Origin of the sequence: Paraburkholderia sp. CI3 (genome assembly GCF_050436505.1) — a bacterium.
Classification (GTDB): Bacteria; Pseudomonadota; Gammaproteobacteria; order Burkholderiales; family Burkholderiaceae; genus Paraburkholderia; species Paraburkholderia tuberum.
Genome location: NZ_JBNDMI010000001.1, coordinates 1 through 56,397 on the forward strand (window position 1 = coordinate 1; position 56,397 = coordinate 56,397).

The window sequence follows — 56,397 nt, forward strand, 5'->3', positions numbered from 1 at the left end:
CGACCCCTATGTATAGATCTCAACTATGTATAGGTTGGCTCGAAGGCGGGCATCGGCCCCTGTTCCGCAGGGCTTGAGGGGCCGACGGATCTTTACATAGTTATAGCGTCTGTAAGAAGCGGATGAGCGAATCCGGCGCACGAAATCGCCGCATCTTGGTCGCGGGAGCTTCCAGCCGAGCGAGTGCCTTCTCCTTGATGGCGAGGTCTGCCTCAACGTAGCGGTGAGTGGTATTGGTGCTCTCATGTCCGAGCCAGAGTGCGATCACGTTGAAGGGCACGCCCGATTGCAGCAGGTGCATCGCCGTGGTGTGACGCAACGTATGCGGTGAAACCTGCTTGTTGGCAAGGCTCAGCAGGCTGGTCGCGGCGCGGGCGACGGCAAGATCCAAGCGTTGCCCAACATTACAGCGAGTCATCGCGCGCCCGTCGCGATTAGGAAGCAAGGCTGCTTCAGTTCGCAGTTGTGGGTTGAGGCGCAGCCATGCGCGGATTTCCTGCACAGTCGTCTTCCACAGCGGTACCGATCGTTGTTTGCGACCCTTGCCCTGCAGGTGCACGCAAGCCGCTCCGTCGAGTACGACATCGCTCACGCGCACGCCGATAATCTCGGACACACGAGCGCCGGTGTTGTAGAGCATCGCCATGAGTAGATGGTCGCGCTGCGAGGACCAGGTCGGTCCGGGTTGCCCCAGGACTGCCACCATCTCTTCGCGAGTGAGGAAACCCAGCATCGGGCGTTCGAAGCGCTTCATCGGCACCGCCAAGGCTCGCTCTACAACATGTAGCGAGGCGACATCGCGTCGGCCGGCAAACTTCAGGAATGCGCGCAGCCCGGTCAGCCGCAGATTGCGGCTGCGAACCGAGTTGTTCCGCTCGCGCTCCAGATGATCCAGGAATGCCAGGATCAGATCGGGCTGGATGTCCACGAGTTGCATCGCGGTCGGCTCCTTGCCCAGCTTGCGCCCGGCGAAGTCCAGAAACAGCACCAGGGCGTCGCGGTAACACGCTACCGGGCGCGAGCTGAGCGCGCGCTGTGTGACCAGGTATTCGGTAAAGAACTGCTGCACGAGCGAAGCGAATGAAGGCGGCTTGGGTGCGACGGCATTACGCATCGGGCACCTCCACCTGGGGCATGAACGACTCGAATCGCTCTGCAGCCAAACCCATCAACTCCGGAACCGCCGAGAGGTACCAATACGTGTTGGTCACCATGGCGTGCCCGACGTAGGTCGACAGCGACAGCATCGCCTGATCGATATCAACACCCTGCGTGTGCCATCGCATGATGCGGTGCACGACGAAGCTGTGCCGCAGATCGTGGATACGCGGGGCGTGATGGGTCCCGCGGTTGCGCCAGTTCAGGTTCTCGCGTAGCCCTTTGAAGACGCGATGTACCTGGCGCTCGCCCAGCGGCAGTCCCCGGCGTTGACCGCGCGTGCCGACGAAGAACGGTGCGTCCTCCTGCACGGACTCGCCAGACAGCTCACGCGTCAACCGATAGCGACGCAGGGTTTCGATCGTGGTGGGGTGCATAGGTACCTGACGCGACTTGCCGAACTTGGTCTGGTGGATGGTGAGCATGCCGCGCGTGAGGTCGACATCCTCGATGCGCAGCGCCAGCGCTTCTGAGATTCGCAGCCCCGTGCTGGCGACCAGTCCGAACAGTGTCTCGAAGATGATTCCGCGCAAGCCCGGGGCCGGCCCAAGCTGTCGAGCGGCAGCCAGCAGATCAACGATCTCGCTCTCGCTATAGATATGCGGTGCCTGTCGCTCCGGCAGGCGACCGAAGATCGCATCGTCGGGAACCTCGGTACGCGGCTCGAACTGTTGCAGCCAGCGCATGAACGAGCGCAACTGTTTGAGTCGTCTCGCCCACGTGTGCGGGTCGCTGCTGCCGTGGCTGTCGCGTCGCGCCCAATCGGCCATGACCTCCACAGTCAACGGTCCGCGGTGACCGATGGACTGAACGTGCCGTGCGAAGCTGCGTAAGGCATAAGCCGGGCTGCGTAGACCAAACCCGAGGCCGCGGCGCTCAGTAAGGTAGCGCTCAACGTACGCGTGCAGAGAGAGGACGGCGCTCATGATGGGCTCCCCGGCCACGGCAGCGCCACCTCGACCAATTTACGGCTGTCGAGCTTGGCGTAGATGAGTGTCGTGTTCAGGGACCGATGGCGCAGCACGTCGGCCACCTCCTTGAGGGAGGAGCCGCATGCCAGCAGTCGGTTTGCCATGGTGTGGCGAAGCAGGTGTGAGCCTGTGTATGGCAGCCCAGCGCGAGCGTAGGCCTGGCGAATCGTCTTGCGCACGAGATCGGGGCCTGCGGGCTCGCCGCGTGGGGCGACGTGACGTACGAAGACAGCGCGATTGCGGGTCTTGGGACGTTCATCCTTCAGGTACGCGGCAATCGCTGCGCCGGTGGTCGATGGCAGCGGCAGTACGTCTTCCCGACGCCCCTTGGTGTGCCGGAGTGTGATCGTACCGGCGCGCCAGTCGATGTCATCAAGGCCGAGCCGCGCAACTTCACCGCTGCGAAGCCCAAGATCAAGGGCACATCGTACGATGGCGGTACGCCGCATCGGGCAGCGGCCGGCTTGGCCGAGAGACCCGATCAGCCGCTCGACTTCTTCGGTCGTCAGGGTCCTGGGCAGCGAAGCCAATTGCCAGTTGGCAGGATACGAGAGCGCGCCGATGAGCCCATGTACAAGATCGCCGAGTGACGCGCGGTAGCGGAAGTAGCCGCGCAGCGCGGCCACCACTGCGCCGGCACTCGCCGGCTTGCTGTAGAGCTTTGCCTCTTGGGCGAAGAAGCGGCGCACGTGCTCAGGCCTGACCATCGGGATGTCGATGACGTAGTCGCCGAACCGCGAGGTCAGGAACCGACCTACGATGCGTAGTGCCGACTCCCGGGTCTTCGGAGCGAGGCCACGAACATGATCCATGTACTCGTCGTACTGGCGTAGTTCTTCGCTTACCGGCGCTTTGCTCACGACCGGTGGGGTGATCACTCCTCGAGCGCGTAGCACTACCAGCAGATGCCCTAGTGCAGCGCTCAGACTGGGTCGATGGCGTTGAACGACACCGTCGCAACGGCAGGACGGAAGGTGCTCGTTCAGAAACTCGGCGAGCACTGATTCGTCGATGCGACAAACATCCACACGACGGCGATGAATCCATTGCGCAAAATGATCGATGCTGCGCACGTAAGTGGCAAAACTGTTCTTGGCGTAACCACGGTCCGCCCGATATTGCACGAACGCATCGACATGAGGCGCCAAGGGCCCCACGTCGAGCCAGTTGGTGAAGCTGTGTTGAGGCAGTCGGACGTTTCCCATGACGGTCTCCTGAAGTGGAACCACCACTGGACTCCGATACCAAAACTATGTCTAGAAGATCGCTGACCGGCCTGCCACCAGCCGCGCTGCGCCTACATTACGCGAATTCGAAGCCAGCAAACTATACATAGTTGAGATCTATACATAGGGGTCGCTATGTAAAGCTTTGCATAGCGACCCTTTGCAGCCCTTCGGGGCGCGCCGAAGCGGCCGTTCGCCTACGGCGCCGCATAAGTCACGGTCGACGGCGCTGCCGACGCGATAGCCAACGACGACTCGACGCAGAGCGCTTCGGAATGATAGGCCTGCAAGCGCATAAATAGTAAAAGCATGTTCACGGTTGCGAACCGCGCATTTATGAAATTCGTCTGGGTGACGTGTTTTTCGCTCAGTAGGAAGCGGCAAGCAAGGCATCGTAGTACATATGTAGCCGTGTCGCGACCGTAACAAAGGAGTTGCTTAAGTGAAATTTTCATTGCATGGCTTCATCGACCGCAAGTTCCCTTCGAGTTCGTCGGCCGATTCGGCTCCGTCGACTCCGTCGGCTAATGGAGCCCAAAAACCTCCCGGCTCAATAACGCCCGATCAGGGTCCGCTGTCGAAACTGTCGCCTTTGCGTTCGTCGCCCGCGAGGAACGGCGTGCGCAACACTTCCTCGGGGAGTCTGACTTCCGGCGATCAGCGTGGAAAAGCTAACGCGTCGTCGCAATCACAGCGTGGTGTAGGCCTTCCTGACTTGCAAGTCGGCCCGCGCGCCGGAAAACCTGCGAACAACAAAATCTCGCCCGCGGCCCAAATGGTGTGTGCTGTCGAACAGTGGCGGCTAGATCAATCGCAGCAACCGAGTGAAAGACGTGAAGACGCGGCAAGAAGAATAGCGGCTTGTGGCGCGAACGAAGCAACTGATCTCGATTTGAGCAACCTGGGACTTACAACCTTGCCGGATCTGCGTGCGCTCACCCATCTCGAATTCTTAAATCTGAGTGGTAACCAATTTGAGAGTAAGTTCGATTCCTTACCGAATTGCATTGCGCTCTTGTCAATGCCGGACCAAGCGGATCCAGGCGACTCCACCCATGGGGCGCAGATCCAAGGGAGTTCGCGCAACGCTGACCACGCCGCCACCATAATTCAGCGGGTATGGCGCGGCGCAAGACAACGTAATATCAACGCAAAGCGCGAACAACTGAATACTCCGCACCATAGCGAGCTAGCTTATCGCATGGCTACGCACGCATATTCGATAAATGATGTGCCCCGACGGGTGAGATTCGGGAAAGCAGAGTCCGAGTGGGCCTTGTATGCCGACCCGTTTCATATTCCCGAGGATGGTGCGGCGCTCCTACATAGTTTTCGGGACCACGAAGGGCTTACAACAGCTAAACGGCGTATCCACGGGAACGAGGTGCCAAGAGGCGTCGTGTATTCCCCCATAAAGGACGATATGCGTGCGAACAACCACGATATGCGTACGAACAACGCTTGGATGTTGGGTTTGGCGCATCACGAGAAGCGAGCGCTGCTCACGACCACGCTAAACGACACGACGGTTGCCAGACGCTCCAAGCCACGGGGCGACCCGCAGCCGCTCTCGGCCTTGGCACGTGAGGTTCTCGGTTTGGCACAGGCACATTTCGTCGTCGAGAGGATGGGGAACGACGTATACCTGGTGCCCAAACCTTCGGCTAGGACGGCCAAGCTGACAGACCTGAAAACGCCGTCAAGCATGCCGAAATCGGAACTCAAGCGCCGGCTTCAAGAAATCGGGCTCGATTCCGATGCCATCACTGTGCCACAACCCATGCCTGCCAGAGGGCAGCCGTCTTTAGATGAGAGGCTGAACAAGATGCATTTGCCGCTAGAGAAGGTCCTAGGAGCTGCGGTCTTGATTCATAGCCAAAAGGCTGAAAGCCAGGAACTCTTTTTGGATGGTCATAAAATTAAGGTGTTGTACGACGAGAAATACAAAATGGTGCGAGCCCAATTTAGGGACAGGTATGGGCCGGTTAACGTCGAACTGAGCGACGACGGCCGGAGCGTCTATCGCATCAGCGGTTTTCCACCTGTTTCGGAAAAAGAACTGAGCTATCTGGTCAAATCGGGCTTCTTGCATCCTTCATTGCTGCGGCATATTGATGCCACTGCATCTGATACCTTCTAGGGACGGGTGTTGTCTGAACAGAATCATAGCCGGCACATAAAGAACGGCCCAAACGAGTACAGAGCCACTGGCCGACTCATTGCCGTCCGTAATGGCCATTCGTGCTGTACCGCTCGAACAACGGGCGGCGTACTTCCAAGCAGTTCCATCCGACCCTGAGACCACCGCCGAGCACCAAATTGTAGCGTTAGTAGAACTCGCTAAAAGCATCCACGCGCTGTCTGACGAAGAGTTCTGAGTCTTCCCAGCGCTGCTGGTCTTTCCGGTGTTGAACGTGTCCAGAGGCCAGCAAGAAAAGGTATTTTCTGATTTCGTTCCTGGCTTTCAGCCTGCTGGTTGCGAGTTTTCATCGCAGCACTCGGCGCGGTTGAACAATCGGCACAATGGGTACGAAGAGGCGGGTCACGGGATGATTTGCAACGCCACCGACCGCTTTTGGGTGCGAAACTCAACAGTCCGCTCATGGCCGGCGAACGAAACCGCTCGCGCGGTAGATCCTATGAGACATCCAGGCCGTCGACAAGCCGACGCTTAAAATCAGCGTGTCGGGCTTGGCTCACAGGAGAGCATCATGCGTACAGATCAGGCATACACGGGTACCGAGGAGCTGGTGTTGGCGGTGTCGCTCGAACTGGCGTGCGCGAAGTGGAAGGTCGCGCTGCACGACGGCCGGCGCGAGAAGCCGGCTGTGCACACAGTCGCGCAGCCGCAAGCTGCAGCGCGTCTGCAGGCGGTGCTGGACCTGATCGAACAGCACAAAGAGAAGTGGTCGCTACCATCAGGTGTGCGCGTTGTCACAAGCTACGAGGCCGGCCAAGACGCGTTCTGGATCTGTCGCGCCCTTCAGACGCGCGGCATCGAGTGCTACGTCGTCGATCCGGCCAGCATTCCGGTCGAACGCCACAAGCGGCGCGCGAAGACCGATCGGCTCGATGCCATCAAGCTGGTGATCAACCTGCGCGCGTGGCTACGCGGCGAGCGCGACCGCATGCACGTGGTTCACGTGCCATCGCCGCAGGACGAAGCGTCGCGGCACCTAATGCGCGATCGCGGGCAACTGCAAAAGGAAGTGCGGCAGCACTGCGACCGCATGCGCAAACTGCTGGCCACGTTCGGCTGCTGGGATGAGGTCGATCACAGGCACTTCGCCGGCCGGCTCGCCCGTGACGAGGTGAAGTGCCACGACGGCGCGCCGTTGCCGCCCGAAATGCGCGAACGGCTGCTGCGCGAGTGCGGCCGACTGGCGCTGGCGCAGCAGCAACTCGCGACGCTGGAAAAGACGCGGCAGACGAGCGTAGCGGCACCCGCGCGCAAGCGAAGCGATGACCTGGCGCGCCTGAAAGGGATTGGCGAAGTGGGCGCGTCGCGTCTCGCGCTCGAACTGTTCTGGAGGGAGTTCAGCAACCGCCGCCAAGTGGGTGCCTGCACAGGGCTGGTGGCCCAGCCCTACGACAGTGGCGAGAGCCAGGTCGACCAGGGAATCAGCAAACAAGGCAACCGACGAGTGCGCGCGTTACTGGTCGAGATGGCGTGGTGCTGGCTGCGCTACCAGCCCGACAGCGCGCTCACGCGCTGGTTCAACGAGCGCACACAGGGCACGGGGCCGAACCGTCGCGCGCGGCGCATCGCGATCGTCGCGGTCGCACGGCGCCTCGCAATTGCGCTGTGGCGCTATCTGAAAGACGGTGTGATTCCCGAAGGCGCACGGCTGAAGTCGGCGTAGGCTCCTAAAGGTTTTGCAGGAAGGAGGTAACGGTCGGTCAGGCAACGACGCAAGCACAAACGGTCTGAGGTGAACATGCCCGTGAGCCCCCTGGGTTGCTGATGCAACCGATTCATGTAGATGGGGTATGTTCGCGGTTGATGATACCGGCGTATCGCGCATGCAGGATGAGGCCGGCCAAGCGCCGGCGGATAGAAGGTGGTCGGACGTCACGTCTGACGCGCGCACAATCGGCTTCAGGCTTGCTGTTCGACATCGCCGCCGACACGCTGCGCACGATCGCCGCAGATCCAGGACACCTCGGCGCCCAGATCGGGGCCACGCTTGTACTGCACACCTGGGGCTCAGCGCTCACGCATCATCCGCATGTGCACGGCATCGTCCCGGGTGGCGGGCTGTCGCCCGACGGCGAGCACTGGATCGCCTGCCGCCCCGGCTTCTTCCTGCCAGTGCGCGTCCTCTCACGCCTGTTCCGGCGCCGCTTCCTCGAAGCGCTCACCGATGCCCATCGGCACGGCCAGCTGCAGTTCTTCGGTGAGTATGCGGTGCTCGCCGATCCCGCCACCTTTGCCCGGTGGCTGGCACCGCTGCGTGCCTGCGAATGGTTTGTGTACGCCAAGCGTCCCTTTGCAGGACCGGAAGCGGTGCTCGCCTATCTCTCGCGCTATACGCACCGCGTTGCGATCTCCAACCAGCGTCTGCTCGCCTTCGATGAGCACGGCGTGACGTTCCGCTGGAAGGACTACCGCGAGAAGGGGCGCACCCGCTACAAGACCATGACGCTGGAGGCCGGCGAGTTCATGCGTCGCTTCCTGCTTCATGTGTTGCCCGGCGGGTTCCATCGCATCCGTCACTACGGGCTGCTCGCCAACCCGGTGCGCCGCACCAGTCTCGCGAAGCTGCGTGAGCTGCTGCACGTCACGCCCGAACCCGACTCGCCATCCGAGGCGCCCGTCGTGGCGCCCCGACCCGCCTTCGTCTGCCGGCACTGCGGGGCTCCGATGATCGTCATCGACATCCTCCAGCGCACCGCACCGATTCGCGCGCCACCGATGCAGGCCCGCCCATGAAAGCGACGCTTCCTCGATCTGCCAACCCATCGTCGGCTTTGCGGCAACGCGGCCCACAAGCGGACGTTTGTGCCTGTCGCGTCACACAGCCTCCCGCACATCCACTTCATCCTCACCCTCGCGCCAGTGCATCGCATCATCACGACGTCTGGGCTCGTCCAGCATCCTGTTTGAGCCGCCTTCCTCTAACCATGCTGAGGATGCCGGAACATCAATCGCCATAGCCACCTGAAATTCCGAGCGTCTCGGACCATCCCGCGGTTTCCTCCCTCGAGGCTTATCCGACGCCTGCCCACACGCGCCGCGGCGCACTCACAGCCATGTGAATGAGGGCAGACGTCGAATAACCCTGATATGACTTTCCGTGTCAATCGGATTGTGTGGTTTGCAGTCTTCTCATGCGCAAATGAATTCCCTGAGGGCGGCGTAGCAGTAAATCTCGACGGTGGATCATCCTGATATCCGCGGGTTGGTTACCGCATTACATGGACCGTCTCATGAGCCTGCCGCATTCTTAAGCCGCAAGTCGGGTGATATCCGTTGCGGGGTTGTGCCGCGGGTTACTCGAGTAGCCGGGCTACGCCGCCTTCAGGAAACTCGTGGATCTATGGGGTGAGCGACGTGGTGCTTCGTAATCAGGTTGCCTCTCTGCGATAAGGTAATGCGAGCGACATCGCCAGGCGCCCGATGTCCCAGATGAAACCTGACAGTTCACGGGCGACGGCCACGACCGTCGTATTGGCATTCTTGCCACGCGCGGCCAGCCTCCGGTATCGGCGACATAGTCGAACCTGCGCGTCCCAGGCGCGATCGATGATGGCCTTGGGAATGCCTTCATGCCGACACTGAATGTCGGCGCTTACACGTGCCGGATGCCGATAGCTCCAGGCCGCCTCCACGAGCAACTTTCTGGCGTAGCTATTGCCGGTCTTGGTGATGCTTCCCTGCCGTCGCTTGTCACCCGATGAGTGTTCTGACGGGACGACGCCGAGCCATGCCATCAATTGACGCGGATGCTCAAAGCGTGACAGATCGCCGAGTTCGGCAAGCATTCCAACGGCCGTGGTGAACTGCACACCGCGCATGGCCTGCAGACCCAGGACGGCCGGATAGAACCGCCAGTTTGTCACTGCCTCACGCAAGGCGGCTTCAACACGCTGGCATTGCGCGAGCCGATCTTCGATCGTACGCCGAAGTTCCTCGAACGCGAACTGTTGCCATTCGCTACCGAACGCATACTGGCTCACCCAGCGTCGGTGAGCTGGTCCCCAGTCGGCATGACCGGCATAGCGTACATCGTGCGCGAGCAGGAACGACTTGAGCCGCTGCCGCGCCTGCCTCAAATCGTCTTTGGCCGTCATCCATGCGCGGGCGAGGTCGCGAAATGCCTCGTCCTCGACGGTCGGCACGTACACAGCTGACAGGTCACCGGCCCGTAAGGACCGCACAAGCTTGACCGCATCGCGCCGATCCGTCTTGACGCGCTCGCCGGGCTTTCTGGGAATCAATGACGGCGCGCACACCATGCAGTCGAATCCTTTCTGGACCAGTTTCCGGTAAAGGCCGTAGCCACATGGTCCTGCCTCGTAAACAACGCGTACGTGTCGCGCTTTCGATTGAAGACGCTTGCACAGGCGATCGATATCCGTCTTCGTCGTACCGGTCTTGCCGAGCAGTTCGACCTCGCCCGTGCCGAACGCATAGGCGACAGTGATCGAATCCTTGTGAACGTCGAGTCCTACGTACAGCGTGCTATCGTGTTCCATGCTGGCCTCCGTGCGGGAAATCGCCGGGTGTGGCACCGTCCACACCGTGCGGCTCTGGCAGCGATGCTAACCCGCGTTTGATTCCTCACGGCGGGCCAGCCTCTACCTCACGGAAAGTCATAGTGTCTTAACGAACTGAGACCGCCGACTGACACCGTCTGTCAAATCAAGTCCAGACTTCTACACGTCAGGCCTGTGGACGAAAAAAAAGCCGGCGCATATGCGCCGGCTGTGGTTCAGGAAAACGCCGTCAAAGCAGCGCTGTCTGCGCGGCCCGTGCTGCATCGATCCGGGCGATCATGGCCGCTTCCCGCTCGCGGTGCCGCCGGGACTTCTCTTCGCCAACTCCGTTGTGCTGCTCGATCACGTAGGCCAGAGAGACTGGATTGGCCGGACCGCGCCACCCCTCCCAGACCTCCATGATCCGAGCGCGCACGTCGGGCGCGCATGCGAAGTACTCGCGACGTAAGCTACGCCATTGTTGGGCGAACAGATCGCGCATGCGTTGCTCGGTCTGGTATAGCAGCCGTTCGCGCCGTTCTCTTTCTTCTACGACAGAAAGCGCCTGGGGCGCTTCAATCTGATCGCTGAAGAGCGGGTAGGCACGATCAATCTTTTCGCGAGCCCGCTCCTGGCGACTCAGATGCAAGGCTTCCATCCGCGGCGTCCAGCGAAGACCTTCCGCCCTGGGTTGACGATCGAATCGCATGGTCCCCTCCCTCAGGCCGCGAGTCGCTCAAGCATCGCGCGCGCATAGTCCAGCGTGCCATCCTTCGCACGCAGCGTTCGCGCCTGGCCGAGCTCGGGATTGACAATCGCGTACTGATTGCTCGCGCCTTTGCGCCAATCGCGGATTTCACGGAAACCGGAAGCGATCGCGTCTTCGACATGCTGTGCGCCATCGATGACAACACCATCGGGACGTTGGTACTGCGCACGCTGGGCGGCCTCCTTCGCGTACTGCGCGTCTTCCGCCTTTCGTGCAGCCGCCTTGCGTTCTGCCTCGGCAGCTTCCCACGCCGCCTGCGCTGCTGCATCCATCCCGCACAAGGCGAAAATCGCGCGACGGCGATCCTTCGCATTCATTGAGCGCAGCTTCACGCCGTAGTGCTCTTCGACCGCGCGCTTGCTGCTGCGGTTACGCGTGTCGGGGCTATCGAGCACTTGGAGCAGTAGCGACAGCTCACGTTGTTCGAGCGCAACGGCCACCCTGTTTGCCCATTCGAAGGTCTCGCGACCGTGCGAAAGCAACGCCATTTCGCGCTCCAGCTTGTGCCGGCGCGCAGTCGTCCGCCCTTGTGTACGCTCCATGTCAGCGTGGTCCAGCGCTCTGTCCCGCCTGGAGTCGGTCAGAATCTGGCGCAGCCGCGCGGCAAGGTCGTTCACCGGGGTGCCCAACGACACCGGCTCGTTGAACATCGGCGGCAGAGCGTCCACCGACAGGATGTGCGCTTCGAACAGCGCGTCGTCTACCTCCACAAAGCTACACGCGTTTGGTAGACCGCTGACGGCGGCCACGATCGCGTCGATGTCGCCAGCCGTGATCGGCTGTTTTGCCGCACGCATGACGGACGCCACCCAGCGATGTTTTTCGGCCGGCAGGCGCCCGCGCAGTTCGGGCACATTGAGCAACGGCTCGGCCCATTCGAGATCGTAGCGAAACCCGCGATCCATCGTGCGATAGTCGTCGAGCACCGCATCCGGCACAGGCTCGTTGCGCAGGAGCGCGTACGCGACGTGCACTTCGTGTCTGCCGTTCGTCCCACCGCCGCGCGCGGGCGGGCCGCCTGCGCCAAAGCCGAAGCGTTCGACCGCTGCGTCTTGCAGCAACGAAGAGAGACTGAAGAACTGGCGAGCGTCGCGCGCTGCTGTCCTTTCGGCATCGATCTGGCTGCTGGAGAGGAAGCATTCCGGCGCGCGCGCGAGCTCGAAGAGCCCGAACAGCTCGTCCCAATGCGCAGGGCGAATCTGCCACGGCTTCGGATCGTCGCCATACCTGGACAGCCAGTCCTCGCGCACCTCGTCGAAGAGCGACGCCACCACTTCGGCAGCCGTGCCGGCACGGCGAATGGCCAGCTTGCCGTTGTATCGCGTCACGGTTGTCGCGCTCGTCTGTGTGCGATCGCATTCGAGAGAAATCAGCGCGGTTTCGGTCCCCTGCACGCGTTCGTCGCGAAACAGCGCCAGCACGCCGGCGAGCGTCGCGACAATGAAGGATTCACCGGGGATAGTCAGCTTGTACATAAGAGTTGGCTCCGCAAAAAAAGTTTGGGGCCAACTCCCCATCAGGGGACGCTGGCCCCATCAGGGTTGAAGTGTTAGATCAGTCAGTCGATGTCGAGCATCCGCGAGACAACCGCGGCGATCGCCCACGCCTGCGTGCGCGACAACGTCTTGATGCGCAGCACCGGCTGGCTCTTCCAGTGGCCAGCTTCGCCGAGCGCGATGAACTGAACGAAATCGATCTGGATAATCCAGCCTTCGGAGTTCCCGCGCGCCACCGAGAGCGCGAGCCGCCTGCGCGCTGCCGATCCGTCCGGCCAGTCGCGCGAAGCTGAGAGCCCGTAGCAGTCCTCGTTCGGGTCCTCGATGAAATTCGCCGCAACGATCCATTCCGGCTCGATCTCAGACTTGCGCAGGATGCGGGCGATGTGATTGGCAACCTGACTGATGGTTTTTCCAGCAGGATCAAACGGCGTGCTGGCATGCACGACCGGTGGTTCGAGAAGTTCGGACATAGGAATCGGAAAAGAAAAAAGGCCACACCCGAAGGTGCAGCCTTTAAATGGATGGAGGACCGGCGAACTCGCCGGTCCGCTTCAACAATCAGCGCGGAATGCGGGGATGCCGACGCTCCCGATCGTGCTTACGACCACGACTGGTCATGTAAGCTCCGTAGCCCAGAATGGGTGCCGTGAGAAGCAGGACGAACAAACCAAAGCCCATGGTCAGTCTCCGTTCATGGAATTCATGCCTTGAAGAAAGGTTACCACAACGATGAGGACCAACACCGCCTCGTTGAGAAGCTCGCTGGCGGTCCACGTCGTGGTTGAGTGGAAGATGCCAACGGCGCCCACAACTGAGACGACAGTCAGCGAATGGCAAAACCGCCCAAACTGCTGCCTCTGGTCTTTTGTCCAGTCGTGCCCAAACAGGCGACGCACCCATCCCCGGCTCTCGATGTCGCCATCCGACACTTCAACGACCACGGAATAGCTGCGGTCAAGACGTTGGTCGGCGGTCACCACTGCCCCGTCAATGGATGCAGTGACCTTCGGCGGGGCCTCGGTTTCGCCGAGCCAATGAAGGAGACCCAGCAGGCGCTCGGAAGGGTGAACATGGCCCAGAGCGTGAACGAACGTCGCACGATCTGTGATCACCATGCTTGATGGAAACTCGATTGAAATTTCGACTATTTCCATCGCGCCTCCTACCGCCGTTCGATATCGAGGCCGCCTGCAAGCCGCAAACCGCCAAGCAGCGCGTCGTAGCCCTCGCGGGACGACAGTTGCTCGAGCGAGACCAAGTTGTCGCCACCGCCCGACAGATCGGCGCGGCCGCGACGCGTGCGGAACGACACGGCGACCTTCTGACGGGTCGGAGTATCGGCAACTTCCAGCATGACGGCGGGAGTACGGAGGGTGACGCGGCAACCGCGATTGCGGCGAGCCGGTTCGGTGACGATTTCGTGCTCGCCAGAACGCAGATGCAGATCGCGAGCGATACGACGCAACAGCAGCGTCGCGTGGTGGGTGACGGCGGAGTCGCTGCCGCACCGCCACTGCGTCGGTCGGCATAGAACACCTTTGGAACCTTGAGCATTTAAGCCTCTGAAAAAAAGAAAGCGAGGTGCCCTTTCGGGAACACCTCGCGATGAAGGAATGCGCCAGCCAAGCCGGCGTTTGAAGGGCGGGTCAGTGGGTGACGCGAAGACCCGAACTGGTCGAAACGAGAAGCACGTGCTCGCCCGGGATGAAATGCTGGTCATCGGGTTGAGCGACAACAACGTTGGCGCCCGAACTCTTGCGCACGATGATTTCAATGCCTGGACGCTGCGACAGCGCCTGTGAAACCTTCTGTGAGACAAAGCCCGATGCAGCTCCTGTTAGGGCACCGGCGATGTAACGTCCTGTGCCGTTTCCGATGGTCTGGCTTCCGAGGAACGCTCCGACGCCCGCGCTGATGAGCGAAGTCAGCCCGGAGTTATCTGAACCCGCTTCGATCGTGATCGCGCGAGTGCGGACTACCGTGGCCTCTTCGACAGTGCCGGCGCGCTGGACGTCGTAGCGCTGGTACGTATTCGGCGAACCGAAATCGACAGAGGCGCATGCCGACAGCACGGACGCGACAAGGAGACTGGTGATGATCTTGAACATGGGTGCGGCTCCTAAAAAAACGGGAGCCGGTCCCGTTGGGATGGCTCCCAACAGGGTTGACAGACGGGTGGTTTGCCCGTCGTCGAGGACCGGCCTTCGCCGGTCAAAGGTGTAAGCACTCCAGCAAGCCGGAGTGTTCTTTCGATGCGCTAAAGCGCGGGTGATACGCTGAGTCTAGGGCAGGCAGGAACGTGCGCCGCCTCGAAACATCGAGAAAACGGCCAGGCTTTCAAAGTTCAGCCGGACCCACGCGAGCGGCGGCGATCGGGTAGGAGGCGGGGTTGCCCCCGCCGTCCTCCCACAACACCGGACGTACGGTTCACGTATCCGGCGTTTCCCGTCGGCCTCGGACCGGATCGGTCGTCGGCGTGAGCTTGTTTCGTGCGTCGGGTCGCCTGGCATCCGATGGACACCTCAGCCTCTCTCGGGGCTTCCGGCCCCTCCAGCATGGCTGCAGGCCCCCGGCATGGCCGAGGCTTCTGCCCAGATACGCAGAGATCACGCGTGACTTGCCACTCGTGACAGGTTTGGCCCTTCGCCGCTCCGGTTTCAACGGCTACTACGACCTCTGCTGACTTCTGCCACCCCATTCCGACACCTCTCGATGCCAGTAGCACAAGGCAGGATGGCAGATCTCCCAGGGTAATACGCGCGACCTTCACGCTTATGCCTGTCGGATCTACGTCATGGCGTTCCGTGCAAGTATCGGGCTTTACAGATTTTGGCCTGCTCACCCCGCCATACCGCCTAATATCCGCTTCCTGTTCGTCAGGCCAGCGCTTTGCCTTCGGCTTCCTTCAGATTCCACCTCACGATGGACACCCTTGCCGTCCGCTAACACTTCCCCTTGCCGGGTGTGTAGGGGACTCTCACCCCCAAGTCATCCAGTTCGCCACCACAGCGATCCAGATAGCGCCTTTCACGGCGCTGCGCGCCATGCCTGGCGCACCAAAAAAAGCGCTGGCCCCGAGGGACCAGCGCTGGTTGCAGATTTCTCGCGCGGCCGCGCGGGAAGAAAGAAAAGCCGCCCCTGAGGGGCAGCCGTCGAGACTGCTATCGTGCTGGCATATCCGCGAACATCGCGAGAGCATGCACGCACGACACGATGAAGTACATCCAGAGCAGGAAGAGCACCCCGAATTCGAAACCCTCGACGCCAAAGCCGGTGCAGGCTCCGAAAAGCGCAACGGCTAGCACGGCGAACTTCGGGAAGGCTTGCCCCACGAGGAGCGAGCGCAAGCCACGCGCGACCCATTCCCACGCCGAACCAGCTCTGCGTTCGGCCAGCGTCCGGGCAACGAGCAGCAGGCAGATAACGCCCAGCGCAACAAGCAGCGTCTTGCCAAGATTCGGCGCGGACATCTCGTATGACACGATGCGCGAATGCGCCTGCTGTGCCAGCCAGCTGCCTGCCGGAACAACATGCTGCCAGGCGAAAACAACGAGAAGCGGCAAGACCGCATGCCAGCGCTTGCTCCAGAATAGGAGTGCCATGCTCTGGAAGGATGTGAGTTGAACCAGTATGTCTTTTTTCATGCTTATAACCCGTAAGTAGAATGTGGCGCTCCCGAGGGAGCACCTATGTATAGCGAAAAACGCCGCTCCCTGTTAGGGGAAGCGGCTTGGTCAGGCGCCGGCCGCGGATTTCCGGCTCTTTCGAGCCTTCTTTTCCTTCGGCCTGGGCGCTTCATATCCAAAGCGCGCCCACGCAGCAGGGTCTATCGGTATCGGGTTCGTGCGCCCTGTCGCCAGGTTCACGAACACGCCCGCATACTTCAACGAACCGGTGCGAAACAGCGTCCAGAGAAGATTGAACGCCTGCACCGCAATCGCGGAATTAATGACCAGCGACTGCTTTCGCAGTGCGTCAGCCATCGAACAGGACGGCGTATCGTCGTCGGCGTCTTTGGAGGGGTCGATCAGGTCCGGGAACAGGTCGCCTACATGCGGCAACCGCTCCGGACTGATCTTCCTTCGACTTTTTGGCATGGTCTGGCCAAGCACCACCTGCCCGCGATCCGTGTCATTGCCGCAATCAAGGTAATACGCTTGCGTCTCCCCGACCGTGTCGAGAATCGCTTTTCGGGCAGCACGCGTATCGACGCACCCAATCACCAGATCGACATTGAACAGTGCCGTGCGACCATCCAGGCGTTGCGTGACCGCACGCCAGTTGGTACCCATCAGCATGTTCAGCCGGTTCACGATCAGCGAGGCCTTGTAACTGCCCACGTCGTTGGGATAGAAGCCCTGCCGTCCAACGTTGGTCGGGCTCACTGTGTCATCGTCGTACACCGTGCACTCGATCCCCCCGGGGTGTCCCAGTTCAATCATCGCGTGGTGCAAGCGCGCGAGGGCTGGCAGCACGGCGCTGCCCGTCCCACCCGCTCCAACGACAAGCACTCTCCAGGGGCGCTGGATCATGTGCGGCGGAATTTCATGGCAGATCACGTCCGTCATACCGCCTCCGGTACACGTGCAGCCTGATACCACGACGCTGGCGCGCGCTCCGTCTCCTCGAAGATCCCTTTTGCGCACAGGCGCACGGCGATGCTCGGGGTTGAACGGTCACAGTTGCCAATGACAAGCGCCATCTTCACGTCGTGCCGGTCATCGTCGTTGTCGGTCGACGAAAAGTACGCCGGATGCCTGCCATGCGAATGACAGTCCATCACCAGCACTTCGTCGCCGGCGAGCGCCGGGGGCTGATACTTCAGCGAGCCGCCGGTATGCGTGACGATGCCGACCGGCGCCAGCCGGAAGGCCTGCGTCGATGGACTCCACACAATCCACGCCCCCGTTTCCATGGGATGCGCCTTCCGGGCCATCTCAGCGAACGCACCGACCAGGTCTGCCGGAATGGTTTCGCACAGCAGCCGTGTCGACGGGTTGACTCGCCCATACGGTATCGCCGTGCGAACGGCGAAGGCCGCGATCTGGCGCACCACCGAGATCCAGGGCCGCCGGATCTCGAGGAACACCCCGTTTTCGGCGACCAGCAACCGCTCGCCCGCATTCTGCATCTCTGCGACGGTTTCGTTGCGGGGGACCATGACGGTCGGAAACGACCGCTGTAACGTGATATCGGAAATGTTCATTTTTTAGCCTTTGCCTTTGGGGCCCCGCGCGATCAGATCGCCGAGAGTCCGTTGCATGGGCACGAGACATTGGAGGGGGAACTGCTCGCCGTACTTGCCGGCCAGCATTTCCTTCCAGAATGCAAATTCGCCTCGTGGGTGATTGACGCGTTTTCCACCCGCATTGGGGTGTGTAAACGCAGATTCGAAAAAACCGCTTTCCCACCCGTCAATCGACGCGATGTCGATGCGATCGGGAACGCGCGCAGAACCGATACAGATGGAACCGTGGTCCCACGTGTTGAAGTACGGCGGCTCGAAGAGCGCCGTGTCAGGTGTCGGCCGTGCAGCGCCGTCAACTGCATACACGTAGAAACCGCTGTTGCGCGCCTGAAAGATCAGGCCCGGATGCGGCACCACCGCGGTGACGTTGCCAAGCTCGGGGCAGTCGAAGAAGACCCGCCTCGTTGTCGGCCGGCACCACCAGGTCACAGCGGTCCGGTCGATTGCGAGCACAGTCTCAGGCAGAAACTCCGCCTTCGCCGCACAGCGCTCGGAAAGCGAGTCGAGCGCCGTGAACAGAGCCTCGCGGTCCACCGGGCGACCCGCACCGATGACGGGACGCTTGCCGGTGACCGATACCGGATGCGCCGTAGCGAATACCGGGCTACCGGTATCGCGTGCATACGAATAGAGCAGAATTGCCCCACTCATCACCAGCTCTTTCGAATGTCCCGTCGAAACGATCAGATTGTTCATGGTCTCGTCCTTAGGCATCGCGTGTGATCAAAGCCACCACGCGGTCAACCTGTCGAAGAATGGAAAACCCCAGCGACAGATCCGCGTACTGCCTGCGGATGTCATCGGGTGACTGGGCAAGGGCAATGAATCCGTGAAACAGGGATCCATCACCGCCGCTGTTGAAGTACTCGTAGTGGGTGTCGAGGACGTCGCCGGTGTACACGTCGTCGCGGGCTGCGATCGACGTAGCGGCGTAAATCACCTCAGGCCGGAACGACCAGTCGAACAGTGCGCGACGGCCGACACTGCTGAGCAGCACCGTCAGACGTTCCAGCTCCGCGCAAAGCGCGCGGATCCAACCGCCCTGTGTCCAGCCCAGACGCCGCAGCGCTTCGATACCGAGGGCCGGATACGGTCGCCACGCACGATGTTTCGTGCTATAGCAACCGATCTCCATGCTCGGCGGACAAAGTTCCTGGCGAACCACCGAGGGTAGGTAGTGCTGGAACTCTTCCGGGTCATCGCCAAACCTGTCCTTCAGAAGGTCCACCGCGTCTTCATCGTCACAGTGCGGATCGCCGTCCCAATGCCACTGGGCGAACATGGACAGGAAGTCATCTGGCGTGCGCATGACGAGCGTGCGGAACGCCGCGCGGTTGATCAGGATCAGCGCCGTAGCGAGCAGCCGCGGATGCGCCTTGCCAAGCGGCACTGCGCGATCCTCGATCACGTAGATGCGATCCTCAGGCGTCTCGATGCCCAGATAGAGCGGCGAGCTCGGTTCGAAGCCGGACGCGTCCGTCTGATACATGATCTGGTCCTGGACACCATTGGAATCCAGCAGATACGGCCGGAAGCAAAGCCGCTTCATCACGCCACATTCGCGGCGAATCCACGCAAACAACGCCTGAGCCATCGCGTCGCCAGATCCGGTGAAGGACTTCACGTCTGCGGCCCTGAGCGGGCCCGACTCGAAGTGCTCGCCGACCAGTCTCGCGAGCTCGCGATCGGCTGGCCACTTCAACGACGCACGCGCCGCAACAGCACGCGAAACGTCGGGAAGTGTCAGAAAATCATGGGCAGCTCGACGTCGGGCAACGGCACGCCGCGGCGATTGCCAGCTGAGGCCGTCGAGAGCGACGACCGCATCAGCTGGCTGAGGATCGAAGAACATTTCTCGATCTCCTTGTCATGAAAAAAAACCGCCCTTTCGGGCGGTTCATTGGACGATGGCATTGCCTCATCGGCGATGCATTGCACGAGCGCGCGCTTACGCATCGCTACCCTTCGCACCTGCTGCACGCATGAACGTGTAGCGGGCGGTTTCCCCCTTGTAGACCGGACCCTCAATTGCGGCCGTGGTCAGCTCCGGATACTGGGCGGAATACAGATCACGCACCTCTTCGGGTGAAAAGGTCGGACCGGGATCGACAAAGTTCACACCGTTGTAGACGAACTCGCGAACCAGACGGGCGATGGAAATGGACATGGCGCACCTCAGCTGAGCAGGGAAAGAAGATCGGTACCGGAGGAATTCCCGGCATCCACGGGTGCAGCACTGGCGGGCGCAGCCGGCGCAGACGCTGACTGGTCGTCATCATCGTTGTCGGTTTCGTCTTCCGCAGCGCCCTCGCCTTCGCTATTGGCGTTCGACTGACCGCCTTTCGCCGGTACGGTCTTACCGCCCTTAGCGAGAGACTTCTGCGCTTTGGAGGCCTGACTCTTCTCCGCTTCCTGCAGGATCGCCGTGGTTGCAGCGACCTGTTCGGACAGCGACGCATGAGCCGTCGAGTACGAAGCGATTGCCGCAGCAAAGCCCTCATCGAGCTCGGCCGCCGTACCGGTGAGGACCAGCGGCTGCCGCAGCGCGGCGTCCTTGCCCTCGCCTTGCGGCACGACGACTACCGCCATTCGGTCGTTGTCCATCTTCAGCGTCAGTTGCAGCTTGCCGCTGGCTCGCACCAGCGCTTCCAGTTGTTGGAACATAAAAAACTCCGGGAAAAAAGAAACGCCGCGCGGTGGCGGCGTATACATATAGAGGGGGAACGGGACGCAGAACGCGCCCCGCCATTTCAGAACTTCAGCACCTTCGGCAACTTGCCCGCGTAGTCGAACCCTTCGACCGTGAGGAGCGCCTCGATGATTTCCGGCTTTGATTTCGCGAACACCTTTTTGAAGTTGTCGCCAAGCGCGGCACGGATGCCAAGCTCATCGGCGAGCACCATCATTTCGGACTTCGTGATCAGCTCCAGAAACTCCTTGTCGAGCTTCCAGTGCTTTTTCAGGTCCAGCTTGTGCGACTTGCACAGTTGCGTCAGATGCGTCACATCCAGACCTTCGATTGCGGCGAACAGCATTGCAATCATCAGGTCAGCCTGTGAGCTTTCCTTCGCTGCCTGCACGGCGTCGATTGCCTTGGGCAGGTTGGACACGGGCGCCTCGCTGCCAACGATCCGCTCGAAGAACTTGCGGAACGCGGCGTCGTCGACCTGACGTGCATGGCCGCTGAGCACGACTGCAATCAGATACTGGCGAGCCAGTTCACGATTCATGCCGATATCAGCGCGCAAGGCCTTGCGCCACAGCTTCACGCGATACGCCTTCACCTTCTCGGACTCGCCAATGACCGTGACCGAGGGATTCGTGGAAGCCGGAGCACTGGCTGACTTGCTGCCCGCATTCGCGGTTTTCGCCGCTGGTGCGGACCTGGCACTGTCAGGCTTTGCCGGCTGTGATGCAGCCTTTTCGGCCTGGATGCGAGCCGCCACCTTCTTCATGTTGCAGACCGTGTCAAAACACTGGCCGCGATAGACGTTGCCGACAGAGTCCGGTAAGCCGCTCACGGCCGCGCCGTAGTTCGCACAGGCGTGACAGGCTTTCGCCTGTTCAAGCCCGACGCCCTTCGCTCCCTCGACAGCCAGTTGCACGCGCGTGTTATTGTCGCCAGCCCGCACGATCCGCACGGTCTGGAACTCATCGCGCAGCTCTGCGGCCGTCGCTTCAAGCTGCTTTTCGGTTTTGTCGTTGAAGCAGCTGCGGTTGGTACAGTTTCCGGTGCCGATCGCTTCGCCAAACATCTGCGCCTGCGTCGACGAGTTGTGCGGGCAGGCCGCACAGTCCGTCTTGTCGAAAATGGCAGAGCCAAGCGCACAGGACGCCTGTTCGACCAGCTTCTTCACGTCGGCGACCGAACGCTTCTCCGTGACAACGACCGGCAGGACCTTGTCCTGATTCTCCTTCGAGAGGGCTGCCAGCAGTTCAGCGTGAGCGATGTTGATTTTCCGCTCGCTCAGCGCGTCGAGCACCGCCTTCGAACAGTTCAGCAGCGCAAGGCGGCTGTCCAGTGTCGAGCGCGACCAGCCAAGGATCCTGGCAGTCACGTCCCGGTCGCCACCGTGCAGTCCGAGCAGCTCGGCGGCATCGATGGCTTCTTCGGCAGGAGAGAGGTTGTCGCGCTGGATGTTTTCGGTGAGCGCAATACGGCGCGCTTCGACTTCATCGACGTCCTTTACAACGATGGGCATCGGGAAGTCTTCACCGTGAGCGTCCAGTGCCCCGCGGTAGCGGCGGCCTCCGGCGATCACCTCGAAGTCGAAATTGTCCTCGACAACGGGGCGAACGATGATCGGCGTGTCGACTCCATGCGCGCGAATCGACTCGGTCAGTTCCGCCATCGCCTTCGGATCGAAGTACGTACGCGGGTTACGACCGAGCTTGATGCGCTTCAGGGGTGCAGTAAGTTGTTGCATTGCAGGTTCTCCAGAGAGGGGAACCTGCCCCCGTTCGGGAGTGGTTCCCGATGGGGTCAAAGATGGATGCCGAACGTGCCGGCGGGGTCGATGCGTCAGAGACGCGGTAGCTGAGTCGATGGTAGCGGCAATGTCGCTGCGCTCCGGCCGGAATGACCGCGGAATCCATACGGCTTTCGGACAAGACTCGCACGTCCTTCGGGCAAGATATCCACAGATTTCCTTAATAACCCTGTGGATATCCCCGGGGTTGCGCCGCTCCATGAGGCGGTCACGCGCCTGTTCAATTCAGAGGCATGCGATCCTGAAGTTCGTGCAGCCGTCAGCCGGCTAACGGCCTTAACCCGGAAAGCTCGACTCAACCATATAGCTTTCGCCTGAATTCAACAGCCGTCGATCCCGAAAGCCGCGCTGAACGCGTTTCCTTTTGCCCCTGTTGGCTGTGACCTCAGGTCCGACAATAGATCGCGTGTGCGCGTAAGCACGCACACCGCAGAGGCGTCCAGTCGCACATGCGAACTCGCTTCCGGCGCCCTGTCACCAGCGCACTCCTCCAACCACATGATCGAATTCGCTTTCGTCCCCGCAGTCGGCGGCCTAGTTTTCCTGGCACTCTACCGCATGCTGCAGATGGTTGCCATTGCCCGTCACTGGGCCTCGTGGGTTCCGGTTGCCTGCATCGCAGGCGGCATCCTGGCGCTCGTCATCGCTGCAGCCGTCGCAGCACTTGTCGGGGAGATCCGCACTATGCGCATGCGCCGCGAACACGCGGTCATGCAGCAACGCTTCCCCGGCTGCCACGTACTTCGGCTGTCCAACGGTAACTGGTTCCTGACCGACCGTGCCACAGGCCGGGAATACCAGCCCGCAGCCGGCATGTCACAAGCCTCGTCGCCTGGTTCCCTTCTTGGACAACATTCCGCCGCCCGACTTGACTTCACAGCAGACCCGCTAACCTGGAGATACGTGGCCGCCGGGGCACCCCGCGCCCGGCACGCGGATCAACAACACAAACAGGAATCCAAATGCAGTTCACCACGGCAATCACACGCGCGGCACTCGCGCTTTCAATGACCGCAGTCACGGCGATGCTCCCAGCGCATGCATCGGCTGGAGGCGGTGCGTGCCAGCCCGAAGCCGGCTTCTCACCGGAAGGCAGCGCCGCGGCGCTCGTCGACCACGCGATCGACAGCGCCCAGCGCTCGATCCGGGTTTCGGCGTACTCGTTCACCTCGCCTGACATCGTTCGTCACCTGCTCCAGGCGAAGCCCCGTGGCGTCGAAGTGGCCGTCGTGGTCGACGAGAAGAACTACGTCAGCGAGGACCGTTCCGGCAAGGCCCACGCGGCGCTGAATCTGCTCGTGAACGCGCGGATTCCGGTGCGCACCGTTAGCGTCTACCCCATCCACCATGACAAGGTCCTGATTGTTGATGGCGCAACGGTCGAGACCGGCTCTTTTAACTACAGCTAGGCCGCGGCGTCTCGCAATAGCGAAAATGCGCTCGCGCTCTGGGACTGCCCGGGCGTCGCCAGGGGCTACCTCGCACATTGGCAGAGCCGCTGGGACTTGGGCGTCGATTTCCGTTCCTCCTACTGAAACGTCTGGACTTCCAGCCGCTCCGACTCCACCGAACAGGAGTACAGGTGCTACAGATATCCCAGGTAGTTCAGGACATCCTCAACCTGACGCGCTATGCGGTGTCGCCGTTCGTTCTCACTGGTCGCCCCGATTCTGTGCGCCAGTGGCTCTTAGTGCTGCAGGAGCGCCTGAGCGCGATCCGGCTCCGGGTCCACAACGCGCTCGCGTCATTCGAGGAGACGAGGGACGGTGAAGACAACGACTGGACAGATGATGAGCGCGTCCTGAGCAGTCAACTACCCCACCCTGAAGGGTGGAGCTTAAAGCGGTAGATCAAGCTCGGGTTGACCAGACCGAGCGCCGCGAGGCGCTACGTTGCGCAGAAGACAGCAGACCCACCCTGACGTGCTTCCTCAGCGTCAGGCACTTGAAGGGACGGTTGCAGACAAGCGACCGGGTAAGCACGAAACGGATCGTCCCGGTCAGCCTTGTTGCTGACACCTGCTGCGCAACATGGTCGAGGGGAGACTTCCCGCAAGGGAAGCGTCACCAGGCCCGTAAGGGCAATGTTTTTAGAGGAGCCGACATGTCGGTGTTTGTGCTGGATCGAAATGGAAAACCGCTGATGCCGTGCAGCGAGAAGCGTGCGAGGCTACTGCTCGCACGCGCTCGAGCGCGCGTGCATCGTGCCATGCCGTTCGTGATCCGGCTCGTCGATCGCAAGGTGGACGCCTGTTCGTTCCAGCCGCTTCGGATTAAGCTCGATCCCGGCAGCAAGGTCACGGGCATCGCGCTCGTACGCGAGGCCGAGCACTGCGTGGCGGTGCTTAACCTTTTCGAACTGGTTCATCGTGGTCGGCAGATCAGCGAGGCGCTTACGGCAAGGCGTGCATTTCGTCGGCGCCGTCGCGGCACGAACCTGGGCTACCGCGCGCCGCGCTTCCTGAATCGCCGGAAGCCCAAAGGCTGGCTCGCACCGAGCCTGATGCATCGCGTTCACACCGCGATGGCATGGTCGAACCGTATCCGTCGCTGGGCATCGGTCACGGTACTCTCGTCGGAGCTGGTCCGCTTCGACACTCAGGCGCTCGAGACCCCGGAAATCTCGGGCATCGAGTATCAGCAGGGCACCTTGGCGGGCCACGAGGTCCGTGAGTATCTGCTGGAGAAGTGGAAGCGAAGCTGCATTTATTGCGATGGGAAAGATCGCCCGCTGCAGATCGAACACCTCACGGCCAGAGCGCGCAATGGCAGCAACCGCATCGGGAATTTGGGGCTCGCATGTGGCGACTGCAACCAGGATAAGGGTTCGCTCGACGTGCGCGAGTACGTCAAGGATCCGAAGCGTCTTGCGCGCATCCTCGCTACCGCTTCTCGCCCACTGAGGGATGCCGCAGCGGTTAATGCCACGCGCTGGGCGCTCGCCAATGCGCTGCAGGCCACAGGCCTGCCGCTCGAACTTGCTTCGGGTGGCCGCACGAAGTTCAACCGGGTCACGCACGCCATCCCCAAAACGCATGCGCTCGTGCGACCTGCGTCGGTCAGGTGGACAGCATTCGGGGCTGGCAGCGCCCCTCGCTGATTATCAAGGCCACCGGGCGCGGCAGCTACCAGCGCACGCGCCTGACCCGCCATGGATTCCCTCGCGGATATCTCATGCGGCAAAAGCAGGTGCATGGGTTCCAGACCGGCGACCACGTGCGTGCCAATGTGTCCGTCGGCAAGAAGGCCGGAATCCATTTCGGCCGTGTTGCGATTCGCGTCACTGGCTCGTTCAACATCCAGACGAGCACGGCCGTTGTTCAAGGCATCAGTTATCGTCACTGCACGCTCATTCAGCGCGGCGATGGCTATGCATATTCCGTTCAACCCAAAGATAGCTTTCGACAAGGAGACGCGGATGTAGAGCGTGCTGTGCACGCCGCGCTATCCCCCCGGCATGAATGCCGAGGTTTCTCGCGCAATCGGATGAATGAGTGCAGCGCAACTTTCCCAACGATTCAGACAGTGTCAGGGCGGCGCTGCGCAAGGCGTGGGTCGCCGGACAACGACTGCGCACGCGGTAGCGGATGGCGCATGCGAAAAACGGGGAACCTTGACTTCCGATCCGGACAGGCAAGATGAAAACGCGCGCCCGGTTCACGATCGGGCTATCTAACTACCGGAGTCCTCGATGCTAGGCAAAAGCTTTTTTCTGGATCGCGCTACCTCGCGCTCGCTCGACTGGTTAGGCCGCTACCCGGCTTTGGGCTGTGCCTGCCATGATCCCAGGTCACTCTCGTCGGGCCGCCAGATAGTCGTCGCTGCTGTGACCACGACTGACGTGCGCTGCGTGTTCTTCAGCAGCATCGGTTCCGTCTTCGACTTCAGCGCGACGTGGACGGAGCTCGAGCGCGCAAAGACCTGGTGGTACTTTGTCCAGCGCTGGTATTTCTGGGTGGTGCCTGACGCGAATACACTCGCCGCGATCAATTCGACAGGCGCCCTGATGGACCATCTGAGCGTCCCGACATCCGCGCCACGCGATCTCGGCGATGACGTCTTCCTGCCCTGGCTCGACGCCATCGAAAAGCGCGCCCGCCGGTGCGGAACGCTCGCGGTACTGTCTCACGATACCGAATCTGTCTGAGCGGGAGACGACATGAGCCAGAACAGCAAGATCGAATGGACCGACCACACGTTCAATTCGTGGGAAGGCTGCCAGAAGGTCGGCCCCGGCTGCGATCACTGCTATGCCGAAACCCGCAATGCGCGCTTCAGCGGCGGCGTTGCCGTCAACTGGGGACCCGGCGCGCCGCGACGCCGCACATCGCCGGCCAACTGGCGCAAGCCGATCGTCTGGAACGCAGCGCATGCCGAGTTCTTCGCAGCGCACGGCCGTCGCCAGCGCGTGTTCTGCGCGTCGCTCACCGATGTGTTCGACAACGCAGTCGATCCCACGTGGCGCCGCGACCTGTTCGACCTCATCGCGAAGACCCCAAACCTTGACTGGCTTCTGCTGACGAAGCGGGTCGGAAACGTGATGTCGATGATCAGCGAGACGGCGCAGTATCGATTCGATCTCAATTGCCTGGAAATGCCGTGCTTGCCCGATAACGTCTGGCTCGGCGCGACGATCGTCAACCAGGAAGAAGCCGACCGCGACATTCCGAAGCTGCTTGCCGTCCCCGCATGAGTACGTTTCCTGTCGATGGAGCCATTGCTCGGCCCCGTGAGCTTCGATGGGATGTTTGCCAGCAGCAATTGGCGCGACCACACGAACATGCTCGAGCCGCTGGACTGGGTCATTGTCGGCGGTGAAAGCGGGCGGGGCGCCCGACCCATGCACCCAGCGTGGGCGCGATCGTTACGGGACCAGTGCGAAACAGCCGGCGTCCCGTATTTCTTCAAGCAGTGGGGAGAATGGGCTCCCGGAAATAGTTGTGCTGGCAGCGACCTGATCGGGGGGGATCGAAGCAGACTTGCAAGCGGGTTCTTCGACTACAACGACGGCTGGAATTCCCTCGGCCCCAATGCGTTCCGCCAGACGATGGACCGCATCGGCAAAGAGGCGGCCGGTCGGGAGCTGGACGGCCGGATACATAATAATTTCCCTGAGACTTTTCTTCATACGAAATGAAAGCCTAAACAGGTTGTAAATCCGGCTTTTCGCACGTCCCATGTCCGTTGATAATGCCAGCTAATATCTCCCAATAAATGCAACGGCGAATAACCGGACAATGTACGAACAGCTTTATCCCTGCGACCACTGCGGCGGCCGCGGCACCCTTGGGTTTTCGCAACGGGTTGTCGCGGAAATCGGTGAGCCTCAGTTTGACTATGGCAGATTTGGCCGTCACGCCGGCCCGCCGGTGATGGGCGACGTGCTGCAGCGCCCCGCATTCGCGCCCCAGACTGAAAAAATTGTCTGCATATACTGCGCGGGCTGCGGCATGTCGACACAATGGGAACCGGTCGGCAACGACGATAAAGCTGCCATGACCCGGTGTGCCCAGGTCTGGAACCGTCGATTGAGCCGCCCCAAGACTACGGAAGACGACCTGCGCGACCTGATCGAAAAAGAGCTAGGGGCATGTGATTCACAGATGGTCATCGACATGCTCGCGCGCAATACCGAAGACTGGGAAACGCGCGGCCCCCTGTTCGCCATGCTGGCCCAGCGGCTAGTCGACGCCACGGTGTCAACGATCGACAGCTGGCCGATCGATCCAGTGCTGAAGGACGCAGCGCGCTACCGCAAGCTGGTGCAACTGGCGAAATGGATTGATATCGACGGCGAGCGATACATCCAGTTTCCAAAGATCCCGTCACCGAGGGAGCATGAAGAGTGTCTCTTTGAGGATCGCATCGCGCTGGCCGTCGACGGAATGCCCGACCGCGATCGCTGGTAGCGGGGGAGTCAAGACCGATGTGCCTTCGCGACAACGTGCCGGGCATGCACCCCTTTCCCTATCTTTCGCCTCTCGCATCCGAAGCTCGCTGATCAGCCTCCAAACCGTCGATCATCACCTTCATTGAGTGTCGTGACTTTTCCCGCAGCCGAGTCATACCAGACCTGGTCTCCACAAAACACATCACCTGCTTCAGATCCGTAGAGCGGCTGATCCGGATCTCCTCTCAGGTACAGGGTCATGCCTGTTCGTGCAGGATCGAGGCGAAATTTTTGGTCGGGTTTTGTTTTGAGATAGGAAATCAGCTGATCGGAGGTACTGAAGTACCGCTGACGTCCATCCTCAAACTGAAGCCGCGCGAGCTGTACCTCCTGAATGCCTCCCATATCGGCAAGGATCATGGTTCCTCTCCTGGTGTGTAGAGCGCGAATGGTGCCCCGTCTGCAGTATAGGAGAAGCTCTCCAACGTCAAAGGTTTCTACCTAGCCATCCCGGAGAAAAAAAACCGGCTCATACGAGGAGCCGGTTGTCAAAGTGCTCTGGCGTTTTCCGAAGGCCGCCGCCAGAAGCCGAGAGAGACTCCATTGTGTTCCACTCCGGTTACTCCCGAGCGGGCATATGGCATCTCAAATTCCCTTTCATTCCGCGACTAAACCGGCTCTACGGTGCCCGCGCCCGCCCCCAATATCCGATAGAGCGCCTGACGCGATATACCAAGGGCCGTGGCCGCGTGGCTCTTGTTGCCGTCGGCAATCCTGAGCGCCTCGCGCGCCTCCTCCACCGTGGGCAACTTCTTTTGCAGCCGCTCCTGTCTGGCGAATGTCGACAGGTACGCATTCGCTTTGGTCACGCGGCTGTGACCCGCCGCTACAACGACGCGGCGCATCGCTTCGTGATGCACCTGCGGATCGGGGCGCTCACCGGCCCGCTTGATCGGCGCCGGCGTTCCCGCAGTCCGCTCATAGAGCGCCTGCAGATATCCGTGACGCAGGCCGTGGCTCGTGATACCCAGGCCCGCTTTCGTCACGCCGTGCTTTTCCAGCACGTGGTAGTACCAGTCACGCCATTGCTTGAGCGTGCGGCCAGCCGGCACGGTGGAACCCGTTACGCCATTGTTCAACCTCGCCGCTTCTTCAAGAATCGTCATCTTCGCTTCGATCGGCACCTCGCGTGGAAGTCCGCCCTTTGTCCCACGTACGACGGCCAGCATCTGTGGATTGCGCACCGCCTCAACCGGGCGCAACATGAAACTCTCCTCGATGCGCAGACCGAACGCGGCCTGCAGTTTCAGCTGCACCGCCGTATAGGGGCAGGTCCGGGCGATCTCCTCGATCTTCGCTGCTGCATCGATGCCGTGTGCCTCCCACGACTTGTCCTCCGTTGCGACATAGCTGCGCACAAGCCCGTGCTCGCGGCGGTCAACATAGTCCGCGAGTGTTCTCACAAGCTTCGGCTTGCCCATCCACTGCGCGATCGCCCGCAGGTACGTCAGCTTGTTCTCGATCGTGCCACCGCTCTGGCCGTCAGCGACCCAGTGCCTGACGAGAAAACCGATGTGCTTGTGTTTGAGAGACCACGGTGTCTGCAGCGCATAGCCGTTCTCCCGCAACTCCCTGAACGACTTGCATAGCCCAGTCGCCCGCCGTTCCTGCGTCTTGACCGACAGCGCCTTATGGCTGATCCGGGTGGTGCTGTGGATCTGCGCGACGTGCGTGTCGAAGAGTGCGAGCAGCGCATCCCGGAACTCGGGACCAAAACCGTAGCTATTGACGATTGCTCTTACATTGAGAATTGCAGCCATCCGAAATCCCTTGCAACGCTGCCGCGCTGCCTCGGTGTGCCATCACTTTCGACCCGATGGTCGCAGCATCCCTACCTGATGCCGTCACCCGACCGCCCGGGTTTGCCCTTTTGCTGCCGCCGCTTTCGCGGCTGCGCCGTATCCCCGTCGCGTGGGTCCTGCCTTCCTGTCCTTTAGCGATTCCATCCGATCGACCAGACGCATGGGAAGAGCATGCATTCCGACCGTCCAACCTGCTGCCTGTCGGCACGGGTCGCGCTTCACGCAATCCGCTACCGATGTGTTCCGCGCGAGGCATCCCTGCCGTCGCGCTGCGCGGAAGATTCCCGCGCCGTGCAGCTTCGTGGCTACCCTGCCAGCACGACAGTTGTTCAACTTCGTGCTCATGCCGGGCAAAACCCGTTACGCGTTCTTGTACGGCCGCGGTACGCCGTGTCCTCTTCCGTCAGGGAATCGCGGAGCTCCGGTCTTTACCGGCCCGCAAGACTTCCCCCGCCCCCAAGTCGCTCATCTCCGCCGCGGTGTATCGGGCTTCGTGAGCACACCCAGCCATCGCTGTAAGGGCGTGTGAAGACGCAGATGAGCATGCGAAAAGTGTCCGGTGTCTGGTCTCTCCACATGTCCTCATTGCGTCACATCGCGGCAAACCGCCGCCAATCGTATGGATATCGCACTGTCCGGGGGTCCTCATGGTGGACCACCGTGGACTTGACCTGATTCAGAAAAAGGCCGCTTCATTGTGCGGCCCGGTCAGTTGCTGTGTTTTGGCCCATTGCGGGCCCGAAGGTATGGACGTGCGAGTGCCTTGCACTCTGTTTCGATGCGTCGTCGACGCGGTAGGTGAACCAAGGATAGCGACGATCTGAGCGCCTGCACCGCCCGAAAGCTGCGCAGAACCCGCTGGCTTTGCTGACTTGACTTCGCCGGACGCTCGATAGACTCAAACAAGGCTGAAGTGACACATGAGTGCCACTTTGCTCGAAGCTACCACGTACGAGCCGTTGAAAGTGGCACTCAAGTGTCACTTTGCCCTGAGCAACCCTGTACGAGCGATTCAAAGTGTCACTTCAGTGCCACTTTGCCGCTCACCCTCAAAAACATGGAGTCAACTTGAAAACTTCTGTCTTCGCTGTCGACGTCGGTTACGGCAACACGAAATACGCTCACCGCGCAGCAAGTGGCAGCATCGCCACGGGCATGTTCCCTTCTCTCGCGCCCCTTGCTGCAAGCCGCGCCCTCTCGGGTTACGGCGATAGCGTACTCGCATCCCGCAGGGTCGCCACTGTCGTCATTGACCAGATCGAATATGAAGTGGGCCCCGACGTATCGCTTACCGCAGCCTATGGCAATACCGGGCGCGCACTGTCCAACGACTTCGTGCTGTCCGACAATTACGCGGCGCTTCTTGCCGGTGCGATCCATTTCGCGGGCGTGACGCATATCGAACGGCTCGTGCTCGGCCTGCCCGTGCACAACATGAGCAAGTACTCCAGCGCATTGCGTGACCGCTTTACGGGCACCTTCGATTTCGGTGCAGGACGCGTCAGTGTCGAGAAGGTGGTGGTCATCCCGCAACCGCTCGGTTCGCTCGTCGCCGCATCCACCAACCGGCAAAGCGAGTTCGGACGCGACAGCGCTCACCTTGTCGTCGACGTCGGCTACTTCACGACCGACTGGGTCTACGCCAACGGCTTCACGATGGACGACAAGCGCAGCGACGGCATCCCGGGTGGCGCCTCACAGATCTACCAGCGCATTGCCGCGCTGATCGGGCGAGACCAACAGGAACAGGTGGAGGACATCGAACTCATCGACAAGGCATTGCGTGAACGCAAGCCATTCTTCTTCTATGGAAACGACATCAACCTGGATGGTTATCTCGAACAGTCGCAGCCGGTCATCGCAGGCGTCGTCAAGGAAATGCAGAACAACGTCGGCCAGCTCACAAACGTGCGCTCGATCATCCTGTCCGGTGGCGGCGGCGCCCTGTACGCGCCGGTGATCCGCAAAGCGTTCCCGCGCGTGACACTCGAAGTGATCGATACGCCCTGCACTGCGAACGTCAAAGGCTTCCTGATCGTCGGCGAAGCCGGGCTCACCCGCGAACGCACGACCGCAAAAGCATGAACGAAAAATTCAGGATGAAGCTGGTCATCGACGAGGTGACCACACCAGCCCTGTATGCGCGACTGAGTGCAGCCGGCTCAGCGCGACAACGCGCAACGATCCTGAGACTGCTCGCGGAGTCAGCGCTTCGCGGCGCGGCGATGCCTGAGCTTCAGCCGATGGCGATGCCTGGGTTTTCCGGTGAGCCAGCAGCGTCCCTGCCTTCTTCAACGCCGCCCCCGACCGGATCATCCATCGAGGTCAGCCAACCGGTCAGTCAGAGAACAGAGCACCCCGGCAACGAAGGGGTGTCCGGAGCAGCCCATGACGTCGAGGGCATCGCCGACCAGTTCGCCGCGTTCCTTGGCTGACCGGACTTCGGCCGATCGCTGCGCTTCGTTAAGCGAAACAAGAGAGAGTGAATGAGGGATAAGAAAATCTCCGCCCTGACCGCAATTTCTATTGCAGCAGCCCTGGCCTTGAGCGCGTGCGGTGGCGGCTCCGCCTCGGCGCAGTCGGCAAGCTCCAGTTGGGCAACTCCGGCGGGCAACGCTTGGAGCGTCGGAGGCGTCGATTCAGCCAATCGCGGCTACCGGGACGATATGCAGCAACTCATCGACAAGAGGTATTCCTTTCAGCCCGCGGTACACGCTGCGGTCGAAGTAGCTGCCCGGAATTTCCAGACCAGCATCACGGCTTCGACGCTCGCCATGAGCGATACGAGTCCGGTGGTGCTTGCGAGCTCGCAACTCATGCGGTGCGCCGCCGATACAGTCCCGTTCAGCCAGATGGCCGACCTTGAGAGAGCCATTCAAGCTGTGTATGCGCGCACATTCAATACGGGTGCCCGGATGGCAGCCCGTCAGTCTTATTTGCGGAAGGCAACCTCAGTCGGCGTGCTGACGTACGACCCGACTAAATGCGCGACTGCAACGGGAGGCCCGTGAAGCGCGTTCACGCCCTCACTGAACGGCAACGTGCTCCAGCCGGAGTCAACCTTCGCAGATCACTCGTGTTATGGAGAGGCCGACTGTTGAAAACGGCGAGCTTCGCTAAGGCAACGAAACCGATGCTCCCGACGCTCACGACGTCGACCAGATTGCGGATGCGTTCGGCGGATTCTTCTGAGCGTCCACTTGACTTTGACGCAGGAATGCGAAGATGGGTTATCGCATCGGTGTTCATGACGCGACGCGCCTTGCACCGGTGCAACACCAACTGGAGGCTATATGCTGGAATTCATTGAAATCGTGCGCCACGGTCTGCCACTAACCGTGCCGCGCACGTGGCTCTTCATCGCAACTCTGGTTGCTTCCGGCATCGCCGGCTGGAACAGCCTCGATCTCGTGCAGCATCTGTTGAAGAAAATAACGGAGGAGTGAGCGCTATGGATCAACTGTCGGTCTGCTACACGAAGTTCATGGCGCTGCCGTTCTTCGTCCGGCGCGTAATCATCTTCGTCGCGTCGGTCGCACTCTGGTGCTTCGCCGCGTGGCTCGCGAGCATGCACGTCAACAATGACCTGTGCGTTGTGCTGCTGCTCACTGGCGCGGGTGGAGCGCTGTGGGCGAGCGAACTGTGGCGCCTGTGGAAGGTCTTCGCTGTGGTTGTGGTGATATGCCTGGCCATCTTGAAATGACCTCGGGCTACAGACGAAAAAAAAGCGGTTCCCTTTTGGGGAGCCGCTGTCGTTTCAAGGGGTTATCAATGCGGCCGTTTGGCTGCAACGATAGCTAGACGGCGTGTGCAGAAGTCCCACGCATCGGTAAATGTCTGATCGCGGCTGGCGTATTTCGTATTGCCTGCTGCCTTCCGGTCAATCACATCAAAGGCCACAGCTTCAGACTTGCCGACCGGCTGACGGCCACCTTCGGCACCGTTCGTAGCAACGATCGCAAAACCACCCACGAGAACCTGGAACGAGCGCATTTTCTTCTCCAGAAAAATGGCCCGACGTGACCTTCCCCCGGCGGGGAATATCCCCACCGGGCAAGGTAAAAGAGGAGCGGCCGAAGCCGCGATCAACAACTACTGCGATGCTTCAGACAGCGGCCGAGAACTGGGCAGCTTTCCCGACGCCGCGACGAGCGTCCATCGACGGCACCGTGTTCGCGGACCGTGCAACCCACTCATCAGCGAAGTCGGTTCCGCGCAAGCGCGGCCGGTGAACGATGGCCGTGAACCCTTCGGCCCTCAGACGCTTCGCCAGCTCGACGCCACCCGCAACACCGACAGACTTGCCGGTCTTTGGATCGACTGCGTCGAAGTCAACGAAGAGGTGCACGACGCGGATACCCATACCTTCGGGCACAACGAACTGGCGCAGCAGCCCGATATTCAGGCAATACCACGTCGGCACGTCGAACAACATGTGCGCGGCATAGGCCGTTTCGAGACCCTCCGCGACGCCGATTTCACCGTTGACCGGTTTCATCAGGCGCACCGCCCCGCCGCCCAGCGGATTGAGCGTCATGTCGTTGAGTTTCGGGTCGAGGATTTCGCCGTCGGACGAAACGATCTGCGCCTTTGACGGCGTCGATCGTTCAAGAAAGGTCCGGTGCAGCGTACCCAGACGTCCATCGGGCAACTCGAACCGCGCGAGGATGCCTGGCCAGCTGCCGATCACCTTCTTCTCGTGCCGGTACTCGAGCATGCCGAGTCGCAGCGCCGGCGACGGTGCAATAAGCAAGCCGGGCACGCGGGCACCCAGATATCGCATCACCAGGTCACCAGCCGACAGGGGTTTCGCAGCATTCCACATTGAGGTGAGACGCCTCTCAGTGAATTCCCGACTCGCCTTGCGCTTCGGCCTTGGTGCTTCAGCAGTGCCCGCGACATGGATTGCCCGCTGAGCGGGACCACCGTCAATCTCACGCATCAGCCGGTACAGTCCGATCCGGTTGAGGCGCGTGATCAACTGGAGGCCGTCGCCCGCCATCACATCGCCGTTGTTGCAATGACGGCATACCCAGTCGCCTCGCCCACGCTTGTTGTCGTAGGTAAATCGATCGTCGCCGCCGCATACAGGGCATGCACACGCGTCGCCAGTGAGACGGTCTGCTGGCACGCCATAGCTCACAAGGAGCGAGATCCATTGCTCGGGAGAGAGCTGGAATCCGGCGAGCTTGCGCTGAAGCCACTCGTACTGCTCGGGCGACAGTCCTCTTCCTTTTACAGTCATGAATCACTCTCCTTTGAGTTGAGTGGGTTGGGTCGGTGCCTGAGACAGGCGTGAAAACGCGTGCTCAAAAAAGCGGTCCGCGCATGGGCGGGCGGCTTTTTTCAGCAGACGTGTTGGCTGGATAGTTAAGAAAGACAGGCGCTAACGGCCGTGGCAGAAGATCGGTCGCACGACACGCCCGAAGGCGTGTCGTTGCGATGGTGAGGTGTTACGGGAGAAGAATTGGAAAAACGGTGAGCCTTTCCGGGATCAGATGATCGACCACGCTGAACGGGTGTGAAAACCGCCGAACGGAATGTCATCCATCTCATCGAAGCCACCGCCACGCAGAGCACCACCACCGCCATGAGACGGCTGCGGAGGTTGCGCGCGGGTGCCAGCTGCGTCCGTCGAATGCGAACCATTGGAGCGTGAGGCCGGCGCCGGTCGCTGCGCACGCGAGCGCTGTTCAAACTCGCCGCCGCCGTCGTCACTGCTACGGCCTCCCAGCATCTGCATCTGGTCCGCGACGATCTCGGTCGAGTAACGATCGGTGCCGTCCTGCGCCTGCCACTTGCGCGTGCGGATGCGCCCTTCGATGTACACCGACGAGCCCTTCTTCAGATACTCCGACACGATCTCGGCGAGGCGCCCGAAGAACGAGACCCGGTGCCACTCGGTGGCTTCCTTCATCTCGCCGGATGCCTTGTCCTTGTAACGATCTGTCGTCGCAAGACGGATGTTTGCCACTGCGTCGCCGCTTGGAAGATAACGAACTTCAGGGTCCGCGCCGAGGTTGCCGACGAGAATTACCTTATTGACAGATGCCATTCTGACTTCCTCTATTTAGTAATTGACCACAGCCACTTGTCCCACATGACCCGTTTCTCTTCGGCCATGATCGGACTGCCATCGCTACGGATTGCCGGCACCTTGACTTTGCGCAGGCGCCGCACCGAAACAACATCACCGACGACGCAGCGACATTCCGCAATTGCTTCCTTGAGGCCTTCGCCCTGAAGCGTTCGCTCGCCCGTTGTCGTGTCGATGTGCATGGCGAATGACTTGTAAAAGCGCCCCGGCTTGTTTCGATCCGGGAACCGCTCTTCTCCCCATGACTGGATGCGACCCGTCACAGCGGCATCATTCATGTCGCCTCGCCTTGCGCGGGCACGCGCGGCGCTGCCGCTTGCGGGCCGGTCGTCATCGTCACTCAGGTGCGAAGCAGCAAGCCCGGTTTCAGGCGTCGGCGCTTCGTTCCTGTCACGTGGTTCTGACTTCGGATTGCCGGGCGATGTGCTACCGCCACGAATCGCGGTCGCGATCGCGTCCTTGAGTGCGCAACGATGGGAAGCCACCTGCGACCAGTGGGGAGCGAGATCCGGCACGATCTTCAGGCCGAACTCGGTTTCCTCGGTGTGGTCATCGAAAGCCGGGACGAACTCAACAATGTGATCGCCCTCGTCGACGAACAGATGTGGCGTGTCACCGATCGTCACCACCGTTTCGTTTGCGGCACCCTGTCCAATTTCGTGCGGTACACCAACGCTACTGTTTGCATGCGGTGTGGGTGTCTGAACGGACGTGGTCGATGCGCTGGTCTGCGGTGATGGTGAGGTGGATTGTGCGATGGACTTGCCGGGGAAGAGGTCCGCGAGTACGCGGGTAAAGACTGATCCAGCGTTTGCCATCATTGCCTCCTACAGCAACGTGCCGAAGCACACGAGTTGCAGCTCGCGCAGATCGCGCGCCAGAAGGGGCGTGCTCATAATGACGTCCTGCAGTGCCTCGGGATCAATGCCGTTGACCTTGCAGACATAGACGTAAGGCAGCGCGCCGTCCCAGTAGCCCATGATCCAGCCAAGCGTTGCGCGATAGTCATCGACATCGAGCTTGCGGTTACGCAGACGCTCAGAGAGCAGATCCGCGCAGTCCATCAGCGACTCAGGCATGCTGTCGCCGCGGCGGCTGTCACTCGCGAGCGAGATCAGGGCGTCGATCATCCTGTCGCGAACCGTATCGCTCCAGAACTGCGGATCGGGAAGAGGCTCAGGCCGGGGGGTAGTAACGAGGACCGGCGATGAATCGCCGAAGATGTCCAGCTGCCAGGCAGCCACATGCGTTTCCATGGATTGCTCCGGTGTCGTGCCGGCAATCCCATGACCCGTAACCGGGAATGGATTCCCGGCATGGGTTGAGGTGCCGTCACCAAGGGCATAAGCACAGGGTGACGGTAGGCGGTTACAGCACCCGGTTATTGGGTGCCGGTTTTAAACGGAACAATGACAGCCGATTTTGCGTACTGCTTTATCGGTGCCGGTTTGACAGCTGGGTCGTTCGCAGCCGCAGTTGCGTGTGCAACGGGGGCGGTGCGAGCCTTCGCGGCGTCAGCAGCTCTGGCAGCAGCAGCGAGCTTTTCAGTTTCGATGCGAGCGGCTTCAGCGTCGGCTTCGTCAGCTTCAATTGCCTTCGCTTTCTTCTTCATCTCGAACTTCACCCAACTAACAGCGAGGAGAATAAGGAATCCAGCGACCACAATCGAAATCGTGGCGAGATAGACGACCAGACAGAGGGCGAGCAGCTTGCCCGGAGTCTTGAAGCCGTCTTTGAACAGGACTTTCAGCATTTTTCTCTCCAGAAAAATTCACGCACAAGGGAATGTCCGGACAACGTCCGGTGCTTTCGATGCTCGATGAGCAAGGAAACTCGGCGCGAGGCGCTTTCGTAGGGGTCCGGGAAAGGCCCATACGGAAACACCAGCACGGAAGAAAGATGGGGGAGACAGTACAGACGCGCGACTACCGTCACGCATGTCGATGCGTCGGAAACGACGCGGAGGTGCACCCAGATTAGCGCGATCGATGCTGGCAACAGACCTGAATGCTGACGAAACTCGTGCAGCTTAAAAGGCAGCCTCGTGTCCCAGATATTGGTCGACAACGAGTTCCGTCAGCCGGCCAACGCGTTCAACCCGGAAAGCTCGACTGATCCGTATAGCTTTTCGGGATTGGATGAAGGCGAGAAGAAAGCTTCGAAGGATCTGCGTCGTTCCGGCGACTTGACTTCGAAATTTGCGCGGCAGACTGGACTCATCCCCACTTGAGGAGATTCCACGATGCTGACTTACATCCTTCTTGTGTCTGGTTGCGTCTTCGCATACCGGGCCATCGCGCGGCGACGCGAACCGACTTCCAGCCAGCCACGCGTTACGTCCGTTGCGCGCAGCCAAAAAAGCGGCGACGAAGGCGAGGCACTCGTACAGGCGGAACTACGCTCCGTCCTGCAATGGCTGTGCGGCGACAACTTTTATCTGCACCCACGCCCCTGCTGCTCAATCACGCGCCCGGCACAGACTTTCCGACGGCGGAACTGGACCATCTGGCGATCACGCCTTTTGGGATCTTCGTCGTTGAGACAAAGAACTGGGCAGGCAGCATTCTGCCCGGCCCTGACGCCGACACCGTTGTGCGCGTCGGCGTCGGTGGTCAACGCGAAACACGCCGTTCGCCGCTTCGTCAGAACCGTTCCAAAGTCGGCTTCCTGCGCAGTGTCCTGCCGGGCATGTGGCCGGTCGAAGGGCTAGGCGTGTTCGCCAGCGATCACTGCGAAGTCTCTTCTACCCTGCCCGCCAATCTCATTCGCCTGGCCGGCCTGCATCAATGGCTGCGGGCGCGCAAGGCTCGCCACCATGCGAAGGGCTATCCCGCCGTCAGCGTGCGCCACGCCTGGCGTGCAATTCAGGCGGTCGCCGACACGCAAGACCGGCGATTCATGCGCATCGCATAAGCGTGATGCATTCCGCATATACCGAGAGTTAACGCTAACAAAAATACGATTGTTTCCTAAAGATTACGGAAACTTATGCCGATTCAACGATTGCTCAAGCAAAAACGACTCGCTTTGTCACGAAAGCTGTATGGAGTTATGCGTCTTTCGGGCGAAGCGGGTGGAAAACGAAGCGTATTCTGGCCAAGGGATGAGTGCTTCGCACATCAGGAAGGTCAGGGTGCAGCGTCACGCCACACGGAAACAAACAAGAAATGAAGAACGTTAAAGACTCCTCTGAAGACCACTCTGCCGCCGGCCGACACATGACGACCGCGAAGGCAATCGCCGACGTCATGCAACGTGTCCAGCAACACTGGACGCGAAATCTGGGCGACACCCCTGTGGTCCGCCTGCATGCCACCAACTGCGCATTCGGCGTCATTGAACGCGAATTGAATCTCTCCCGCTCCAGCGCCAGGCTCTGTATCCGTTGCCACCAACGATTCGGGACCAACCCGGAAGCCATCCAGTACCTCCGCCTGACCGACATGGGCCTGCTCAACAGTGCGAGTGATGAACTCGTCGCCGTCATCGTAGAAGCCAAAAAAGCTGACCCTCGCCTTCCGCGCAGGGAAGTCAAAAGACTGATCGACGCGTATCGCGGGCCGGGCAACCACCAGGCGGCCTCGAACGCATAGCGTCGCCGACAAACTTCCCTCGGCTTCGCTTCGCGCAACACCTGCGAACCGGCTTCCCCCGAAACGAGCAAGGACACACACACATCATGAGCAACAGCAAGGACCTGAAGAAAGTCAACAACGACGAGTTCGATCCGACCCGCCTCGAAGCAGCCGGCGCTGACGGATCTGATGCGCGGGAAGAGTCGTTGCCCCCCACCTTCGTGCATATTCCCAATCAGAGCGAACTCAGTCAGGCCGCGCGGCAGTTCTTTGGCGGCCAGCTGGATGAAGCACTTATCGCCTCTATCGTGGCCGAAAGCGAAGAAGTCGCGCACTCGACCCGCAAGATCCTTGGCGAGCACATGCGTATCGGCGGCAACTTTGCCCATATCATGATTGCCGTGCAGAACGATTTTGTCAGGCGCCTCGGGGACACGCCGAAGTCCCGGAGCCTGGCAAAGGAACTCGTCTACCGCTACCTCCAGCATGCTTTCCGACGCTCCCGTTCATGGGTGGACCTCTATATCCGCTCGTACGAGAAGTTCAGTTCAAATGCCGGCGCCGTGCAATACCTTGAGCTCACCGACATGCAGGCCCTGATCAGCAACGACATCGGTGAGGACATCATTGAGATGGTCATCGAAGCGAGGAAGGAGAATCCTGAGCTGAGCAAACGCGAAATCAGGAAACTCATCAGCGATTTTCGCGATCAGATTGCGGAAAAAAACACCCGCCTTGACCTCGTGACCAACCAGCTGTCCGATATCGCCGGCGAGCTTGACGACACGAAATCCGACCGGGACCGCCTGACTGAGGAAGCCAAGCGGCTGCAACGGCAGATCGAACAGGAGAAGAAGAACGCGAGCGGCACACTCGTTGAACTCGCCGAAGCACAGCGGATGCTGAGTGTCCTGCAGAACCAGCTTGCCAACACCGAACGCGAACTGAACACCCGGACGAACGAACTGCGCGAAGCGTCAGAAAAGGTGCAAACCAAAGAAGTCCCTGTGCCGACGCTGCCTGATCACATCAAGAATCTCCAGGAAGCGACGCAGAACGCGATGGACGATTTCAACGATGCCCGTGCCAAGGCCGATGCAATGCGGGCGGAGGTTGCCGCGCTCGAGCAACGACGGGACGCGGAGGCCGCGAAGATCGAAGCGCAGGAGGTGCTTGAGAAGAAGATCAAGGGGTTGCTCCAGAAGTTCGGCGATTTCATGCAGGACTACCACAGTGCCCAGCTTCTGGTCACGGCGGAGGGCGCGCATAAGGCCTTCACCGGTCTGTTCACCGCGCTCGCCGATCTCGTTGGCAAATTTCACGGAGAGCTGCAAGCTGCTGCACGCGCAGCCTGATTGTCGGCCGCTGGATACAAGAGAGAGAAAGAATTAAATAATGGAAAACAAAGATAACTACCGCGCCGTCGAGCGGCTCTATGTCCCGGACTGGCTGAACGAAGTCATTCAGGTGACGAATTTCAACCTGGTCGACCACCTGAAGCTGATGTTGCGGCACGACAGCCGCTTCAGCGAGGTTCTGAACATTTCTCGTGAGGAGATCGACCAGCTCAAACTGAATCAGGCCTCATTGCGCAATCTGCTGCGCACGCCTTTCCTGATGGTCGAGCCCACGCTGCAAACCGTCGAAGACTGGCGTTGTTTTGTCGACCAGACGCCGACGACCGTGGCCGTTGACATCCTGCGTCGCAAGACTCCGCCGCTCGATCACCTGTCCCTGTATGCAGTCAACCATCAGAATGTCGCCTTTCTGAATTTGGTCACGCAGGTGCTGAACATGAGCGTGCTGAGTGCGCCGCTGCTCGGGATCACGACGGAACTGGCCAAATATCTCCGGTCGGTGCCCCAGTACAAGCTCAACCTCGCACTCGGCGGCATGCAAGGCCTGCCGCTCTTCCGCTGGCGCTTTAACAGTCCCACCTTCTGGTACGAGTTTGCAGCGAGCAGCCTGACAGATGAAATGATTGCGCATCTGATCATGCGTACGTCACCCGCGCGCGCGGGCGAACTGCCGATACGGGCCGACTGGAGCGGATTGCGGCTCGGACGGGCCACCAATGAAATCTTCGCGGCCGCCATGATGGCGCATGGACTGCGCGCGTCGACAGCTTCCACGCTGTTCCAGTTGAACCAGCACCAGATGCGAACGCTGTATCAGAAGATTCATGGCAAAAGCTCACCATGCGGCAACGTCGCCACGTCGCTGCCCTGGTTCGTCGAGAGCCCGGCTCACCGCCTGCACGCCACAACCTATATGTGGCTGTATCGATCGGCGATTGCGATGGACGCTAACGCACCCGAGGCGCTCATTGCGACGAACGATATCTATGCGCGCCTTTTCGAGAACCGCCTCATCTCCGCGGATCGCGGCTGGAACCTGACGCGATCGATGGCTGCGGACACCCGTCTGACCGTCGCGCCCTGCCGTTCCTGTACGACGCACTATGTCGTCTCGAACAACGACACGAAGATCGAGGTGCATAACCGTTTCGCATGCCCCGCATGCCTGCAGCAGCTCAACGCAAAGAAGCCCCGGAGGAAAACGCGTGACGCCTGAATCGGTGCAAATGCCGGACCTGCCGGCCGGACTCGTCGTCTTCAGCGCAGACGGCAAGGCCCAGTTCGGCTGGCAGCATCCCGACACCGGTGCATTCCATTCGGAGGCTGACGGCAATGTAATTGCGGATGCTGTCGGCGGCGTCGCATGGCATGCCGCACAGGCCCACTGACATGAAAAAGGCGATGGAAGACTTCGACTATCTCGTGCCGGAGAGCAATGCCGCGTGGCTCGACGGCCGCGGCGACGGCCGTTTTGAACGCTACGAGCGCTTTTATCAGAGTGAACGTGCCGTCGACGCCGCTGGCTTCGATCTCGAGAGGACCAACGAGGGATACAAGGAATGGGCGAGTCGCCAGCCTTCGCGCCTTCTCTCCTTGGTCAGTGCACCGTGGTTTGGCCGGGTCGCCATTGTCTTTTTCTGCCTCTATATGGGATGCCCCCTGGTTCCCGGGCTTGCAAAGGCGATGCCGGAAGCAACGGGCGCAATGCTTGTAGCCGTATTCATCGGCCTACGCATTTTCCACCGGCGGCGACGCAAGAAGAACTAGCCGTCGCCAATGAACGAGCGGCCCGGACCCGTCGCGAGACGGGTTTTTCGTTTCCTGAAGCCGCCCGGCTCAAGACTTACAAATGATTTCCGTTAAATCTAGAATGCCGACGCGCTGGACATGAGCATTTATGCGGAATCGAGGCAGGAAACGCCGCAGTGGCGCGGCGACTTGACTTTCGCGCGGCGTCGATAACATGGAATCAAGGTCGTGCAAGGGGCGCGGCCAACAACAAATCCAAGGATTTTCAATAATGAAGAAGAACATTTCAGCACTGACCGCCGTTTCGCTTGCAGCCGCTCTCGCCCTTTCGGCGTGTGGTGGCGGCGGCGGCAGTGACACCACCACCGGCAGTTCGACAACCCCGGCTACGACGCCGTCGAGCGCAGGAAATCTGCAAACTTCCGTGCCGACGGCGAGCTATGCGAACGGCACGGCTCAGGCGACCATCTTTACGCAACTGAACGCTTATCGTTCGGCAATGGGCGTAGGTCTACTGAAACAGGATTCGATACTCGACACGTCTGCGGACGCGCATGCGCTATATCTCGTCACCAACTTCGCGAATGCAAACATCACTAGCGTTACACATAACGAAGTCTCGACGTTTGCGAACTACTACGAAGCAACGCCATTGAGCCGCGCCCGCAAGGCCGGTGTTCCTGCAACCGAATGGATCGGCGAAAACGCGGCTGTAGGGCTGGATCTTGCGACGCCTGCCGCAAACGGCGCAGACTGTCTCGGTCGATACCTCAGTTCCGTGTATCACCTGCAAGGAGCGACGTCCACGCAAGAAACGGTTGGCGTGGGCATCCAGACGCTTGCGGCGCAGGGTACCGCTGTACAGGGAACCTATGGTTGCGTGCTCGACTTCGGTGAAACGACCAATGTAGTGGGCACTCCGATCGACAATGGGTTCTATGGTGCTGGTGGCCAGCAGATGGCTAGCACGGCAATAGCGCATTCTCCGATTTCGAACGAAACGAATGTTGCGCGTGCAATGGCTGCGGAAAGTCCGAATCCTGCGCCGGATCTCGCATCGCCCGGCCGTCCGGTAATGGTGCGAGTGAACGCAGCCAGTGCCGGTGACGAGCTGACAGTCAGCAGCTTCACGCTGACAGGGCCGGATGGTTCAGTTGTACCAACGCGGACCATCGTTCCCTCGGCGGCAATGACCGGATCGACGGGAGCAAGGGCGGACGTTAATAACGGGCTTGCGGCTGGCGTCGTATTCCTGCTGCCACTTGCTCCGCTTGCGGCCAATACCGTCTATAAGGCCTCATTTTCCGGCCAGCGGGACGGCACGCCCGTCAGCCAAAGCTGGAGTTTCACGACCGGGTCATAATGGTTTGAATGCTGCATCAAAAGCCCCATGTTTAAGGCATGGGGCTTTTTTCATTTGGCGCGGGTTTCTCGTCAGCTTCCGCCCCGCTGAAGCCCGTGTCGTAAGCCGCCTCGCGGCGACATCGTTCTTGACCCCGCGAATGAGCGGTCGTCGTTATTCACATTCATGACGGTAAACCTCGTAGCTAGCCAAAAGGTTCCGATAGCAAAAAGCGCCCCAGTGGGCGCTTTTTGTTGGGTCGGTGTAGCGTCTTCAGCGATCACACACTAGCCACCGTCACCTCCGGTGGCCGTCAGTACGGCCCAATAAGTGATGACTCCATTGTTCGCGCCGCAAATTACCGTCGTGATCAGGCCACCTTGACCCCAGGCTTGGTTCGTGGTCTCGTTTGCAAACTCAGTGCCCATTCTTGGGTCTGGAACCCCATCCGCGTCTGTCCAGTTCTCCGGATATCCCATAGACGCAGCGTAGGCGTTACAGGTACTAGCCGGATCGGGCGTTTGTGTGGGAGGCGGAGTAAAGGGCGGAAGTGAGCAACCTGGCGCAGACCAGCTCGAACCGTTCCATGCAGGCGCCGACGTCTGGTCGTACCCCGTAGGACAGGTCGGCTTTACCTGAAAGTTGCACTGCGGAGCGGTGTATTGCGAACCGATCCACCGCGCCGCAGCAACGGTCGTCCACCCGGCATCTGTCGGACACGTCGGTGCAGTCTGCCAGGCCGTTGTGATGTGACCGACGCAGGTTGAGTCCTGATTGTTGACCGAACACCTGACCGGTCCTGCCATCGCAGCGTGGCTCCCGAGCGCCGCGGATACTACAAGCGCTATCCTGACGATAATCTTTGTGAGATTCATCCCTTTTCCTTAATAAGCACAATATGTCGTCGCAACCGCGCTGCCGGGGATGACGGTGCTGTCGCCTGGGCTCCCGTCCACGATATAAACCGTCCACGGCCCCGTACCGTCGACCCTGTAATGGATCGAGGCGGTCGGGTCGGTGTAGGTGCTCTGTCCTGACACGACGATCCCCGGCGTCCCACCCGCGGGACACACTGGACTGGGCACGAACGTACCGTTCCCGTTGGGAATGGCGGTGTAGCCATACCAGAGCTTTTGCCCGCCAATGGGCATCCATTGCAGAACGCCCGACAGGTTCTGGCACGACAGCATCAGCCCCGACCCGTCGCTTGCCCCGGCCATGGCATTCACCGCCGGGCAAGCGGTTCGTGGCCAGCCAACGCTGCCCATCCCGATCGTTGTACCGGCGGTGACACTCGTGCCAGCGGCTACCGCACCGCTTGCGGCCACAGCGCCCGTCGCGCCAACATTCGCAGCGCTGATCGTCCCCTCGGCATCCAGATCGTGAACGTTGTGCAGGCTCACGTGATTGACGTTCTGATCGCCAGTCCACGTCAGCGCGCCGTCACGCCGGATATAGACCGAGTTGCCGTCCGAGGTTGGCCCATTGGTCGCGAGAATGGCGGCCGCGGCATTGCCCAGCGGATTGGTCGCGGTCCACGCACCGTTCAGGCCAGTGATCGTTCCCGCGTTCTGCGCTTTCGAGTACCCGAACGAATTGCCGCCAGCCTGCGCAATCTGCGACGCGCCGACGACATCCGGTACTCCGCCGCGCGTGAGCGGCTTCGACGGATACATGACGTACGTGACGTGGCAGTCGCCGGCGCTGGCCGTACACGTTGCGGGCCCCACACTCATGCTGATCACGTACGCCCCGCCCCAGAACGGCCCCGGCGCGTGGGGCTGTTTCAGGTTCCCCTGCGTAAAAAGATCATCAAGCGTCGGTGGGTTGGCGACCACAGCGACGGGCCCGCCAGCAGTCAGCGTCGCGTAGCGGTTAGTCACCCAGTCAGATAACGCCGAGTTGATGACCGCCTCGTTCTGGCCTTCGGCCGTCATGACCTGCGAGCGCCGCTTCGCTGCGTCTTCCTTGATCGCGACCGTCGTCATCAGCGCAGCGGCCACCAGCACGACCACCATCTCAACAATGCTGAACATGGGCGACGACCCTTAGTTGTTGTGCGTCGCGTACATCGCGATGCTCGCCGTCGCACCACTCGAACTGCACGCCGTCCCAGCAGTCGATTGGCTAAAGGCCGTGTTGGGATCGGAGACGGTCGTCCCATTGACGGTCACCTTGGTATAGGCCCCCGCCACAGCGCCCACCGCGAGCGAACAGACCGTCGCCGGAACCGGATAGGTCAGCACCATTGCATCGTCCGTCGTTGCGATGGTGGCGGTCGCGGCTGTCACCGAGCCACCGAAGATACCGGTCAGCGTGCCGGACGTCTTGTTCACCCGGCTACCTGCCGAATCGAACGCGTGATTCTGCGCGAGCGTGAGCAGCGATTCAGCGGAAAAATCAGTGTCGCTCGCTGTCGCGTCCTGAATACCACTACGGAAGAGTTGCGCCTCACTTTTGAACTGGTGCGCGTGGATACGATCCATCACGAAGCTGCGGCCTTCATAGACGATGAGTGCGAGCAGCGCGGCACCCGCCATCACGGCTGCGCCTTCGATGATCGAAAGTTCGCCGGACTGTTTGCGCCGGCGGCCCATGCGTAGGATCGCTGCCTTGCGTTGTTCCTGTGTCTGATTCTGGATCGGGTTCCTGTTCATTTTTTCCTTGCCTCGGTCAATTGGATACAGCGGATGTAGTCGGGGAAGAATCGAAGCTCGCAGCGCCGGTCGCAGCGTACGATCCGATGCCCAGCACAAAAAACAGCGTGACGGCGAAGCCGAGCAGCACGTAATGCGTGATGCGTGCATTGCGGCGCACGGTGGCGACAACGCGGTCCAGCGAAGTGCGGCCGAGACTCTTGATGGCCTGCACGAACTGGTCGCGCCCCGCGGCGTCGGCGATCGTGTCGATCACCACCTCGGAGAAGATGCCGGTGTCGAGTGCTCGCATCGGTTCGTCCGGGCGCTGCGTGAGCCGCCGGCTCATTCGGTCGATGTGCCACCGGAGCCACGGGTCGGCGGTCTTCGCAAGACGGTCGAGCGCCGCGCGCAAAACGAGATTCGAATCGAAGAGACCGGCAAGCGACACGATCAGCAGGGCCGCGCGCAGGTCACGCCGGTTGCGCCACATCAGCGGCAATGCATCGACGCGGTTACGGAAGTGTCCGGTCCAGCGCTTGAGCGTCCAGAAGTACAACGACACGAGACTCGCGGCGATCGCAGCGCTCAGCCACCAGTACTCGTAGCAGAATGTGTCGATCGCATAGAGCGTCTGCCCTATTGGCAACCATTGATCGACCGGCTTCGTGTCCGCGACAGCCGGGAAGATCTCCCCGCCGAACAGCATGCAGAACATGTAAAGGTAGACGATCAGGAACGCCGGATAGGCCATCTCCAGCGACGTCGTCGACGCGAGCACACCCTCCGCGTGCGCCGCCATTTCTGCCAGCTCCAGCCCGCGCACCGCAGCGTCTTCGCGCGTCGACGTACCGGCAATATCAAGGAGCGCGTGTTCCTGGCTCGGAATAAACGGCTTTAGCGCCGTGGCAAAGTCGTCGCCCGCGACCATGCGCTTCGCAACCGCATTGAACACTGGCCACGTCAGCCACTTGCGCGAGCGATGACGCTTTTCGAGAGTCGTCAGCCGCTCGAGCAGCGTCTCGCGATTGCGCAGCCCCTTGGCCGCCACGTCCAGACGTGTCTCGCGATAGAAGGTCTCGCGCATCTTCTGGAAGCGCCATCTGGCGATGCGCATGCGCTCCTTCTGCGGCAGCGCCATGAACAGCGTATGAATCAGTCCGCGGATCACGAGGGCATCCTCCCGTCGCGGTCAGCGAAGATCCGGTATTCGTCAAACGGACGCATCGCCGTGTCGATGAAGCGCGGATCGATGATGCCTTGCGACGCCTTGTAGAGCGCGTGCTCATAGATCGTCTTGCCCGTCATGTCGTCGCTGTCAAAGCCGGTCGTACGCGCCGATCGCCATACCTGCTCGGCGCCGCGCCAATCGCGATCGGCCACACGGTCGAGAAACTCCATCGTTGGCCGGAAGATTTCCATTGCAAGCGTCTGCCCTTTTGTACCGGCCGCCACCTTGCCCGCCCGCGTGAAAAGTCCCTTCAGGCGGCAGTGTTCGCAACCGGCTTCATCGCGGCACGCCATCTTCGAGGTGTCCAGACCGAACTTGCGTTCGAGCGTTTCAATCTGCGCTGCGGACATCACGTCACGTGCCGGCACCTTGCAGTGCGGGCACAGCAAGGGAATCAGCTTCTGGTTCGCGACAGCATTGATGAACTTCTCTGAGGAGACTTCGTCCATCGGCAACTGCAGGCGCCCGCCAGCGAGCCGCATGAAGGCACCGATCGCGCTGTCCGCGTGAAGCGTGGTCCGCACCGGATGCCCGGTGAGTGCGAGTTCCGCCACGAGCCCGGCGACAACACGGTCCCGGATCTCACCGACCGTCACATCGTCAGGGTCCATCCGCATCAGCGTTCGGATCACCTCGGCGCACTTACGGTTCGCTTCTTCGTCGGTCTCATCGGGACGACGGGGAATCGAAATGTCCGAGAGCCACGGCTGCGGATATTCGGACGGCTCATTCACCGCGAACTGCTTGCGCAGGTCCCGCGACGCGAGCATGAAGGACATCGCGCGCAGTAACGTGGACTTGGCAGAGCCCGTCTCGCCGGTCAGGACCGTGACCCCGCCGCTGACGTTGCCCAGCGCCTGGACGATGCGCAACTGGGACGTCTGCAACCCCATCTGTTCCGGCATCAGCACCTTGAGATTCCGGAAGTTGCCGTCGAGCAGGCGCAGACCGACGTCGAAGCCGCCAACGAGCGGTGAGCTCTGCCAGCGGATGTTGACAATGTCTGACTGCACAACGAGCGGAATCATCGCCGACTGCGACGCAGTGGGCTGGAACGTCTCGCCCGAGTTCGTGTTGCGCGCGACGAGATCCTGATAGGAGGCCGACAGCGCGCGACGCACCAGCGCCTTGGGCAGCTTGCGGTACGTGTAGAGGTCGCCGTTCACACGGAACCGGACCTCGACATCGTCGTTGAAATCGCGGTACTCGTAGTGGATATCGCCCGCGCCGTAGGCGTGAGCGGCTTCGGTCACGTCACGGAACGTGCCGATGGCGCGCGAACTCTCCGGTATGATCGCCGTCGACCGGTTGCGCTCGCGCGCGTAGATCGCCGCAATCACCGCGTCCGTCGCAATCATCTCCTCATGCACCTTGATGTCGGCCCGCTCGAGATCCTTCACGTAGGTTGGGTAAAGCGCGGACTCATGAAATGTCCGCGTCGTGACGACGATTGCCATCCCGGCCTGCACTTCGACGGCCACGAACTCACGGCGTGCGGAATCCGTGATGCGCAGCGTCGCGTCCTGGCCGCGCTCGCTCAGAATGCGCTTGAAACCCAGTGCATCGGCGGCGACCAGTTGCGGCAGGCCTGACGGCAGGAACTCCGCCTGCTGCGGGACCACGTCTGCTTGCGCATGGAGCTCGTGCACATCCTGCGTCTCGTCAGCGGACTCTGTCGGCGGCAGGGCCTGTGGTGAGACGTCATGCGCTCCGACCCGCGGCTCGCCGGGCTCAGCAATGCGACGCTCCATCGTGTTGGACGCCATCACTGACTCCGAACCAACGTCCTGCGTCGCTTCAGCAAAGTTGTGAGCCGCCGGTTGCGCTTCAGTGGAGTGATGAATCGCCGGCTCAACTCGCGCCGGGTGCCCGGTTGCTTCCAGCTGTGCCGGATCAACGCCGGCCGCCTCATGCGTGTCGCTTTCATTGGCATCGACGTCGGTGACTTCCGCCATCCTCAGCCTCATGCCCAGCGTCATCGGCTGGCCCGGCCTGGTGTCCACAGGCTCTGCCTTGACCGGCTTGCCCTTGCGCACGAAGCGCGGCTCGCGATCGGTGTTCTCCTTGCCGTCTGCACCGGCGATAGGCGTCGACGCCGGGGATTCGTCAGTGAACCCGGCGCGCAACGCACGGAACCGTCCAAGAATGCCGCGCGAAGTCGGCTCATCGTTTTCAATACCGTTGAACAGGCTCATCGTTATTGACCGGTCAAAGGAAAGGAAGAAGGCAGCGGCCCACCCAGATCACTCAGCGTTCGCGTCGGAGTGCCGGATTGCTGCGCGTTGTCCGACGTATTGGCCGCGCCGCCGCTGATGGTCTCCGTCCAGGTACGCCTGCCATCCGTGACGGTGACGACGAATCCATCAACGCGCTTCACGGTCCAGCCATTGAGCAGCTTCGCGCCGACGTGCGCGGGATAGGAGGCGTTGCGGTACGCGTAAAGCACCGACTGCCCGCTCATATCGCTGAAAGCGCCAACGAAACGCACCGGTTCCGTGCGGGGAGCCGGCGGTGTCGCCCTGATGACCGGCGCGTTTGCGGGCACGGTTGCAGGGGCGGGCGCGTTGAGCGTCACTGCAGTACCCTGCAGCCCGCCATCGCCCGCAAGCTGGCGCGCGATCTTCGAACGGGTAATCTGGTCGATCTCATCGATCGACAGGTGCGGCGCAGTCCCGGCCGGTAACGTCCGCACTACCGGTTGCGAGACCTGTTGAGAGGCCGCCGCTTGTGAGCCCACTGGAGTCGACCTGGCGAGCGAACCGCCTGTCGCCGCTCCGCTTGCCGGTGCAGCGCCTGCCGACACAGGCGTACCCATGTCGAGACTGGCTGAAGGTACGCGCACGCTGACCGTCTGCATGTGCGGCGCAGCCGGCTTTGTCTGTTGCGCCTGCGCAGCGCCGGTCACCAGCGTCAATGCACTGGCGATCGCTGTCAGCCGTTTAGTCGAGAACATAGTATTTGCCCTTCGCTGTGAAATGGATTCCGCCCTGGTCGCCTACGCCGCTGTTCGCCTTCCCTGTTGCGCCCTGTTCGTTCAGCTTGAGCTCCACAGTCATGGAATCGAGCATCATGTTGGATGGCAGCTTCGCGAGCAACGGCGATTGCCAGCGAAAGCCGTTGATCTCCCAGGTACCGACGCGAATCATCTGCGCGGGCCGCGGTCCAGTTGTGCCCGGCGGGACCGCGAGTAAGGGCGTGGCCGGTTCGATGTGAACCATGTAGCCGTAGCTGATCAGCTCGAACGGTTTGGTAGAAAGCTTCTGCGGCGGCGTCTGCACAGCGTCGATCAGTCCCTGCTCGGTCGGCCAGGCTTTCTGGTCATTGCCCGTCACGAAAGCGACGTCTGGAACCTGGGGGCCGCGTGCTCCGGCATGCAGACCATCCGCGTCAAAGTGCAGCGGACGCATCGCCTCTGGCGCCGCCTTGCGGAGGTCCTCAAAACTGCCGCCGTACCGGCGAAGGGTCAGCGCGCAATAGCCCTGCGTTGCGCACACAGCCTTCTCAAAGACCCAGCCGGCCACGACGGATTCGCTATTGCCAAGGGTAGAAAGAAGCGCTGGCGCCAGTTGATTGGCGCGCGGCATCTTTGCGGCGAAGGTCTGACGCACAAGCGCTGCATATCTGTCTTCGAGCGACGGCTCTTTCGGCGCAGGCGGTGCGGGAGGATTCAACAGGTCGAGCAACTGGATGCCACCGAAAACGACGGCCGTGAATATCACCAGCACCGGCACGAGTGTCGGCAGGTTGACCGGTACCTTCGCGACGCGGCCAGTCTTGCGATCGTCAAGCAGCGCCTCAGCGCCGAAGCTCTCGTCCACGTCTCCGACGGCCTGGCCGGAACCGAGCGTCGTCAGCGTCAGGTTAAGGCGCAGGCATTCCTGCTCGATGGCCAGACGCCTTTCGTGCGCCTTCGGGGTGGTCAGGACTTCGTCGCTGCGCACGACACCGCGCACCACGAAGACGACATGTACACGCTGGTCGTCCTGCAGCAGGACCAGTGCGGCAGCCCTGCCCTTCACACGTTCATGCTGCGCAATGCGCGCCGCGCCCGAGTAGAGCCTCGCGCCTTTGATCTCACCCGTCTCAGGTGCGCAAAAGCCGCCGATGACGTCCTTGCCGCTCCGGTATTCGACGTAGTGCGTCGCACCGAAGTCGTCGGCATAACGGCGGCGCTCGGCGCGCACCTGTTTCGCCGGATACGCGCGCCAGTCCAGCCCGAAGACGAGGCGCGCCTTCCTGTCACGCGGCAGTGGATCGGTAATGTGCATGCCCGCGCTCACATCGACGGGACGACCGTAGCCGTCAGCATGATTACCTGAAAAGTCTTCGACTTGTTCCACAGACCCGTGATACCCGCGATACCGCCATTCGTCGTGCTGTTCGCGAGGTCCGTCATCTGACCGTAGAGGACCACCGTCTGGCCGTCAGACAGCGCGATCGTCTGATCCTCCTTGCTGCCGGTCGTGTGTGCGAGCTGGATCTGTTGCAGCGTCTGGCCAGAGCCGACCGAGGCCGACGTGAACGGGCCATTGAGCTTCGAACTGTCGGCCCAGTACGAGAGGATGATCTGGTTATGGTCGTTGACCGCCGGCAGGATGTTGACGAAGTCACCCGTTGTCACGGTTCCTGGCGTGAGCCCCGGCACGCCTCCGGACGTGGCCGTGAGGCTCCCCGCAGATGGAGTGGTCGAGCGCAGATAGTCGTCGCTCTGGAATGAGGCGATGGAAACCGGCAGGCCGTTGAGCGTCATTTTCGTCTGCGTGCTGTCCTGCACCGTGCGGCCATACTGGTTCAGCGCATTGATGACGGCGTTCGTGCCGGAGAACGGCGCATTCGATTGCAGCACTGACAGGCCGACCGTACCTCCGCCCGACGAGAGCGACGTGGGCGACGTGAAGCTCACCGCATACTTGGCCAGACCGTTCTGGATATAGTTGAATACGACATCGGCATTCACGCCCGCCTGACTGCCCGTGTTCAGCGAGATCTGCAGCGTACGCACGCGCAGCATCACCTGACGCGTCGATACAGCGTTTTCCTGCGCGAGCAGCTTGCCCATCCGGTCCGCCGCCTCACGCGTGTCGTAGACCATGACGAGACGGCTCTGCGGATTCACGGTCACGCGACCCATTGGCGAGCGCAGCTTGTCGAGTGCGTCGCTGATCGCCTTGATCTGATCAAAATCCCCCTCCCGCCCCGTTGACGTCTGTGCGGCGAACGAGCCCGTATTGCCGCCCGATCCACCGGTGCCGTTCGCCTGGTTGCCCGTCGAGGTGTCCATGCCCTTCGACATGGTCGACTTGATCGACACCTTCCCCGGGATCGCGGCGATCTGGTACATGCGAGTCACAAAGCGCGTAATGTTGATGGTCGAGCCGTCAAACGACCAGTCGAGACCGAGGTCTTCGGTCATGCGGGTCAGATACGCGCCGGCATAGCCCGTGAAAACCTGGCCGTAGACAGGCTCTTCATAGGCATTGCCGTTCGATCCTGTCGTTGTGCCCTTGCCGCCCGCCGACTCGCGTGGCACCAGCGAACTGCGAGGCACGAACACGTCGGGGCTCAGATGGACCGGATAACCCGTTGCGCCCGAGATGAGGGTCGAAATCTGCCTGATACCGATGTTCGCCGGCATCGTCACCTTCTTCTCGCGGAACGTCGCGGGCAGCGTGGCTTCATACGCGACCGGGACAAGCCGGTCGCCGAGAAACGCCGTCGGCACGTCTTCGACCAGCGCCATCGAGCCAGGCAGGTTGGCCATCGCATCGCTCGCGGTGTGATGCGCCCCGTCGTAAGCCGAGTTGATGTCGTTCTGATTGACCGCGCAACCCGCGATCATCAGCGAGCAGGCTACGGCGAGCCCAGTTTTGATAATGGATGCGTGACGCATGGTATTAGTCCTGGCAGTTGGCCGCGCGCGCGACGACGCGGATGACGTTGTTCGTGTGACGGCAGACACGCGTAGGCACGCGCATGTGATTGGTCGCCTGCATGACCTGCGTGAGGACAGAAGTGAAGTCGCCAGAGAAAGTCGCGTTGAATTCGAGCGGCAGATCGTCATCGACCTTCCACGCGAGTTGCCAGCCCTGCGTCTGCAACCAGCGGTCGAGCGCGTTTCTCAGATTGAGGTCCTGCGGCGAGACGGAAAGCGTCAGCACAGCCGGTGTCGTCGGCGCTCCAGGCAGAACCACCGATGCAACGCCGGTCGCAGTCGGTGCAGACGATCCGGCCGACGCGGTTGGCGCGGCTGCGACGACTGGGGCCGCGGCGGCAGGCGTGGCACTCGCGGTCGTCGTGCGCGACGCCGGGACTGCTGACAGGATCTGCCATCCATCGCCCGCGGGAGGAGCAACGTGCGACTGGTCAGGGTCGATTGAGGCATGACTCCATCCCGAGACACCCACTAGCGCCAGTGCGGCAAGCACACGCGCGATCACGCGCGTCCGTTCATTGCGTTCGATGATCACATTCACTTGTTATTGCCCCTGCCGCTGCAGGCGGCGATAGATAGCGTTGGCATAGGTCAGTTGCTTCTGGGTCGAAACCGCGTTGTAGGCACCCACGGCCTTCCAGGTCGGCCCAAACTGTTTGATGTTTGAGGCCAAAATCCAGGTGCCGACGTAAGCGTTCACACAGGCGTTGAATAGGTGCTCGCGCCGGATGCCGTACTGCGCGAGCCTTGGGAGCCACGACGAATTGATCTGCATGAGGCCAATGTCTTCGGTCCCGTTGCTGTTAGCGTTCACTGCGTTCGGCCGCATGCCGGATTCGTGCTGTGCAATCGCGCGCACCAGTTGCGCGCTGATGTGCCGGTAAGCAGCGGCGTCATCAAGGCAGTCAGCCCGCGCAACGGCGGTGCAACCAAGCAACACCACGCAGGCAATGGAGACGGGCGCAGCGTGCATCACGATTTCGCCACCGCTGTTGCGGGTGCCGTCGGCGCGGTAGGAGACCCGGGCGCAGGGCGCTCGAAGTACTTCACATCGTGGCGACGCGTGACGTTCACGGTATTGCCGTCCGCGGTGACGATGAACTGTTCGGACGTGCCGTTGAACATGTAGTAGCGGCCCTTCTGCTCACCGGACCCCAGGTGCTTCACGTCCGCCACGTTGATCTGCACCACCGACTCAGCGAACTTGAAATAGGTGTGGCCGTCGCGATCGAACACAGCTTCGAGTCGTGCCGGGCTTGCCGCGTCGAAGTCATAGACTATCCCTGCGGAACGCGCGAGCTCGACCGCCTTCGTGCCGTCCGACACGACCATGCGCTCAGCGCGCTCGACTGTCATCACGTTCGCAGCAGCATCCCACTTCGGATGCAGCGAGCGGCCTTCGGGCGTTTTGAAGGTGAGCTCCCCCGACGGCTTCGATGCGAAGCGGATCTGCGTATGCGTGTCGTCGCCGTCGCGGATCGCCTGCGCGCCGAAGTATTCGGCCAGCAGCGAAGCGGGCGGAGTGGGCTGTGCCGGTTCCTCGGCTTTCGCCGCCACGGTCTGCGCGATCGGATCAGCTTGCGGTTTCTCTCCAGCGGCATAGTTGAGCGCGCCGGACTTCGGCGCATCGCGGTGCAGGCGGATGTGGCGCGACGTGAAATCAACGTCCGCATACAGTCCGCTTTGCGTCATGAGGCGATCGAGCGCCTGCATCCAGTTCTCGCCCGCACGCGTGGCAAACGCGCGTGCATCCGTGATGTCCACGTCCTTCTGTGCAGACCCCGTCCAGCCCTGCGGAGCCAACGCCTTGACGAAACTGGCCACGGGCATGCTCGCCTTGAGCGCGCGGACCGGTTCGAGCGCACCATGCGTGCCGATGAGGACGAGGCGATTGGTGAAACCATCAAAGCCAGCGGGCTGATCGTCGCGTAACGCCGCGAGCGTGCCACGCGCCCCGCCGCCGATGAACGTGTTCGCCTTTGTCCAGCGCGCACTGGCCGGGCGGCCGGCCACCGAGTAGGTGATTGTTTCGGGCGTGCCATCGACAACGACATAGGGGCCTTCCGTATGGCCACCGACTGCGGAAATGACCTGGCCCGCGCGAGGCTGGATGTAGGTCTTCGATCCATCGTTGAAGATGAGCGCAGGTCGCTCGGCGATACCGCCCGCGATCTCGTAGTCGAAATCGAACGGATCGGTATTGGCCGCATTTGAAGCTGCCGCTCCCAGCGCGGCGATACATGCGAGAGCAATTCGTGAGAAGGTGCGCTTCATAGGCCCGCTTCGATCTGGTTGAGGTGTCGCGCGAAACGCGCGAGATACGCCTGCCCCGGAGCCGGATTGGCGCTGTGGTAATACGCAATTGCTTTCGCGACCGACCGCGTTTTGCTGTAGTTCTCGTTGAGAATGTCCTCAGCAACGCGGATGCTGGTCGCAGGTGCCAGGGCTTCCCACGGCGAAGCAAAGCGCCGCGCGTGCCAGCACCAGTTCACTTGCATCAGGCCTACGTCGAAGTCGCACCGTCCGCGCGCAATCAGTGACTGCATCACGCGGTATGCATCCTCGCGCGACCTGAAGAAATAGCCCTGCCCTGCGACGTTCAGGGTCCATGGCCATGCACGGCCATTGAAGCCCGATTCATTCAGCGCGATGCCCGCGAGCACCTT

The 56,397-nt window shown here is 61.2% G+C and carries 56 protein-coding genes and 3 pseudogenes (1 of these 59 only partly in view); 22 read left to right on the forward strand and 37 right to left on the reverse strand.

Translation table 11 applies throughout. The features are described 5' to 3' along the window. Positions 1-100: 100 nt before the first annotated feature. The 3 genes from OKW29_RS00005 to OKW29_RS00015 are packed head-to-tail and all read right to left on the reverse strand — an operon-like array spanning position 101 to position 3,334. The gene (locus OKW29_RS00005; protein WP_429289461.1) at positions 101-1,114 is read right to left on the reverse strand and encodes a tyrosine-type recombinase/integrase; all 1,014 of its coding nucleotides are present in this window, start codon (positions 1,112-1,114) and stop codon (positions 101-103) included. Further along, a complete protein-coding gene (locus OKW29_RS00010; RefSeq protein ID WP_429289462.1) occupies positions 1,107-2,084 on the reverse strand; it encodes a tyrosine-type recombinase/integrase in 978 nt (325 codons plus the stop codon). The genes OKW29_RS00005 and OKW29_RS00010 overlap by 8 nt, the downstream gene beginning before the upstream one ends. Further along, positions 2,081-3,334, reverse strand: coding sequence for a site-specific integrase (locus OKW29_RS00015; protein WP_429289463.1), 1,254 nt, complete (start codon positions 3,332-3,334; stop codon positions 2,081-2,083). Before OKW29_RS00015 ends, OKW29_RS00010 begins: the two co-directional genes overlap by 4 nt. A 463-nt stretch (positions 3,335-3,797) precedes the next feature. Between OKW29_RS00015 and OKW29_RS00020 the strand changes: the two genes are divergently transcribed. From OKW29_RS00020 to OKW29_RS00030, 3 genes and pseudogenes are all read left to right on the forward strand, one after another. Then, a complete protein-coding gene (locus OKW29_RS00020; protein ID WP_429289464.1) occupies positions 3,798-5,495 on the forward strand; it encodes a leucine-rich repeat domain-containing protein in 1,698 nt (565 codons plus the stop codon). Positions 5,496-6,066: 571 nt separating this feature from the next. Continuing rightward, complete coding sequence (locus tag OKW29_RS00025) at positions 6,067-7,218, forward strand: IS110 family transposase (protein WP_429289465.1); 1,152 nt, start codon at positions 6,067-6,069, stop codon at positions 7,216-7,218. A gap of 242 nt (positions 7,219-7,460) precedes the next feature. Continuing rightward, a pseudogene (locus tag OKW29_RS00030) lies at positions 7,461-8,288 on the forward strand (IS91 family transposase); the annotation flags it as partial. A 635-nt stretch (positions 8,289-8,923) separates the two neighbouring features. Here the strand turns inward: OKW29_RS00030 and OKW29_RS00035 are convergent. The 15 genes and pseudogenes from OKW29_RS00035 to OKW29_RS00105 all read right to left on the reverse strand — a co-directional run bounded on the left by OKW29_RS00035 (position 8,924) and on the right by OKW29_RS00105 (position 21,997). Continuing rightward, positions 8,924-10,054, reverse strand: coding sequence for an IS110 family transposase (locus OKW29_RS00035; protein ID WP_429289466.1), 1,131 nt, complete (start codon positions 10,052-10,054; stop codon positions 8,924-8,926). A 250-nt stretch (positions 10,055-10,304) separates the two neighbouring features. Next, the gene (locus tag OKW29_RS00040; protein ID WP_429289467.1) at positions 10,305-10,763 is read right to left on the reverse strand and encodes a hypothetical protein; all 459 of its coding nucleotides are present in this window, start codon (positions 10,761-10,763) and stop codon (positions 10,305-10,307) included. Between the two features lie 11 nt (positions 10,764-10,774). After that, on the reverse strand, positions 10,775-12,298 hold the full coding sequence (locus OKW29_RS00045) for a hypothetical protein (RefSeq protein WP_429289468.1): 1,524 nt from the start codon (positions 12,296-12,298) through the stop codon (positions 10,775-10,777). Between the two features lie 83 nt (positions 12,299-12,381). Further along, a complete protein-coding gene (locus tag OKW29_RS00050; protein ID WP_429289469.1) occupies positions 12,382-12,792 on the reverse strand; it encodes a hypothetical protein in 411 nt (136 codons plus the stop codon). 210 nt (positions 12,793-13,002) lie between these two features. Then, complete coding sequence (locus tag OKW29_RS00055) at positions 13,003-13,476, reverse strand: hypothetical protein (RefSeq protein WP_429289470.1); 474 nt, start codon at positions 13,474-13,476, stop codon at positions 13,003-13,005. Between the two features lie 8 nt (positions 13,477-13,484). After that, positions 13,485-13,876: pseudogene (locus tag OKW29_RS00060) on the reverse strand (hypothetical protein). Between the two features lie 92 nt (positions 13,877-13,968). After that, entirely contained in the window at positions 13,969-14,430 is a 462-nt protein-coding gene (locus tag OKW29_RS00065; protein ID WP_429289471.1) for a glycine zipper 2TM domain-containing protein, read from the reverse strand. 1,053 nt (positions 14,431-15,483) lie between these two features. Further along, positions 15,484-15,966 (reverse strand): hypothetical protein, encoded by a 483-nt coding sequence (locus OKW29_RS00070; RefSeq protein WP_429289472.1) that lies wholly within the window; start codon positions 15,964-15,966, stop codon positions 15,484-15,486. 90 nt (positions 15,967-16,056) lie between these two features. After that, positions 16,057-16,890: a PRTRC system ThiF family protein gene (locus tag OKW29_RS00075; protein ID WP_429289473.1), complete on the reverse strand. Its 834-nt coding sequence runs from the start codon at positions 16,888-16,890 to the stop codon at positions 16,057-16,059. After that, the gene (locus OKW29_RS00080; RefSeq protein WP_429289474.1) at positions 16,887-17,528 is read right to left on the reverse strand and encodes a PRTRC system protein A; all 642 of its coding nucleotides are present in this window, start codon (positions 17,526-17,528) and stop codon (positions 16,887-16,889) included. Before OKW29_RS00080 ends, OKW29_RS00075 begins: the two co-directional genes overlap by 4 nt. A gap of 3 nt (positions 17,529-17,531) precedes the next feature. Continuing rightward, positions 17,532-18,266 (reverse strand): PRTRC system protein B, encoded by a 735-nt coding sequence (locus OKW29_RS00085; protein WP_429289475.1) that lies wholly within the window; start codon positions 18,264-18,266, stop codon positions 17,532-17,534. 10 nt (positions 18,267-18,276) lie between these two features. Continuing rightward, entirely contained in the window at positions 18,277-19,422 is a 1,146-nt protein-coding gene (locus OKW29_RS00090; protein ID WP_429289476.1) for a PRTRC system protein F, read from the reverse strand. Positions 19,423-19,518: 96 nt separating this feature from the next. Next, the gene (locus OKW29_RS00095; protein WP_429289477.1) at positions 19,519-19,737 is read right to left on the reverse strand and encodes a PRTRC system protein C; all 219 of its coding nucleotides are present in this window, start codon (positions 19,735-19,737) and stop codon (positions 19,519-19,521) included. Positions 19,738-19,745: 8 nt separating this feature from the next. Next, complete coding sequence (locus OKW29_RS00100) at positions 19,746-20,234, reverse strand: PRTRC system protein E (RefSeq protein ID WP_429289478.1); 489 nt, start codon at positions 20,232-20,234, stop codon at positions 19,746-19,748. An 86-nt stretch (positions 20,235-20,320) separates the two neighbouring features. After that, entirely contained in the window at positions 20,321-21,997 is a 1,677-nt protein-coding gene (locus tag OKW29_RS00105; RefSeq protein ID WP_429289891.1) for a PRTRC system ParB family protein, read from the reverse strand. Between the two features lie 561 nt (positions 21,998-22,558). Between OKW29_RS00105 and OKW29_RS00110 the strand changes: the two genes are divergently transcribed. The 7 genes and pseudogenes from OKW29_RS00110 (at position 22,559) to OKW29_RS00140 (ending at position 27,968) form a co-directional block, all read left to right on the forward strand. Then, complete coding sequence (locus OKW29_RS00110) at positions 22,559-23,071, forward strand: hypothetical protein (protein WP_429289479.1); 513 nt, start codon at positions 22,559-22,561, stop codon at positions 23,069-23,071. Next, the gene (locus OKW29_RS00115) at positions 23,023-23,469 is read left to right on the forward strand and encodes a phospholipase D-like domain-containing protein (protein WP_429289480.1); all 447 of its coding nucleotides are present in this window, start codon (positions 23,023-23,025) and stop codon (positions 23,467-23,469) included. Before OKW29_RS00110 ends, OKW29_RS00115 begins: the two co-directional genes overlap by 49 nt. 173 nt (positions 23,470-23,642) lie before the next feature. After that, on the forward strand, positions 23,643-23,909 hold the full coding sequence (locus OKW29_RS00120) for a hypothetical protein (RefSeq protein ID WP_429289481.1): 267 nt from the start codon (positions 23,643-23,645) through the stop codon (positions 23,907-23,909). Between the two features lie 293 nt (positions 23,910-24,202). Continuing rightward, positions 24,203-25,159, forward strand: a complete 957-nt coding sequence (iscB, locus tag OKW29_RS00125; protein ID WP_429289892.1) for an RNA-guided endonuclease IscB — start codon at positions 24,203-24,205, stop codon at positions 25,157-25,159. Positions 25,160-25,750: 591 nt separating this feature from the next. Continuing rightward, the gene (locus OKW29_RS00130; protein WP_429289482.1) at positions 25,751-26,206 is read left to right on the forward strand and encodes a hypothetical protein; all 456 of its coding nucleotides are present in this window, start codon (positions 25,751-25,753) and stop codon (positions 26,204-26,206) included. A 12-nt stretch (positions 26,207-26,218) separates the two neighbouring features. Continuing rightward, a pseudogene (locus tag OKW29_RS00135) lies at positions 26,219-27,196 on the forward strand (phage Gp37/Gp68 family protein). A gap of 100 nt (positions 27,197-27,296) precedes the next feature. Further along, the gene (locus OKW29_RS00140; RefSeq protein ID WP_429289483.1) at positions 27,297-27,968 is read left to right on the forward strand and encodes a Lar family restriction alleviation protein; all 672 of its coding nucleotides are present in this window, start codon (positions 27,297-27,299) and stop codon (positions 27,966-27,968) included. A gap of 92 nt (positions 27,969-28,060) precedes the next feature. Here OKW29_RS00140 and OKW29_RS00145 read toward each other — a convergent pair whose 3' ends face one another. Beyond that, positions 28,061-28,369: a hypothetical protein gene (locus OKW29_RS00145; protein ID WP_429289484.1), complete on the reverse strand. Its 309-nt coding sequence runs from the start codon at positions 28,367-28,369 to the stop codon at positions 28,061-28,063. A gap of 248 nt (positions 28,370-28,617) precedes the next feature. Continuing rightward, a complete protein-coding gene (locus OKW29_RS00150; protein ID WP_429289485.1) occupies positions 28,618-29,769 on the reverse strand; it encodes a phage integrase N-terminal domain-containing protein in 1,152 nt (383 codons plus the stop codon). 1,110 nt (positions 29,770-30,879) lie between these two features. Here OKW29_RS00150 and OKW29_RS00155 point away from each other — a divergent pair. The 5 genes from OKW29_RS00155 to OKW29_RS00175 all read left to right on the forward strand — a co-directional run bounded on the left by OKW29_RS00155 (position 30,880) and on the right by OKW29_RS00175 (position 33,514). Further along, positions 30,880-31,896, forward strand: a complete 1,017-nt coding sequence (locus tag OKW29_RS00155) for a PRTRC system protein D (RefSeq protein WP_429289486.1) — start codon at positions 30,880-30,882, stop codon at positions 31,894-31,896. Beyond that, positions 31,893-32,246, forward strand: a complete 354-nt coding sequence (locus tag OKW29_RS00160) for a hypothetical protein (protein WP_429289487.1) — start codon at positions 31,893-31,895, stop codon at positions 32,244-32,246. Before OKW29_RS00155 ends, OKW29_RS00160 begins: the two co-directional genes overlap by 4 nt. A gap of 51 nt (positions 32,247-32,297) precedes the next feature. Continuing rightward, the gene (locus OKW29_RS00165; protein ID WP_429289488.1) at positions 32,298-32,822 is read left to right on the forward strand and encodes a hypothetical protein; all 525 of its coding nucleotides are present in this window, start codon (positions 32,298-32,300) and stop codon (positions 32,820-32,822) included. Between the two features lie 282 nt (positions 32,823-33,104). After that, positions 33,105-33,257 carry a hypothetical protein gene (locus OKW29_RS00170; RefSeq protein ID WP_429289489.1) on the forward strand — a complete coding sequence of 51 codons (153 nt, stop codon included), beginning with the start codon at positions 33,105-33,107 and terminating at the stop codon, positions 33,255-33,257. Positions 33,258-33,262: 5 nt separating this feature from the next. Then, positions 33,263-33,514 (forward strand): hypothetical protein, encoded by a 252-nt coding sequence (locus OKW29_RS00175; RefSeq protein ID WP_429289490.1) that lies wholly within the window; start codon positions 33,263-33,265, stop codon positions 33,512-33,514. A gap of 65 nt (positions 33,515-33,579) precedes the next feature. On the opposite strand, the gene OKW29_RS00180 is transcribed toward OKW29_RS00175, so the two are convergent. The 6 genes from OKW29_RS00180 to OKW29_RS00205 all read right to left on the reverse strand — a co-directional run bounded on the left by OKW29_RS00180 (position 33,580) and on the right by OKW29_RS00205 (position 37,661). Further along, complete coding sequence (locus tag OKW29_RS00180; protein ID WP_429289491.1) at positions 33,580-33,804, reverse strand: hypothetical protein; 225 nt, start codon at positions 33,802-33,804, stop codon at positions 33,580-33,582. Between the two features lie 112 nt (positions 33,805-33,916). Continuing rightward, complete coding sequence (locus tag OKW29_RS00185; RefSeq protein ID WP_429289492.1) at positions 33,917-35,056, reverse strand: primase-helicase zinc-binding domain-containing protein; 1,140 nt, start codon at positions 35,054-35,056, stop codon at positions 33,917-33,919. Positions 35,057-35,305: 249 nt separating this feature from the next. After that, complete coding sequence (locus tag OKW29_RS00190; protein ID WP_429289493.1) at positions 35,306-35,866, reverse strand: single-stranded DNA-binding protein; 561 nt, start codon at positions 35,864-35,866, stop codon at positions 35,306-35,308. 11 nt (positions 35,867-35,877) lie between these two features. After that, positions 35,878-36,726, reverse strand: coding sequence for a hypothetical protein (locus OKW29_RS00195; protein WP_429289893.1), 849 nt, complete (start codon positions 36,724-36,726; stop codon positions 35,878-35,880). 9 nt (positions 36,727-36,735) lie between these two features. Next, entirely contained in the window at positions 36,736-37,164 is a 429-nt protein-coding gene (locus OKW29_RS00200) for a hypothetical protein (protein WP_429289494.1), read from the reverse strand. Between the two features lie 125 nt (positions 37,165-37,289). Continuing rightward, positions 37,290-37,661 carry a hypothetical protein gene (locus tag OKW29_RS00205; protein ID WP_429289495.1) on the reverse strand — a complete coding sequence of 124 codons (372 nt, stop codon included), beginning with the start codon at positions 37,659-37,661 and terminating at the stop codon, positions 37,290-37,292. Positions 37,662-38,326: 665 nt separating this feature from the next. Here OKW29_RS00205 and OKW29_RS00210 point away from each other — a divergent pair. The 7 genes from OKW29_RS00210 (at position 38,327) to OKW29_RS00240 (ending at position 43,953) form a co-directional block, all read left to right on the forward strand. After that, a complete protein-coding gene (locus OKW29_RS00210; protein ID WP_429289496.1) occupies positions 38,327-38,821 on the forward strand; it encodes a nuclease-related domain-containing protein in 495 nt (164 codons plus the stop codon). A gap of 254 nt (positions 38,822-39,075) precedes the next feature. Continuing rightward, complete coding sequence (locus tag OKW29_RS00215; RefSeq protein ID WP_429289497.1) at positions 39,076-39,501, forward strand: hypothetical protein; 426 nt, start codon at positions 39,076-39,078, stop codon at positions 39,499-39,501. An 86-nt stretch (positions 39,502-39,587) separates the two neighbouring features. Beyond that, positions 39,588-40,838, forward strand: coding sequence for a hypothetical protein (locus OKW29_RS00220; protein WP_429289498.1), 1,251 nt, complete (start codon positions 39,588-39,590; stop codon positions 40,836-40,838). 40 nt (positions 40,839-40,878) lie between these two features. Next, entirely contained in the window at positions 40,879-42,057 is a 1,179-nt protein-coding gene (locus OKW29_RS00225; protein WP_429289499.1) for a FlhC family transcriptional regulator, read from the forward strand. Next, complete coding sequence (locus OKW29_RS00230; RefSeq protein ID WP_429289500.1) at positions 42,047-42,229, forward strand: hypothetical protein; 183 nt, start codon at positions 42,047-42,049, stop codon at positions 42,227-42,229. The genes OKW29_RS00225 and OKW29_RS00230 overlap by 11 nt, the downstream gene beginning before the upstream one ends. 1 nt (position 42,230) lies before the next feature. Continuing rightward, positions 42,231-42,608, forward strand: a complete 378-nt coding sequence (locus tag OKW29_RS00235) for a hypothetical protein (protein ID WP_429289501.1) — start codon at positions 42,231-42,233, stop codon at positions 42,606-42,608. Positions 42,609-42,861: 253 nt separating this feature from the next. Beyond that, positions 42,862-43,953, forward strand: a complete 1,092-nt coding sequence (locus tag OKW29_RS00240) for a CAP domain-containing protein (RefSeq protein WP_429289502.1) — start codon at positions 42,862-42,864, stop codon at positions 43,951-43,953. Between the two features lie 863 nt (positions 43,954-44,816). On the opposite strand, the gene OKW29_RS00245 is transcribed toward OKW29_RS00240, so the two are convergent. The 11 genes from OKW29_RS00245 to OKW29_RS00295 all read right to left on the reverse strand — a co-directional run. Beyond that, the gene (locus OKW29_RS00245) at positions 44,817-45,968 is read right to left on the reverse strand and encodes a hypothetical protein (RefSeq protein ID WP_429289503.1); all 1,152 of its coding nucleotides are present in this window, start codon (positions 45,966-45,968) and stop codon (positions 44,817-44,819) included. A gap of 12 nt (positions 45,969-45,980) precedes the next feature. After that, a complete protein-coding gene (locus OKW29_RS00250; RefSeq protein ID WP_429289504.1) occupies positions 45,981-46,589 on the reverse strand; it encodes a type 4 pilus major pilin in 609 nt (202 codons plus the stop codon). 16 nt (positions 46,590-46,605) lie between these two features. Beyond that, positions 46,606-47,709 carry a type II secretion system protein gene (locus tag OKW29_RS00255; RefSeq protein WP_429289894.1) on the reverse strand — a complete coding sequence of 368 codons (1,104 nt, stop codon included), beginning with the start codon at positions 47,707-47,709 and terminating at the stop codon, positions 46,606-46,608. A gap of 26 nt (positions 47,710-47,735) precedes the next feature. Next, positions 47,736-49,994 carry an ATPase, T2SS/T4P/T4SS family gene (locus OKW29_RS00260; RefSeq protein WP_429289505.1) on the reverse strand — a complete coding sequence of 753 codons (2,259 nt, stop codon included), beginning with the start codon at positions 49,992-49,994 and terminating at the stop codon, positions 47,736-47,738. A gap of 2 nt (positions 49,995-49,996) precedes the next feature. Then, positions 49,997-50,536: a hypothetical protein gene (locus OKW29_RS00265; RefSeq protein WP_429289506.1), complete on the reverse strand. Its 540-nt coding sequence runs from the start codon at positions 50,534-50,536 to the stop codon at positions 49,997-49,999. Between the two features lie 202 nt (positions 50,537-50,738). After that, entirely contained in the window at positions 50,739-52,067 is a 1,329-nt protein-coding gene (locus OKW29_RS00270; RefSeq protein ID WP_429289507.1) for a hypothetical protein, read from the reverse strand. 8 nt (positions 52,068-52,075) lie between these two features. Next, on the reverse strand, positions 52,076-53,689 hold the full coding sequence (locus OKW29_RS00275; protein WP_429289508.1) for a type II secretory pathway protein: 1,614 nt from the start codon (positions 53,687-53,689) through the stop codon (positions 52,076-52,078). A gap of 4 nt (positions 53,690-53,693) precedes the next feature. Next, positions 53,694-54,272, reverse strand: coding sequence for a toxin co-regulated pilus biosynthesis Q family protein (locus tag OKW29_RS00280; protein ID WP_429289509.1), 579 nt, complete (start codon positions 54,270-54,272; stop codon positions 53,694-53,696). Between the two features lie 3 nt (positions 54,273-54,275). Beyond that, positions 54,276-54,704: a lytic transglycosylase domain-containing protein gene (locus OKW29_RS00285; protein ID WP_429289895.1), complete on the reverse strand. Its 429-nt coding sequence runs from the start codon at positions 54,702-54,704 to the stop codon at positions 54,276-54,278. Continuing rightward, positions 54,704-56,005: a TrbG/VirB9 family P-type conjugative transfer protein gene (locus tag OKW29_RS00290; protein WP_429289510.1), complete on the reverse strand. Its 1,302-nt coding sequence runs from the start codon at positions 56,003-56,005 to the stop codon at positions 54,704-54,706. The genes OKW29_RS00285 and OKW29_RS00290 overlap by 1 nt, the downstream gene beginning before the upstream one ends. Continuing rightward, positions 56,002-56,397, reverse strand: the final stretch of a protein-coding gene (locus tag OKW29_RS00295) for a transglycosylase SLT domain-containing protein (protein WP_429289511.1). It continues 411 nt past the right edge of the window; 396 of the gene's 807 nt are visible here — the last part of the coding sequence; its start codon lies beyond the right edge, outside the window; the stop codon is at positions 56,002-56,004. The genes OKW29_RS00290 and OKW29_RS00295 overlap by 4 nt, the downstream gene beginning before the upstream one ends.

Coding starts and splice junctions, on each gene's coding strand:
- OKW29_RS00130 (WP_429289482.1), top strand. CDS start 25,751: ATGCTAGGCAAAAGCTTTTTTCTGGATCGCGCTACCTCGCGCTCGCTC.
- OKW29_RS00105 (WP_429289891.1), bottom strand. CDS start 21,997: ATGCAACAACTTACTGCACCCCTGAAGCGCATCAAGCTCGGTCGTAAC.
- OKW29_RS00250 (WP_429289504.1), bottom strand. CDS start 46,589: ATGAACAGGAACCCGATCCAGAATCAGACACAGGAACAACGCAAGGCA.
- OKW29_RS00225 (WP_429289499.1), top strand. CDS start 40,879: ATGGAAAACAAAGATAACTACCGCGCCGTCGAGCGGCTCTATGTCCCG.
- OKW29_RS00040 (WP_429289467.1), bottom strand. CDS start 10,763: ATGCGATTCGATCGTCAACCCAGGGCGGAAGGTCTTCGCTGGACGCCG.
- OKW29_RS00290 (WP_429289510.1), bottom strand. CDS start 56,005: ATGAAGCGCACCTTCTCACGAATTGCTCTCGCATGTATCGCCGCGCTG.
- OKW29_RS00270 (WP_429289507.1), bottom strand. CDS start 52,067: ATGCACATTACCGATCCACTGCCGCGTGACAGGAAGGCGCGCCTCGTC.
- OKW29_RS00140 (WP_429289483.1), top strand. CDS start 27,297: ATGTACGAACAGCTTTATCCCTGCGACCACTGCGGCGGCCGCGGCACC.
- OKW29_RS00010 (WP_429289462.1), bottom strand. CDS start 2,084: ATGAGCGCCGTCCTCTCTCTGCACGCGTACGTTGAGCGCTACCTTACT.
- OKW29_RS00160 (WP_429289487.1), top strand. CDS start 31,893: ATGAACGAAAAATTCAGGATGAAGCTGGTCATCGACGAGGTGACCACA.
- OKW29_RS00100 (WP_429289478.1), bottom strand. CDS start 20,234: ATGTTCCAACAACTGGAAGCGCTGGTGCGAGCCAGCGGCAAGCTGCAA.
- iscB (WP_429289892.1), top strand. CDS start 24,203: ATGCCGTGCAGCGAGAAGCGTGCGAGGCTACTGCTCGCACGCGCTCGA.
- OKW29_RS00255 (WP_429289894.1), bottom strand. CDS start 47,709: ATGGCGCTGCCGCAGAAGGAGCGCATGCGCATCGCCAGATGGCGCTTC.
- OKW29_RS00055 (WP_429289470.1), bottom strand. CDS start 13,476: ATGGAAATAGTCGAAATTTCAATCGAGTTTCCATCAAGCATGGTGATC.
- OKW29_RS00045 (WP_429289468.1), bottom strand. CDS start 12,298: ATGTACAAGCTGACTATCCCCGGTGAATCCTTCATTGTCGCGACGCTC.
- OKW29_RS00285 (WP_429289895.1), bottom strand. CDS start 54,704: ATGCACGCTGCGCCCGTCTCCATTGCCTGCGTGGTGTTGCTTGGTTGC.
- OKW29_RS00275 (WP_429289508.1), bottom strand. CDS start 53,689: ATGCGTCACGCATCCATTATCAAAACTGGGCTCGCCGTAGCCTGCTCG.
- OKW29_RS00065 (WP_429289471.1), bottom strand. CDS start 14,430: ATGTTCAAGATCATCACCAGTCTCCTTGTCGCGTCCGTGCTGTCGGCA.
- OKW29_RS00235 (WP_429289501.1), top strand. CDS start 42,231: ATGAAAAAGGCGATGGAAGACTTCGACTATCTCGTGCCGGAGAGCAAT.
- OKW29_RS00145 (WP_429289484.1), bottom strand. CDS start 28,369: ATGATCCTTGCCGATATGGGAGGCATTCAGGAGGTACAGCTCGCGCGG.
- OKW29_RS00015 (WP_429289463.1), bottom strand. CDS start 3,334: ATGGGAAACGTCCGACTGCCTCAACACAGCTTCACCAACTGGCTCGAC.
- OKW29_RS00095 (WP_429289477.1), bottom strand. CDS start 19,737: ATGTCCATTTCCATCGCCCGTCTGGTTCGCGAGTTCGTCTACAACGGT.
- OKW29_RS00005 (WP_429289461.1), bottom strand. CDS start 1,114: ATGCGTAATGCCGTCGCACCCAAGCCGCCTTCATTCGCTTCGCTCGTG.
- OKW29_RS00185 (WP_429289492.1), bottom strand. CDS start 35,056: ATGACTGTAAAAGGAAGAGGACTGTCGCCCGAGCAGTACGAGTGGCTT.
- OKW29_RS00215 (WP_429289497.1), top strand. CDS start 39,076: ATGAAGAACGTTAAAGACTCCTCTGAAGACCACTCTGCCGCCGGCCGA.
- OKW29_RS00180 (WP_429289491.1), bottom strand. CDS start 33,804: ATGCGCTCGTTCCAGGTTCTCGTGGGTGGTTTTGCGATCGTTGCTACG.
- OKW29_RS00240 (WP_429289502.1), top strand. CDS start 42,862: ATGAAGAAGAACATTTCAGCACTGACCGCCGTTTCGCTTGCAGCCGCT.
- OKW29_RS00195 (WP_429289893.1), bottom strand. CDS start 36,726: ATGGCAAACGCTGGATCAGTCTTTACCCGCGTACTCGCGGACCTCTTC.
- OKW29_RS00050 (WP_429289469.1), bottom strand. CDS start 12,792: ATGTCCGAACTTCTCGAACCACCGGTCGTGCATGCCAGCACGCCGTTT.
- OKW29_RS00035 (WP_429289466.1), bottom strand. CDS start 10,054: ATGGAACACGATAGCACGCTGTACGTAGGACTCGACGTTCACAAGGAT.
- OKW29_RS00070 (WP_429289472.1), bottom strand. CDS start 15,966: ATGAAAAAAGACATACTGGTTCAACTCACATCCTTCCAGAGCATGGCA.
- OKW29_RS00025 (WP_429289465.1), top strand. CDS start 6,067: ATGCGTACAGATCAGGCATACACGGGTACCGAGGAGCTGGTGTTGGCG.
- OKW29_RS00260 (WP_429289505.1), bottom strand. CDS start 49,994: ATGAGCCTGTTCAACGGTATTGAAAACGATGAGCCGACTTCGCGCGGC.
- OKW29_RS00110 (WP_429289479.1), top strand. CDS start 22,559: ATGATCGAATTCGCTTTCGTCCCCGCAGTCGGCGGCCTAGTTTTCCTG.
- OKW29_RS00165 (WP_429289488.1), top strand. CDS start 32,298: ATGAGGGATAAGAAAATCTCCGCCCTGACCGCAATTTCTATTGCAGCA.
- OKW29_RS00220 (WP_429289498.1), top strand. CDS start 39,588: ATGAGCAACAGCAAGGACCTGAAGAAAGTCAACAACGACGAGTTCGAT.
- OKW29_RS00150 (WP_429289485.1), bottom strand. CDS start 29,769: ATGGCTGCAATTCTCAATGTAAGAGCAATCGTCAATAGCTACGGTTTT.
- OKW29_RS00190 (WP_429289493.1), bottom strand. CDS start 35,866: ATGGCATCTGTCAATAAGGTAATTCTCGTCGGCAACCTCGGCGCGGAC.
- OKW29_RS00115 (WP_429289480.1), top strand. CDS start 23,023: ATGCAGTTCACCACGGCAATCACACGCGCGGCACTCGCGCTTTCAATG.
- OKW29_RS00090 (WP_429289476.1), bottom strand. CDS start 19,422: ATGTTCTTCGATCCTCAGCCAGCTGATGCGGTCGTCGCTCTCGACGGC.
- OKW29_RS00200 (WP_429289494.1), bottom strand. CDS start 37,164: ATGGAAACGCATGTGGCTGCCTGGCAGCTGGACATCTTCGGCGATTCA.
- OKW29_RS00245 (WP_429289503.1), bottom strand. CDS start 45,968: ATGTTCAGCATTGTTGAGATGGTGGTCGTGCTGGTGGCCGCTGCGCTG.
- OKW29_RS00085 (WP_429289475.1), bottom strand. CDS start 18,266: ATGAACAATCTGATCGTTTCGACGGGACATTCGAAAGAGCTGGTGATG.
- OKW29_RS00205 (WP_429289495.1), bottom strand. CDS start 37,661: ATGCTGAAAGTCCTGTTCAAAGACGGCTTCAAGACTCCGGGCAAGCTG.
- OKW29_RS00080 (WP_429289474.1), bottom strand. CDS start 17,528: ATGAACATTTCCGATATCACGTTACAGCGGTCGTTTCCGACCGTCATG.
- OKW29_RS00075 (WP_429289473.1), bottom strand. CDS start 16,890: ATGACGGACGTGATCTGCCATGAAATTCCGCCGCACATGATCCAGCGC.
- OKW29_RS00170 (WP_429289489.1), top strand. CDS start 33,105: ATGCTGGAATTCATTGAAATCGTGCGCCACGGTCTGCCACTAACCGTG.
- OKW29_RS00175 (WP_429289490.1), top strand. CDS start 33,263: ATGGATCAACTGTCGGTCTGCTACACGAAGTTCATGGCGCTGCCGTTC.